A 41,184-nucleotide genomic window follows, 5' to 3' on the forward strand; every position below is an offset into this window, starting at 1 on the left:
CGCTGCCGTTCGCGGGGGCGTTCCTGGGCGGGGGCAGCCCGCACCGGGTGCAGCGTCGACCAGGTGACACGGTCGAGCCGTCCGGGCACGTCCTCGTCGTCGTGCGGCGCGACCCGCACACGACGTGCTGATGGACCGTCATCTCTGACGTGACGTCACCCGGGCGGCACGTCAACGCGTGCCGGCCGACGACACCGAACGCCCCGCCCCCCTCACGGCGTCACGAGGTCACGAGATCGCCCGTGTCCACCGCCTTCGTCGCGTTCGCCGCGCTGTTCGCCTCGGGGGCGACCTCGTCGACCGTCAGGACGTACCCCGTCTCCGCGTCGGACGTGGAGCGGGCGAAGACGACGCCGTAGACCTGGCCCTCGGTGGTGAGGAGGGGCCCGCCGGAGTTGCCGGGGCGGACGGTGGAGCGGATCGAGTAGATCTCACGGGTGACCGCGTCCGTGTTGTAGATGTTGCGGCCGGTCGCGTCGATGCGGCTGGCGACCGTGGCCGCCTGGAGGTCGAGCCCGCCGTCCTCCGGGTAACCGGCGACGACCGCCGCGTCACCCCGCGAGGCGGTGTCGTCGAAGCGGAGAACCGGCGCCTCCAGACCCGGCACGTAGAGCACCGCGACATCCTTGTCGGGGTCGAAGAGCACGACCCGTCCCTCGAACGCCCGCCCCACGCCGCCCACGCGCACGCTCGGCTCGTCGATGCCCGCCACCACATGGGCGTTGGTCATCACATGCTCGCGCGCGTACACGAAACCGCTGCCCTCGCGGCCCTGCGTCCCCGCGACGCCCTCGATCTTGACCGTGCTGCGCTTGGCGGCGTTCGTCGCCGCCGCCGTCACATTGTCCCCGGAGGGCTTGGCCACCTCGGCCGTCGCCTCGTTCTCGAACGGGTTGAAGACCTGGGGGAAACCCGCCTCGGTGAGCGCGGACGTGGCGTTGGAGAACCAGGCCGGAGTGGTGTCCGGCATGGTGTTCTGCACGGCGCCCAGCAGCGCGGAGTTGCGGATCGCGTTGGTCACCAGCGGGGACGAGGACGCCCCGAGGACGCTCGCGGCCACCCACGCCACGATCAGCACGGCCACGGAGTTGGCCGCGGCCCCGCCTATGCCGTCGGCCATCCGCAGGGGGCTGCGGTCTATCTCGCGGCGCAGCCGCAGCGCCAGCCGGCCCGCCAGCTCATGCCCGATCACACCCGGCACCAGCACGGTCAGCACCGCCGTGACCGTCGCCGCGGGGGTGCCCGGCTCCACCAGCTCCATCATCCACGGCAGCACCCAGACGCCCATCGCTGCGCCGCCCACGAAACCGGCGAGGGACACACATCCCGCGACCAGGCCGCGACGGTAACCGGACGCCGCGTAGGCCAGGATCACCAGCATCAGCAGGATGTCGAGCACGTCCACTCCAGCGCCTTTCTCTTTTCGGACCCAGTAGTACGCGTGGGGTGGGCGCAGTGATCAGTCCCGCCCGCACGGCACGCCGACGGCGTGCGGGAATCGGCCACCGGTACGCCGTCCGCCCGGAATCGTGAAAACGTCCCGGACCAGGACGATGGTTCCAATCCGTTCACCCGGGTGGCGCAACCCGCAGCGCGGCGGGGGCGCACTCGGGTGAGGGTCGGTGCATGCGTGTGTTCCGGATGTCACGGGGGTCGCCACGACGTCGGCCGCTCCGTGCCGGGCGGCGCCGGACACGGACTCCGCGCTGTCTCACCGTCGCGCGAATACGGGGTCCGCGCGGCGCCACCGTCGCGCGGACCGCACCCGATCCCCGCTCCGCCCGCCATCGGGGCGCCCGGCACAGGAGCCCTCGTCCGCCACGCCCCGGCCTCCTCGCGCTGGCCTGTCTGCCCGGCATCGCGGCCGTCGTCGCACTGGTGCTGTGCGCGATCGGCGTGGACGGCACGGGCAACCGTTCCCCGAAGCCCGTCGCTGCCCGGCCCTCCCAGCCGCACCAAGCGCCCCGACCGCCCATCGTGCCGAGGAGCCGCTGGCTCACCGGGGACGGCCGCAGCCAGCCGCCCGCACGCTACGACGACCGGGTCGCTGCCGTCTTCATCCACCACACCGACTCGCCGAACGGCTACGACTGCGCCGACACCCCCCGCATCATCCGCTCGCTGTACGCGGGCCAGACCGGCACCCGGGACTGGGACGACATCGGCTACAACTTCCTCGTCGACCGCTGCGGCACCATCTACGAGGGCCGCGCGGGCGGCGTCGACCGCCCCGTCACCGGCGCCCACACCCAGGGCTTCAACCACCGCACCGCCGGGATCGCCGCCCTCGGCACCTTCACCGCCGGCGTTCCCGTCCCCGAGGCCATGACCGACGCCATCGCCGCCCTCGCCGCCTGGAAACTCGGTCTCTCCGACAGCGACCCCCGCGGCAGTGTGCGCCTCACCTCCAGCAACAGCCGCAGCCGCTACGCCGCCGGCACCACCGTCCTGCTGCCCACCCTCGCGGGCCACAGCGACGGCTACATGACCAGCTGCCCGGGCGCGGCCCTCGCCGAACGCCTGCCCGCCATCAGGGAACTCGCGGCCCGTCTCCAGGGCCGGTCGTGACCCCGGCCCGGCCGATCCGTGGGTCCGCCGCCCTGCGGAGCCCCTGGACGGCGGCCTGCACTGCCGTCGTCGTCGTGCCCGGCCCGTCCGCCGTCACCGCGTCCGCGCCGGCGCGCGCCAACTCGGCACCCCCGCACGGCCCGTCCGCCCCCGACCAACCGACAGCCGACCACAACCGTCACGAGTCCGGACGTACGCCGCCGAGCCGGCCCACACCTGTCTGCCGCGCACCGACAGCCGCGGCTTCAGGACCTGAAACGCTCCCAGAGTTTCGGGTAGCGCTCGGCGAGCGCGCTCTCGTCCTCGAAGTCGACCGGGGTGCCCTCCGGTTCGCCGGGCGCGGGCGGAATCCCGAGGTCCGGCGCGACCAGGCCGGTGAGCTGCTCGTACGCCTCGTCGGCGGCGTACCCCAGCTCCTCGCCGTCCCCGTCGATCTCCTCGTCGAAGTCGTCCAGCAGATCGGCGAGCGCGTCCGGGTCGTGCACCGCGCCCTCGAAGACCTCCCGGCCCTGGCCGATCAGCCAGCACCGGAAGAAGTCGAACGCGTCGTCACTGGCGCCGTCCAGCAGCACCCAGGCGGCGCCCCACAGGTCCCAGGTGTAGGCGCGGTTGTAGCGGGACTCGAAGTGGCGGGCGAAGTCGAGCACCGCCTCCGGGTCCAGTCGGCCGAGCCGTTCCACGAGCAGGTCGGCCTGGTCCTCCGGGTCGCCCTCGGCGTCCGCCCGGGTCGTGTCCACCAGCTCCCAGAACTCCGTCTCGTCCATCACGGGTCAAGCATCGGGCCTCAGAGGGCGGGACGCACGTGGAGGAGCACGGATCGGCCGGGCCCGCCGGCACGCCACGACGGCCCGTACGCCCCCCGCGGCCCCTCCTACGGCGTCCCCCGGTACAGCCCGGCGAGCCGCCGCGCGTCCTGCGCGAAACGGCTCCGCAGGCTCTCCGGTGCCAGCACCTCGACCTCGGCTCCGAGCGCGGTGAGCTGGGTGCGGGCCACCTCCTCCGACTCGACCCGGAGCGTCACGGTCGCCCAGCCGTGGGCGTCGCGGGCGTCGTCCGCCGTCGCCAGGGCGTCCCGCGCCGACACGGGGTCGACCACGTGCGGCAGCCTCCGCACGCCCTCCGGTGAGAGCCGTACGACGACCTCGGCGTGCAGGATCGAGCGGGCGAAACGTTCTGTCTGATCGTCCCAGTAGGCCGGCAGGTCGAAATCCCCGTCGCGGGTGAAGTGGGCGTCGTGGGCCTCGACGGTGCTGAAGCGGTCGATGCGGTACGTACGGAAGGGGGCGGAGCGGGTGCCGGCCTCCCCACCGGGGCGGGCGCCGGGGACGGCCGGGGCGTCGGTATCGGCGACGCGGGCGCACAGGTACCAGACGCCGGCCTTGAGGACCAGACCGTACGGCTCCAGCCGCCGTTCGACCTCGGTGTCGCCCCTGCGGTAGCGGCCGGTGATCCGGCGGTCGTCCCACACGGCCTCCGCGACGGCCGGGAGCAGCTCCGGCGTCTTCGGCTCCTGGAACCAGCTCGGTGCGTCGAGGTGGAACCGTTGGGCCGCCGTGCGCGGGGCGTCGCTCAGGGAGGGGAGGAGGGCCGCCGACACCTTCAGCCGGGCGGCGGAGGCGGCGTCCTCCAGACCCATCTCACGGAGGGCCCCCGGTACGCCGCTGAGGAACAGTGCCTCGGCCTCGCTGCGGGCGAGGCCCGTCAGCCGGGTGCGGTAACCGCCGATCAGGCGGTAGCCACCGGCCCGGCCGCGGTCCGCGTAGACCGGGACGCCGGCCTCCGAGAGGGCCTGGGCGTCGCGGGTGACCGTGCGCTCGGAGACCTCCAGTTCGCGGGCCAGCTCGGCGGCGGTCATGGAGGGGCGGGACTGGAGGAGCAGCACCATCTTGATGAGCCGGGCAGCGCGCATGGGTTCATCATGCCGGGCGCGAGGGGGAGGGGCGGGCCGGGCGAGGGGGAGGGGCGGGCGGCGCCTTGCAGCTCGGGGGCGTTGGCGGGTGCGGGCGGGTGGGGGAACTGCGCGACCAGCCACACCGCCCGCACCCGCCGACCAACCCGCACCCCCGAGTCAGAAGGCGCCCGGCAGTGTCACAGCCCGTACTTCTCGCGGGCCTCCTTCACCGCCGACGCCTTCGTCTCACCCCGCTTCGCCAGCTGCGCGAGCGCCGCCACGACGATGGACTGCGCGTCGACACCGAAGTGACGACGGGCCGCCTCGCGGGTGTCGGAGAGACCGAAGCCGTCGGCGCCGAGGGAGGAGTAGTCCTGCTCGACCCACTGGGCGATCTGGTCGGGAACCTGGCGCATGTAGTCGGAGACGGCCAGGACCGGACCCTCGGCGCCCTGCAGCGCCTGGCGGACGTACGGGACGCGCTCCTCGCCGCGCAGCAGCGCCGCGTCGGCCTCCAGGGCGTCCCTGCGCAGCTCGCTCCAGGACGTCGCCGACCAGACGTCGGCCGCCACGCCCCACTCCTCGGCGAGCAGCTTCTGCGCCTGAAGGGCCCAGTGGATGGCCGTACCGGAACCCAGCAGCTGGATGCGCGGGGCGTTCGCCGGGACGGTCATGCCCGCGGACTCCGCCGTGTTGAAGCGGTACAGGCCCTTGACGATGCCCTCGTCGATACCGAGACCGGCCGGCTTCGCGGGCTGCGGGAGCGGCTCGTTGTAGACGGTCAGGTAGTAGAAGACGTTCGGGTCCTCACCGGGCGCGGCCTCGCCGTACATCCGGCGCAGACCGTCCTTCACGATCGTCGCGACCTCGTACGCGAAGGCCGGGTCGTAGGTGAGGGCGGCCGGGTTGGTCGCCGCGATGACCGGCGAGTGGCCGTCCGCGTGCTGCAGGCCCTCGCCCGTCAGCGTCGTACGGCCGGCGGTCGCGCCGACGAGGAAGCCGCGGCCGAGCTGGTCGCCGAGCTGCCACATCTGGTCGGCCGTGCGCTGCCAGCCGAACATCGAGTAGAAGATGTAGAACGGGATCATCGCTTCGCCGTGCGTGGAGTACGCGGTCGACGCGGCGATGAAGTCGGCCATCGAACCGGCCTCGGTGATCCCCTCGTTGAGGATCTGGCCGTTCTCGGCCTCCTTGTAGTACATCAGCTGGTCGCGGTCGACCGGCTCGTACGTCTGGCCCTTCGGCGAGTAGATGCCGAGGGAGGGGAAGAGCGACTCCATACCGAAGGTGCGGGCCTCGTCCGGGACGATCGGCACCCAGCGCTTTCCGGTCTCCTTGTCGCGGACCAGGTCCTTGATCAGACGGACGAAGGCCATGGTGGTGGCCACGTTCTGGGAGCCGGAGCCCTTGTCGAAGGAGGCGAAGGCCTTCTCGGCGGGGGCGGGCAGCGGCGCCACCGGGTGGACGCGGCGGGCCGGGGCGGGGCCGCCGAGGGCTGCGCGGCGCTCCTGGAGGTACCGGACCTCGGCGGAGTCGGCGCCCGGGTGGCCGTAGGGCACGACGCCGTCGACGAAGTCGCTGTCCTTGATCGGCAGGTCGAGCAGGTCCCGCATCGCCTTGAACTCGTCCACCGAGAGCTTCTTCATCTGGTGGTTGGCGTTCTTCGACGCGAAGCCCTCGCCGAGGGTGAAGCCCTTCACGGTCTGGGCCAGGATCACGGTCGGCGCGCCCTTGAACTCGACGGCCGCCTTGTACGCGGCGTAGACCTTGCGCGCCTCGTGACCGCCGCGGGAGAGGTGGAAGCACTCCAGGATCTTGTCGTCGCTCAGCAGCTTCGCCATCTCGACGAGCGCCGGGTCCTTGCCGAAGAAGTCCTGGCGGATGTAGGCGGCGTCGCGGGTCTGGTACGTCTGGACCTGGGCGTCCGGTACCTCGCGCAGCCGGCGTACGAGCGCGCCGGTCGTGTCGAGCCGGAACAGCTCGTCCCATGCCGAGCCCCACAGCGTCTTGATGACGTTCCAGCCGGCGCCGCGGAACTGGGCCTCCAGCTCCTGCACGATCTTGAAGTTGGCGCGGACCGGGCCGTCGAGACGCTGCAGGTTGCAGTTGATGACGAAGGTCAGGTTGTCGAGGCCCTCGCGGGAGGCGAGCGCGAGTGCCGCCGTCGACTCGGGCTCGTCCATCTCGCCGTCACCGAGGAACGCCCAGACGTGGGAGGCCGAGACGTCCTTGATGCCGCGGTTGGTGAGATAGCGGTTGAAGCGCGCCTGGTAGATGGCGGAGAGGGGGCCGAGGCCCATGCTCACCGTCGGGAACTCCCACAGCCAGGGCAGACGCCGCGGGTGCGGGTACGACGGGAGGCCGTTGCCGCCGGACTCGCGGCGGAAGTTGTCGAGGTGGGCCTCGTTCAGCCGGCCGTCGAGGAAGGCGCGGGCGTAGATGCCGGGGGAGGCGTGGCCCTGGATGAAGAGCTGGTCGCCGGAACCGTCGGCTTCCTTGCCCTTGAAGAAGTGGTTGAAGCCCGTCTCGTAGAGCCAGGCGGCGGAGGCGAAGGTGGCGATGTGGCCGCCGACGCCGTACTTGGAGCCGCGGGTCACCATCGCGGCCGCGTTCCAGCGGTTCCACGCGGTGATACGGCGCTCCATCGCCTCGTCACCGGGGATGCCCGGCTCGGCGGCGGTGGGGATGGTGTTGACGTAGTCCGTCTCGAGCAGCTTGGGCAGCGCGATGCCGTTGCCCTCCGCACGCTCCAGGGTGCGGCGCATCAGGTACGCCGCGCGGTGCGGCCCGGCCGCCTTGGTGACGGCGTCCAGCGAGGCCTGCCATTCGGCGGTCTCCTCCGGGTCGCGGTCGGGGAGCTGGTCGAGCGCGCTCGGCTGGATGGCGTTGGGGTCGGTCATTGCGCCGCCTTCCTCAGTCGAAGGGGGTTCCCTCATCGGTAAGGGTTCGGGGGTGCCCTTGGTCTTTGGCAGGACAGGGCTGGGGCTTCGGTGGAAGCCCGTCGGCGACTGTAACCCGCTGATCGATGATCGATCAAAGGGTTCCGGGGCAAAAACTCTTGATCAGGAGAAAGTCGGCACGGGGTGCCTTCGGCGGAGACACCGGGTGCCGTTGGTGGCCGGGGTTTTCGCAGGTGGGGCGGCGTTTGAGCGGGGGTGCGCCCAATAGATCGGGGGGTGGGGTGTGTTGGGCGTGTGCGGGTGGGTGGGGGTTTTTCGCGCAGTTCCCCGCGCCCCTGAAAAGCGTCCGGGGCTGCGCCCCGTGCTTTTCAACGGCGCCACCCGGTGAAGGCCGGGCCGCAGGCCCAAGCCTTCAGGGGCGCGGGGAACTGCGCGACAAGCCCCCACCCACCCGCAGTCGAGGACGGCCCCGCAAAGCCCACCTGCCCGCAGTCGAGGACGGACCCGCAAAGCCCACCCGCCCGCAGTCGAGGACGGACCCGCAAAGCCCACCCGCCCGCAGTCGAGGACGGACCCGCAAAACCCCGCTCACCCGCGGCCGAAAACGCACCCTCCGGCGGCCCCGGGGCCGCTACGCCGGCTCGTCGTCCGTGTGCGGGGCGCAACCCAGCACGTGCGCCTTGACCAGGTCGGCGATCCTCGGGTCGCGGCGGCGGAACGCGGCGACCAACTCCTCGTGCTCCTCGGCGTACGACTGCTGGACCGTGCCCAGCCAGCGGATGCTGAGCGCGGTGAAGACCTCGATGCCCAGGCCCTCCCAGGTGTGCAACAGGACGGAGTTGCCGGCGGCCCGGACCAGCTCGCGGTGGAAGCCGACGGTGTGCCGTACCTGGGAGGTGCCGTCGGAGTTGCGGTCCGCCTCGTACAGCGCGGCGACGTGCGGCTCCAGCGCCGAGCAGTCCTCCGCCAGCTTCTCGGCCGCCAGCTCCGCCGCGATGGCCTCCAGACCGGCCCTGACCGGGTAACTCTCCTCCAGGTCGGCCGCCGTCAGATTCCGCACCCGGACGCCCTTGTTCGGCGCGGACTCGATCAGCCGCAGGGACTCCAGCTCGCGCAGCGCCTCCCGCACCGGCGTCTGGCTGACCTCCAGCTCGGTCGCGATCCGCCGCTCCACGATCCGCTCACCCGGCTTCCAGCGCCCGCTCACGATCCCCTCCACGATGTGCTCGCGGATCTGTTCGCGCAGCGAGTGGACGACGGGCGCGGTGGTCATGCGGGCTCCTTCGGCGGGGGACTGAGCCCCAAGGGCGTTGACCCATAGACAATAAAGCCGCGATGCCGCCCCTGAGGGGCGCACGGGGGCGCTTTCTCGCAGGTGAGACGAGACTTACACGCTCCCATGGTGGCCCCTTCTGTAAAGACCCGTACCGGCCGAGCTGCGAGAGCGGTCACGGTCGTGCCCTCCGGAGAACCCACGGCCCCCGCCAGGCGGAGAAAAACAGCGGTGCCCGCCCGGAAGCTCCGGACGGGCACCGTCGTACTGCGGTGGGGACCCCTACAGGCCGAGCTCGACCTCGAACTCGCCGGCCTCCAGGATCGCCTTGACCGCCGTCAGGTAGCGGGCGGCGTCGGCGCCGTCGACCAGACGGTGGTCGTAGGAGAGGGTCAGGTAGGTCATGTCGCGGACGCCGATGACCGTGCCCTCCTCCGTCTCGATCACGGCGGGGCGCTTGACCGTGGCGCCGATGCCGAGGATCGCGACCTGGTTCGGCGGCACGATGATCGTGTCGAAGAGCGCGCCGCGCGAACCGGTGTTGGAGATGGTGAACGTCGCGCCGGACAACTCGTCCGGAGTGATCTTGTTGGCCCGGACCTTGCCCGCCAGGTCGGCGGTGGCCTTGGCGATGCCGGCGATGTTGAGGTCGCCCGCGTTCTTGATGACCGGGGTCATCAGGCCCTTCTCGGAGTCCACGGCGATGCCGACGTTCTCCGTGTCGAAGTACGTGATGGTGCCCTCGGCCTCGTTGATCCGGGCGTTGATGGCCGGGTGGCCCTTCAGCGCCTGGGCCGCCGCCTTCACGAAGAACGGCATCGGGGAGAGCTTCACGCCCTCGCGGGCCGCGAAGGAGTCCTTCGCCTTGGCGCGCAGCTTCATCAGACGGGTCACGTCGACCTCGACGACCGAGGACAGCTGCGCCTGCTCGTGCAGGGCCTTGACCATGTTGTCGCCGATGACCTTGCGGATGCGCGGCATCTTGATGGTCTGGCCGCGGAGGGGGGAGACCTCCAGGGCCGGGGCCTTGCGGGACGCGGCGGCAGCGGGAGCCGCGGCGGCCGGGGCCGGGGCGGCGGCAGCGGCCTTCGCGGCCTCGGCGGCGGCGATGACGTCCTGCTTGCGGATACGACCGCCGACGCCGGTGCCCTTGACGGACGCCAGGTCGACGCCGTTCTCCGCGGCGAGCTTGCGGACCAGCGGGGTCACGTACGCACCCTCGTCGGTCGCCTTGGCGGCGGCCGGGGCGGCAGCGGCCGGAGCCGGGGTCACCGGGGCGGGCGCGGGAGCCGGAGCGGCCGGGGCAGCGGCGGCGGGTGCCGGGGCCGGGGCGGCGGGGGCAGCCGGCGCGGGGGCCGGAGCCGGAGCCGCGGGGGCGGCCGGGGCGGGTGCGGGGGCGGCCGGGGCAGCGGCGGCGGGCGCCGGAGCCGGGGCGGCAGGAGCCGGAGCGGCGGCCGGGGCGGCACCGGGGGCGCCGATGACGGCCAGCTTGGCGCCGACCTCGGCGGTCTCGTCCTCGCCGACCACGATCTCCAGCAGCACACCCGAGGTGGGCGCCGGGATCTCGGTGTCGACCTTGTCCGTGGAGACCTCGAGCAGCGGCTCGTCGGCCTCGACGGAGTCGCCGACCTCCTTGAGCCAGCGGGTGACGGTGCCCTCGGTGACGGACTCGCCGAGCGCGGGCAGGACCACGTCGGTGCCCTCGGCGGAGCCGCCGCCGGCGGCGGCCTCGGCGGTCGGGGCCGGGGCGGGGGCGGCCTGCTCGGTGGAGGGCGCGGCGGCGGCGGGCTCGGGCGCGGGGGCCGGAGCCTCCTCGGCGGCCGGGGCGGGAGCGGCGGCGGGCGCGCCGGTGCCGTCGTCGATCACGGCCAGCTCGGCGCCGACCTCGACCGTCTCGTCCTCGGCGACCTTGATGGACGCGAGGACACCGGCGGCGGGGGAGGGGATCTCGGTGTCGACCTTGTCGGTCGAGACCTCGAGCAGCGGCTCGTCGGCCTCGACACGCTCACCCTCGGCCTTCAGCCAGCGGGTGACAGTGCCCTCGGTGACGCTCTCGCCGAGCGCCGGAAGGGTTACGGAAACCGCCATGGTTTCTGTTGCTCCTTAACGAATTGCGGAAGTCTGGATCGTCGCTTCGTCGACCGAGGGGTCAGTCGTGCGAGTGCAGCGGCTTGCCCGCGAGGGCCAGGTGGGCCTCGCCGAGCGCCTCGTTCTGCGTCGGGTGGGCGTGGATGAGCTGGGCGACCTCGGCGGGGAGGGCCTCCCAGTTGTAGATCAGCTGGGCCTCGCCGACCTGCTCGCCCATGCGGTCGCCCACCATGTGGACGCCGACCACGGCACCGTCCTTGACCTGGACGAGCTTGATCTCGCCCGCGGTCTGCAGGATCTTGCTCTTGCCGTTGCCCGCGAGGTTGTACTTCAGAGCGACGACCTTGTCCGCGCCGTAGATCTCCTTGGCCTTGGCCTCGGTGATGCCCACGGAGGCGACCTCCGGGTGGCAGTACGTCACACGGGGGACACCGTCGTAGTCGATCGGGACGGTCTTCAGACCGGCCAGACGCTCCGCCACCAGAATGCCCTCGGCGAAGCCGACGTGCGCGAGCTGGAGCGTCGGGACCAGGTCACCGACGGCGGAGATGGTCGGGACGTTCGTCCGCATGTACTCGTCGACGAGGACGTAGCCGCGGTCCATGGCGACCCCGGCCTCCTCGTAGCCCAGGCCCTGCGAGACCGGGCCGCGGCCGACGGCGACCAGCAGGACCTCGGCCTCGAACTCCTTGCCGTCGGCGAGGATGACCTTGACACCGTCCTGGGTGTACTCGGCCTTCGAGAAGAAGGTGCCCAGGTTGAACTTGATACCGCGCTTGCGGAACGCGCGCTCAAGAAGCTTGGAGGAGTTCTCGTCCTCGACGGGGACGAGGTGCTTCAGGCCCTCGATGACGGTCACGTCGGAGCCGAAGGACTTCCACGCCGAGGCGAACTCGACGCCGATGACACCGCCGCCCAGGATGATCGCGGACTTCGGCACGCGGTCCAGGACGAGGGCGTGGTCCGAGGAGATGATGCGGTCGCCGTCGATCTCCAGGCCCGGCAGCGACTTCGGCACGGAGCCGGTCGCGAGGAGCACGTGACGGCCCTGGATGCGCTGGCCGTTGACGTCGACGGAGGTGGGGGAGGACAGCCGGCCCTCGCCCTCGATGTACGTCACCTTGCGGGAGGCGATCAGCCCCTGAAGGCCCTTGTACAGGCCGGAGATGACGCCGTCCTTGTACTTGTGGACGGCCGGTACGTCGATGCCCTCGAAGGTGGCCTTCACACCGAACTGCTCGCTCTCGCGGGCCTGATCGGCGATCTCGCCCGCGTGCAGCAGGGCCTTGGTGGGGATGCATCCCCGGTGCAGGCAGGTGCCGCCGACCTTGTCCTTCTCGATCAGGGCGACGTCCAGGCCCAGCTGCGCCCCGCGCAGGGCCGCGGCGTAACCACCGCTACCACCGCCGAGGATCACTAGGTCGAAAACGGTGCTGGCGTCGTTCGCCACGTCACGTCCTCCATGCATGTGCGCCGTACGCCGGTCTCCAGTGACCGGGCGGCGGCTGGTGTCCGGCCGCTCTTCTTCGGCCCTGTGGTGGGGGCCCTGTCCTGCCGAGCCCCATCTTCGCACTTGTCGGGAGGGAACGAGACGCCGGGCCGGGGTGTGAGACACCACACGCTCACTTGTGAGCGGACAGCGGGGCGGCGCCCCCGAAGGGGCGCGGGGAGCTGTGCGACCAGCCCCCGCGCCCCCGCGGTCGCCGTACTGGCGACCGGACCGAGCTAGTGGGCGGACGTCACCCCAGGTCACCCGCGGCGGCCCGCTCGGCCAGCCGCACCAGTGTCCGCACCGCGGACCCCGTGCCACCCTTCGGCGTGTACCCGAACGGACCGCCCTCGTTGAAGGCCGGCCCCGCGATGTCGAGGTGCGCCCAGGTGATGCCCTCGCCCACGAACTCCTTCAGGAACAGACCGGCGACGAGCCCACCGCCGTACCGCTCGCCCATGTTCGCGATGTCGGCGGTCGGCGAGTCCATCCCCTTGCGCAGGTGGTCCGGCAGCGGCATCGGCCACGCCGCCTCGCCGACCTCCTCCGCCGCCTCGTGCACCGCGGCACGGAACGCGTCGTCGTTCGCCATGATCCCGAACGTCCGGTTGCCCAGCGCCAGCATCATCGCCCCGGTGAGCGTCGCCACGTCGACGATCGCGTCCGGCTCGTCCTCGGAGGCCTTGGCGAGCGCGTCGGCCAGCACCAGCCGGCCCTCGGCGTCGGTGTTCAGCACCTCCACCGTCTTGCCGCTGTACATGCGCAGCACATCACCCGGCCGGGTGGCGGTGCCGGACGGCATGTTCTCGGCGAGGGCCAGCCAGCCGGTGACGTTGACCTCGAGGCCGAGGCGGGCGGCGGCGACGACCGCGGCGAACACGGCGGCGGCACCGCTCATGTCGCACTTCATCGTCTCGTTGTGCCCGGCCGGCTTGAGGGAGATGCCGCCCGAGTCGTAGGTGATGCCCTTGCCGACGAACGCCAGGTGCTTGGTGGCCTGCGCGTGGGTGTAGGTCAGCTGCACCAGCCGGGGCGCGGCCGCGGAGCCCGCGCCGACGCCGAGGATGCCGCCGTAGCCGCCCTTGGCGAGTGCCTTCTCGTCGAGCACGGTCACCTTGATGCCGTGTTCCTTGCCCGCGCCCTGCGCGATCGCGGCGAACGCCGCCGGGTCGAGGTCGTTGGGCGGGGTGTTGATCAGGTCGCGGGCGCGGTTGAGCTCCTCCGAGACCGCGATCGCGCGCTCTGCGGCGGCCTTGTGGGCGCGGTCGCGGGGCTTGGCGCCGAGCACGGCCACCTCGGCGAGCGGCGCCTTTCCGCTCTTCGCCTTGGCGGCGCCCTTCGCCTGACGGCCGTTCTCCTTGTAGGTGTCGAACGAGTACGCGCCGAGCAGCGCGCCCTCGGCGACGGCGCCGACGGCGTCGGTGTCGGCGAGCGGCAGCGCGAACGCCGCCTTCTTCGAGCCGGCCAGGGCCCGGGCCGCGGCGCCGGCCGCCCGGCGCAGCGTCTCCGCGCCGAACGAGCCGTCCTTCTCGGGCTCCGCTCCCAGGCCCACCGCCACCACGAGCGGCGCCTTGAAGCCGGACGGCGCGGGCAGCTTCGTCACCTCGCCCTCGGCGCCCGAGGCACCGAGGGTCTCCAGGACGCCGGCCAGCCTGCCGTCGTACGCCTTGTCCACGGTCTCGGCACCCGGGGCAACGACCGGGCCCTTGGCGCCCTTCGCGACACCGACCACGATCGCGTCGGCGCGGAGGCCGGACGCGGCGGCGGTGCTGAGAGTGAGAGCAGTCACGGTGGTGAAATCTCGCTTCCGATTGAGTTTTGGGTGGCCGAACGGATGGGGTCGACGTGCCGGGCACGAGCCTAGGCCCTTGTTCGGCCCGTCGGATCTGGGACGCGGGGGCCGGCTCTGCACCAGCCGCCCGGACGGCGTTCGCCGTCACCAGCCTCCCTGACTTTCCGCCTGGCCCATGCAGGGAGATCCCCATGACTTCGCCATAGGGGGAACCCTTGTCGCGCCGTGCCGATTTCCCTCACTCCTGCGGGTGTTCACCTCTTCGTGGCGTCGTGATCACCACCCGGGCTCGCATCTGTGGCCTGGGTCACACTTCTCCAGCCCCCGGCGAGTGATCAACTCATCGAGCATCCTTGCGGTACGTCACCCCACCCTCTGGAGCCCATCCGATGAGACGCGCCCCCGCCCGCAGCGCCCTGCTGGCCCTGCTCCTGCTCGTCGGGGGCTGTACCACCGCCCATGACGACAAGCCGGGCGCCGACCCGGGCCAGGGGAGGGGCGACCGTTGGCGGCCGAAGCCGGGCACGGACTGGCAGTGGCAGCTCAGCGGGCGCCTCGACACCTCCGTCGACGTCCCCGTGTACGACATCGACGGCTTCGACCACTCCGCGGACACCGTCGCCGGTCTGCACGACGACGGCCGCAAGGTCATCTGCTACCTGTCCACCGGCGCCTGGGAGGACTGGCGTCCGGACGCCGAGACGTTCCCCGATTCGGTCATCGGCAAGGGCAACGGCTGGGAGGGGGAGCGCTGGCTCGACATCCGCCGGGTCGACGTCCTCGAACCGCTCATGGCCGCCCGTATCGACATGTGCGCGGAGAAGGGCTTCGACGCGGTCGAGCCGGACAACATGGACGGCTACCGCAATCGGACCGGCTTCCCCCTGAAGGCCGCCGACCAGCTCCGCTACAACCGTCTCGTCGCCCGCCTCGCCCACGAACGGGGCCTGGCGGTGGGCCTGAAGAACGACCTCGACCAGATTCCCGCACTCGTCGGCGACTTCGACTTCGCGGTCAACGAGCAGTGCGCCCAGTACGAGGAGTGCGACGCGCTGACCCCCTTCATCGATGCCGGCAAAGCGGTCTTCCACGTCGAGTACGAGAGGGAGACGGACGACTTCTGTCCCGAGTCCCGGCGGCTGAGGCTCAGCTCCCTGCTGAAGAAGTGGGAGCTCGGGGCGTGGCGGAAGGCATGCTGACCGACGGGCCGGCCCCCGGGCTCACCCCACGGTGAACACGACCAGCGCCGCCGTCGCCGCCGTCTCCGCGAGCCCCCCGAACACATCCCCGGTCACCCCGCCGAACCGCCGGACGCAGTGCCGCAGCAGCGACTCGGCGGCGACACAGGCGAGGACGACGGCGAGCACCGCACGGCCGGGGCCGTACACCCCGAGTGACGCGCCCGCGCCCGCCGCCGCGCACCCCACCGCAGCGGCCGTGAGCAGCGCGCCCCGCACCGGCACCACCCCCGCCACCGCCGCCCCCAGCCCCTCCGGCCGGGCGGCCGGCACGCCGGTGCGGGCGGCCAGGGTCAGGGCCAGCCGGGCGGTGGTCGCCGAGACGACGGTCGCGACCGTGCCGAGGGTCCAGGACGCCCCGTACGCCTCGGCGAGCGCGGCGACCTGGGCCAGCAGCACGAGGACGAGCGCGATGACACCGAACGGCCCGATGTCCGACTGCTTCATGATCCGCAGCGCGTCCTCGGCGGGCTTGCCGCTGCCCAGCCCGTCGGCGGTGTCGGCGAGTCCGTCCAGATGCAGGCCCCGGGTGAGCACCGCCGGTACGGCGACACAGGCCACGGCGGCGAGCAGCGGCCCCGCGCCCAGGAGCAGCAGGAATGCGCCGAGCGTGGCCGCGGCGAGGCCGACCACCAGCCCGGCGGCGGGCGCGCACAGCATCCCCCCGCGCGCGGCGTCGCGGTCCCACCTGGGCACCCGCACCGGCAGCACGGTCAGGGTGCCGAAGGCGAAACGGAGGCCGTCGGAGAGAGTGGGCGCGGGCGCCGGGGTCGTGGACACCGGCGCAGGCTACCCGGCGGCCGGGTCGACGCGATCGGCGGCCGGGGGACCCGGGGGCGGCCCGGACGGCAGCACTGCGCAAGGCAGCTCGGATATATCGGCCATAAAGTGCCCTTATGGGTCACTGGTGGGAACGGAACATCATCGAGCCGGGCAAACTGCCGCTGCTCCTCGCGCTCTCCGCGTTCGTCCTGACGTTCCTGATCACCCGGCTCATCACCCGCCTCATCCGGGCCGGGAAGGGGCCCTTCCGCAACATCAGCGGCAGCGGCGGCGTCCACATCCACCATGTCGTCCCCGGTGTCCTGCTCACCGTCGCCGGCGGCTTCGGCTCGGTGGCCTCCGACGGGCACGGCTTCGGCGCACTGTTCTCCGCCGTGCTGTTCGGCATGGGCGCCGGGCTGGTGCTGGACGAGTTCGCGCTGATCCTGCACCTCGACGACGTGTACTGGTCGGAGGCGGGCCGCAAGAGCGTCGAGATGGTGGTGCTGACAGCGGCCCTGGTGGGCCTGGTGCTCAGCGGCTTCCTGCCGTTCGGCGTCAACGACCTCAGCGAGGAGGAGCTCCAGGACCGGGGCGCCGCCATTCTCACCATCGGGACGAACTTCCTCATCGCCCTGATCGCCCTCAGCAAGGGCAAGGCCCGGACGGCGATCTTCGGGGTGATCATCCCGGTCATCGCCGTCGTCGGGGCGATCCGCCTGGCCCGTCCCACGTCTGCCTGGGCCCGCCGCTTCTACCGTCGCCGCCCGCGTGCCCGCGCCAGGGCCCTGCTGCGTTCCTACCGCCACGACCGCCGCTGGTCGGGCCCGAGCCGCCGTCTCCAGGACTGGATCGGCGGCACCCCGGACGAGCCCCCCGCGCCGACGCCCGCGCCCGACCGGGCGGAACGCCGCTGACGCAGGGCCAGCAGCCCGCACAGCGCCAGCACGCCCGCGATCGCCGCCAGGTGCTCCTTCCCCGCGAGATTCTCCTTGACCAGCACCTCGACCACCATCGCCACGACGACCGCGGCCGCCGTGACGTACGCCCGGTACGCCCACCCGAGGAACACGGCGAGCCCCACCACGGCCGCCGACGGCCCGGTGTCGACGACCTGGGCGTCAGAGGCGGGCAGCCCCACGAAGGGGACCTCGGGGCCGAGCGCGATGCCCACGCGCGCGTACAGCGTGCCGGCCAGCGTCGCCAGATACGCCAGGGCCAGCGTCCGCGTCCTGCCGAGACCGATCTCCGCGATCCCGAACACGATCAGGATCTGCGCGAGAGCCCCCCACACTGGCAGGTCCAGCGCCGGCACGAACAGCGAGAGCGGGGTGCGCAGCAGCGCCAGCCACAGCGGATCCTCGGCCCGCACGGCGCCCATGTCCTCGATGAACCGGTAGCCCCAGGGCTGGTGGTGCACGACGTGGACGACGGTCGCCAGACAGACGGCGGCGACGGTCAGCGGGACCGCCCGCAGCCGCCGGCGCCCCAGGGCCGTACGCAGGGTGTCGTACAACGGCCCCCACTCGGCGCGGACCGCCCGGGCGACCCCGCTCATCCGCGGGCCTTCATCTCTGCGCGTCCTCGTCCCCATGTCCTGTACGTCTGTTCCGTACGCCGGTTCCCCGCGCGGGTGCCGGGGTGTCCGTCGCCGGACGCCCGGGGACCTACGTCGTCACCGGCGTGACTCCAGGTGTCTGCGGTGCAGCCACTTCGGCAGTCCCGGCGCCTCCAGGAAGCCCTCCGCGCGCGCCGCGGCGACGGCGATGCGCGGCAGGTCCGCGCTCTTCTCGAAGAGCAGGAACCGCGGCTCCCAGATGGGCCGGTACTTGGCGTTGGCCCGGTACAGCGACTCGATCTGCCACCAGCGGGAGAAGAAGCTGAGCAGCGACCGCCACAGCCGCAGGACCGGTCCCGCGCCGAGGCGCGCGCCACGTTCGAAGACCGAACGGAACATCGCGAAGTTGAGTGAGACCTGAGTGATCCCGATCTCCTCGGCCCGCTGGAGGAGCTCGATGACCATGAACTCCATCAGCCCGTTGTCGGCCTCGCGGTCCCGTCGCATGAGGTCGAGCGAGAGTCCGTGCGGCCCCCACGGCACGAAGGACAGCAGCGCCCTCACCTCACCGCTCCCGTCCGCGCACTCGAGCATCACGCACTGTCCGTCCGCCGGGTCGCCGAGCCGCCCGAGCGCCATGCTGAACCCGCGCTCGGTCGCCCCGTCCCGCCAGTCGTCGGCCCGCTGGAGGAGGCCGGCCATCTCGTCGTCCGGGATGTCCGTGTGCCGCCGGATCCGCACGGTGTACCCGGCCCGCTCGACCCGGTTGTACGCCTGCCGGACGCTCCGCATCGCCCGCCCGTCGAGGGTGAACTCGGCGGTGTCGACGACCGCCTCGTCCCCGAGCTCCAGTGCGTCGAGCCCATGCCGGGCGTACACGGTCCCGGCCTCTTCCCCCGCCCCCATCACCGCCGGGATCCACCCGTGCACCCGGGCCTCCACGAGCCACGGCCCGATGGCGCCGGGCCATGCCTCGGGGTCGCCGATCGGGTCGCCGGAGGCCAGCGAGACACCGCCCAGCACCCGGTAGGCGATGCCCGCCTTGCCCGTCGGCGACCACAGGACGCTCTTCTCCCGCCGCAGGGCGAAGTACCCGAGGGAGTCCCGGTCGCCGTGCCGCTCCAGCAGCGCCCGCAGCTTTGTCTCGTCCTCCTCGGTGATCGGGTCGACGGCCCTGCGGGAGCGGAAGGCGGCGTAGAACACGGCGAGGACCAGCAGGGTGCTGAGCACGTTGATGGTGACGTCCACCCAGGTGGGGGCGGTGACCCCCTCGAAGGCGGAGTCGTCGGAGGCCACCGAGACCAGCCGCAGGGCCCCGTAGGCCCAGCGGTCCCAGAACGTCGAGAGGTGCTCGTCCGGCGCCTCGTTGGTGACGGTGACGAGGATCGCAGCGAGCAGCGAACAGCTCAGCAGGCCGCCGAGCGCGACGGCCGCCGCGAGCCGGGGGTTCGACCGGTCGCCCTTGGCGTAGAACTCCCGCCGCCCCACGGCCAGGGACACGACGAACGCCGCGGTCAGGGTGAGCGACGCCCAGTTCTGCGGGTGCCGTCTGATCTCCTGGAAGGCCATCGCGAAGACGAACAGCAACAGGAGCAGCGTGCCCAGTACGACGTTCAGGATCCACGCCGCCCGTTTCCGGCGTCGCATGGTGATCGCCAGGAACGTCGTGAACACCCCGGTCGCGAACCCCGCCGTCAGCAGATAGGGCGTGAAGTAGTCGTCCGTGTTGTGCCGCCGGACGTCCTGCCCCAGTGACACCCACACGGCCCCGAGGAAGTTGACGAACGCGACGACCCGCAAGTACCAGACCGCGAACCCGGCGGCCCGCCGGGAGGCGGGACTGCCCACGGGCTGGACGAGGGTCGAAAGTGGGGCATTGGCCATGTTCGTGATCTTATGGGCACCCTTGAGGTCGCCCCTTCTTCCACCGCAGCCGACGCCCCTCACCGGTGCCGGCCCGCACGCCTCCGCCGCGACGCCCCAGGCGGTGCCTCGCCCCGGTACCCCCCTGGTGCGGCCCTTTGACGGTGTCCCTGGTGCTGGTGCCGGTGCCGGTGCCGGTTCAGCTCTTCGCGCCCCGGTCGCGCGCAGCCGGGGTACGGCGCGGTCCGGCGTGCCGAACCGGCCGCTCCGACGTGGCCGGGTCCCGGCTACGTCGCGTCGTACTCCTCGGCGAGGTTCTTCTCCTCGGCCGCGCTGTCGTCGGCCGGCTTCCCCTGCTCGGCCGGCTCCCGCTCCGGCAGTTCCGCGGCAAGCGCCGCCGCGGCCTGCACCAGCGGCAGCGCGAGCAGCGCCCCCACGCCCTCCCCGACCTTCACCCCGTGGTCGAGCAGCGGCTCGATGGCCATCCGGTCCAACGCCTTGGCCTGCGCAGGCTCCCCGCTGTTCTGCCCGGCGAGCCACCAGTCCGGCGCCCGGAAGGCCACCCGCTGGGCGACCAACGCGCACGCGGCGGACACCACCCCGTCGAGGATCACCGGCAGCTTCCGTACCGCGCTCTGCAGCAGGAACCCGGTCATGGCGGCGAGATCGGCCCCGCCCACCGTCGCCAGCAGCTGCAACTGCTCCCCGAGCACCGGCCGGGCCCGCCGCAGGGCGTCCCGCACGGCAGCGCACTTCCGCATCCACGCCAGATCGTCGATCGCCCGACCGCCCCGCCCGGTCACCACCGACGCGTCGGTCCCGCACAGCGCGGCGACGAGGACGGCGGCGGCCGTGGTCCCGCCGACGCTGAGGTCCCCGAGCACGACCAGATCCGTCCCGGAGTCGGCCTCCTCGTCCGCGACGGCGACCCCCGCGCGGAAGGCGGCCTCCGCCTCCTCCAGGGTCAGCGCGTCCTCGACGTCGATGCGCCCGGAGCCGCGCCGCACCCGGTGCCGTACCACCTCGTCGGGCAGCGACCCGGGGTCGCAGTCCAGCGCCAGGTCGATCACCCGGACCGGCACCTCCAGCCGCCGGGCCAGCACCGCCACCGGGCTGCTTCCGTCGAGCACACCCCGCACCAGCTGGTCCGCGGTGCCCGCGGCCCGCGCGGAGACGCCCAGTTCGGCGATCCCGTGGTCGCCCGCGAACAGCAGCACACGGGCCCGGCCGATCGGCCGCACCGGCACGGCCGACTGTGCGGCCGCCAGCCACTCACCGAGGTCGTCCAACCGGCCCAGCGCCCCGGGCGGCACGATCTGCCTCTCCCGCCGCGCCTCGGCGTCGCGGCGCACCCCGCCGTCGGGGCGCTCGATCAGATCGGTGAAGTCGTCGAGATTAAGCGAGCTCATTCGCCGAACAGTACCGGCAGGGATCGAACACGACCGCGCCATACCGGGGCCCGCGGCGTACGAACCCGCACCGGAGCGCCCACCGGCCCGTCGCCCCGCCACGGGCACGTCATTGCGCCCCGGAGCCCGATCACCTACGTACCTTTTTGAGGCGAATGTTCGCATATCCGGATCCTCTTCACCGTCCCAGGAGCCGCCATGCATCCCACGCCTCGGCCGGACCCCGGCCAACTCGCCCCGGACACCCACCCCTTGCACGAACCGCGCCGGGACGACTGCCCCTGGTGCGGCTCACGGAGGCTGCGGACGCGGGTGCGGGCGCCGGAGGGGCCGCGGGGCACACCGGGCACGTTCGTGGTGGACGAGTGCCGGGACTGCTCCCATGCCTTCCAGAACCCCCGGCCCACCGCGGACGGGCTGCTCCTGCGCCACCACCGGCACCCCACCCAGGGGCACATCCGCTCCAACCTCGCCGGCCGGCTGCGCCGTCGGCACCACCGCACCGCGGCCCGCGCGATGCTGCCCTACCCCGAGCCGGAGAGCTGGCTCGACGTCGGCACCGGGCACGGCTACTTCCCGGAGGTCGCACGCGAGGTGCATCCGTACACCGCGTTCGACGGCGTCGACCCGACCCCGCGCGTCGAACGGGCGCGGGCGGCCGGACGGATCGAGGAGGCGTACCAGGGCCTCCTCACCGACCCGGACATCACCGCCCGACTGCGCGCCCGCTACGACGTGGTCAGCATGTTCCACCACCTGGAGCACACCACCGACCCCCGCGCGGAACTCCGCGCCGCCCGCACGGTCCTGCGCCCCGGCGGCCACCTCCTCGTCGAGGTCCCGGCCCCGGCCCGCCCGTTCGGCACGTCGGCCCTCGGCCACCGGTGGCCGGGCGAGGCGGACGACCGCCCCCGCCCGCTCCACCTCATGCCGCTGCGCAACCTCCTCGCCGAACTGCGGTCGCTGGGCTACGAGGTGGTGGCCACACGCTCCCGCATGCCCTTCCCGCCCCGCGCGCATCGGATCATCGCGCGCCGCACGGAGCTTCCACCCGCCCCCGTCGCCCCTCCGCCCGACCCCTCAGCCCCGTAGGGGCAGCGCCTGACCCGCCACGACCAGCAGCACATGCTCGCACTCCGCCGCGAACGCCGTGTTCAGCCGCCCGAGTTCGTCCCGGTACCGGCGTCCGGAGGCGGTGGCCGGCACGATCCCGGAGCCGACCTCGTTGGAGACGGCGACGACGGTCCGGCGGGTCTGCCGCACGGCCTCCGCCAGCTCGGTCACGCGCGCCCGGAGCGCGCGCTCCCCGCCGCCCGCCCACTCCGCGTCGTCCCACGCCCCCACCTCGTCCATGGCGTCCGTCAGCCACAGCGACAGACAGTCGATCAGCAGCGGCGGTCCGTCCTCCTCCTTGAGCAGGGGGACGAGGTCACAGGTCTCGACGGTGCGCCAGGAACCGGGCCGCCGCTCGCGGTGCGCGGCGACCCGCGCCGCCCACTCGCCGTCCCCGTTCCGCGTCCCGCCCGTCGCCACGTACAGCACGTCGGGGAACGCCTCCAGCCGCCGCTCCGCCTCCACCGACTTCCCGGACCGGGCCCCGCCCAGAACGAGCGTGCGGCGCGGTACGTCCGGCACGTCCTCGTAGGCGCCCACCGTCAGCGTCGTCCCGTCCGGCACGGTGCGCGCACCCGCTGCCGCGAGCCGACGCGGCAACTCGGCACCCGGCGGCACGTCATGGTCGACGTGCACGGCGATGACATCGGTCGTCGGCCCCACGGCACCCGCCGCCCGCAGTCGTGCCAGCGCGTCCGGCCGGCCCAGGACGTCGACGAGCACCATGTCGTACGGCGGGGCCGCCCCCTCCTCCAGCCCGGCAGGCGCACCTCCCGGCGGCAGATACAGCAGCCGCTGCCCGCCGGGCCCGGTCACCGCGTATCCCGTGCCCGGCGAGTCCAGGGCCTGCGCCCGCACCCGGTGCCCGGTCAGCAGCGCCAGTTCCTGTCCGTCCGGCACCCGCACCGGCTGCGGCAGCCCCGCCGGCACCTCCACGGAGGGCCCGCTGTGCGGATGCGACAGCAGCACCTGCCGTACGCCGGTCAGGGAGTGCCCGGCGCGCGCCGCCGCGAGGGCGGTGCCGGGAGTGAGGTCGAGCAGCAGCGTGCCGTCCACGAGCAGCGCGGTCGCCCCGCGCGCGGCATCACCGAGCGCGGTCGCGCACGCCGCGCACGGACAGTCGGGGCGGGGAAGCCCCGCGGGAGCGCCGGTGCCGAGCAGAGTCAGTTCCACACCTCCGATTTTCCCGCGTTCCGAGGAACACCCGCAGGTCTTGTGCGTCCGACTAGGCTCAGAGGGAACCGGATCTTGCTCGGTGCCGGTGAGCGGCGCCGGGCCGGTACTTACGGAGGCTCACATGGCGGCATGGACGTGGCGGTTCGAGAAGGCCGACGGGACGGAGGTCCAGCCCGCGGTCCAGCCCGAGGAGTTCACGACCCAGGGGGACGCCGAGTCATGGATCGGCGAACAGTGGAAGGCGCTGCTCGACGGCGGCGCCGACCAGGTCCGCCTCTTCGAGGACACGACTGAGATCTACGGCCCGATGAGCCTCCACGCGCAGGAGGCCTGACAGGCACGGACCCCCCCGCGCCCCTGCCAAGGGGCGCGGGGAACTGCGCGATCAATCACATCGAGCCCGCACCCGCCCGGAAGCAGGTCCTCCCGAGCCGCTGCCCCCAAGGGGGTCGAAGGGGCACAGCCCCTTGAGGACGGGACGGGACAGGAAGGGGCGGTGGAGGCGAGACCCTAGCCCCGCACCCCGCACAGGTGCAGCAGCGCCGCCACCTGGCGGTACGGGTCCGTTCGCCCGGCCCGCTCCTCCGCCGCGAGCAGCGCCTCCAGAGCCTCCCGGCTCTCGGGCACCACCGCGTCGTCGGCCGCCAGGTCCGTGAACACCCGCACCCCGTACCACGCGTGCAGCGGCGCCCCGATCCCCCCGAGCGTGTCCGTCAGCGCGTCCCGCCGGTCCGCCCGCACATCGAGTCCCAGCCGGTTCCGGTACGCGGTCGTGTCGAACGCCGCGAGCGCCCCGGCCCAGTCCCCGGCCAGCCCCGCCCGCATCGCGAGCGCGTCACCGTTGCGCACCAGCAGCGACAGCAGCCCCCCGGGCGCCAGCATCCGGGCCAGCCCCGCCAGCAGGGCGTCCGGCTCCTCGACGTACATCAGCACACCGTGGCAGAGCACCACGTCGAACCCGCCGGGCAGGAAGTGCACACCGGTGTCCCGGCCGTCACCCTCGACGATGCGCATCCGGCTGCGGATGCCCTCGGGCTCCGCGGCCAGCGCCTCCCGCGCCACGGCGATGAGCCGCGGCTCACGCTCGATTCCGGTCACCTCGTGCCCGGCCCGCGCCAGCCGCAGCGCCTGCGTGCCCTGCCCCATCCCGACGTCGAGCACCCGCAACCGCTGCCCCACGGGGAAGCGCGCGGCTATCTGCTCGTCGACCTGGCGGGCCACCAGCTCCTGTCGTACGACCTCACGCAGCGTCCCCAGCCGGTTGAGCCAGGCCTCGGCGGCGTCCCCGGAGAAAGCCGTCGTGCTCAGGGCCGCTCTCCGCGCTTGACCTGCGGCTTCGGCAACCTCAGGCGACGCATCTGAAGGGTGCGCATCAGGGCGTACGCGACGACGCCCCTCTTGTTCTCGTCGGGGTAGCGGGCGTTCAGCTGCTTCTTCAGCCGGATGCCGAGGCCGATCGAGTCGACCACGATCAGGATGATCACGAACAGCCACAGCAGCAGCGCGATGTTCTGCAGCGCCGGTACCCGCACCATGCTCAGCACGAGGATGATCACGGCCAGCGGCAGGAAGAACTCGGCGATGTGGAAACGCGAGTCCACGTAGTCACGGGCGAACCGGCGGACCGGACCCTTGTCCCGCGCGGGCAGATAGCGCTCGTCACCGGTGGCCAGCGCCTGGCGCTGCTTCTCCAGCGCGGCGCGCCGCTCGTCACGGGAACGCTTGGCTGCCTCCTTGCGCGTCGTCGGCGTGCTGGCGACGCTGCGACGCTGGGACTGGGCCTCGCTCCGCTTGGGAGTGGGCCGGCCCTTGGGGGCCTGCGGGTCACGGGTCTGCTTGGAGTCGGTCACCGACGCCTTCTCGGCGACCGCTTCCTTCTCGCTCTTGGCGCGGCTACGAAACACAAAACCCAAGGGTACGGGGTGCCGGGGCATGGACCCCAGCCCCGTGGGGAACGATCCGGCAACACCCGGCGTCTGTGCTGGGGACAGAACGGGACCAAAAGTGGACCGGGGAGCCGGAGAAGACGGAAACGGGGGAGTGCGGTGAAGATTCGTCCGTAGGGGAGCTGAGGTATTCCGGGGGGCAGGCCGTACCTGACCCCGGGGGCCACCTACTCCCTACGCCGGATCGGTGCCGTCCACAGTCGTCCTTGGGGAGGAGCGCATCCGTCCCCGAACAGTGCGGTAATGGATGCAGGGCCCGTACTGTGGGTTCTGTCGAGAGACCGGTGAGCTGGAGTCCGTCAGAAGGGGGCGCGCGAAGCCCATGAGCGGTGTCATGAAGCGTATGGGGATGATCTTCCGCGCGAAGGCGAACAAGGCCCTTGACCGGGCCGAGGACCCGCGCGAGACCCTCGATTACTCGTACCAGAAGCAGTTGGAGCTGCTCCAGAAGGTGCGGCGCGGTGTGGCCGACGTGGCCACGTCCCGCAAGCGCCTGGAACTCCAGCTCAACCAGCTCCAGTCACAGTCCTCGAAGCTGGAGGACCAGGGCCGCAAGGCGCTCGCGCTCGGCCGTGAGGACCTGGCCCGCGAGGCTCTCTCCCGGCGCGCCGCGCTCCAGCAGCAGGTGACGGACCTGGAGACCCAGCACTCCACCCTCCAGGGCGAGGAGGAGAAGCTCACCCTCGCCGCCCAGCGGCTCCAGGCCAAGGTCGACGCCTTCCGTACGAAGAAGGAGACGATCAAGGCCACCTACACCGCCGCCCAGGCCCAGACCCGGATCGGGGAAGCCTTCTCCGGCATTTCCGAGGAGATGGGCGACGTCGGTCTCGCCATCCAGCGCGCCGAGGACAAGACGGCGCAGCTCCAGGCCCGCGCCGGCGCCATCGACGAACTGCTCGCCTCCGGTGCCCTCGACGACCCGTCCGGCATGCACAAGGACGACATCCAGGCCGAGCTGGACCGCCTCTCCGGCGGCACGGACGTCGAGCTGGAGCTCCAGCGGATGAAGGCGGAGCTGGCGGGCGGTACGTCCGGGCAGCAGGCCATCGAGGGCGGACAGGGCTCCGCCCAGCAGCAGTCCCAGCACCAGGACACCCCCCGCTTCGACAAGCAGTAGTCACCGTGTGAGTCCCGTGCCTGAGGAGGGCGACATGATCGTGCGGATCATGGGGGAGGGGCAGGTGGAGCTGGCCGACAGCCACTTCGCCGAGCTGAACAAGCTGGACGACGAGCTACTGGCGGAGATGGAGAGCGGCGACGGCCCCGGCTTCCGCCGCACCCTCCACGCCCTCCTGGCCAAGGTCCGGGAACTGGGCACCCCCCTCCCGGACGCCACCCTCGAGCCCTCGGAACTGATCCTGCCTTCCCCCGACGCCACCCTGGAGGACGTCAGGGAGATGCTGAGCGACGACGGCCTGATCCCGGGGTAGGGGGTGTTAGTGAAAGTCCCGCACAGCACCCGCGGCGCCCGGCACGCACCCTCGCCGCACCGGCCAAAGACCCACGTAGCGCCGCTACGAGGGCCTTCGCCCGGCACGCCGAGGCCACGCACCGGACATCGCGGGCACCGCACTGGACTTTCACAGCACCAGCCACGAGGAAGGGGCGCAGTCCCCTTCCCAGGGGCGCGGGGAACTGCGCGACAAGCCGCCACGGACCCGCACCCGCCGAACCCACCCGCACCCCCGAGTCACAGGGCGGCGCCGACGCCGGGTCGAAGGGGCGGCAGCCCCTGGGGAGGGGACGGGCAGGGGCGGCGGGGGCGAACCCCATGGCTACCGCCCCCCGCGAGGGCCCCGTACCGTAAACCCTCGTGAGCACCCTCCAGCGCACCAGGACCTGGCTGACAACGCACCCCCTCGCGCTGGACGCGGCCATCGCTCTCGGTGTCTTCACCTGCATGCTCGCGGGCTCCTTCGTGGACCCCCACACGGATCACCCCGACAAGTGGGGCACCCGTACCCCCGACGCCGTCGGCATCACCCTCATGGTGCTCGCCGCCGCGACCCTCGTCGCCCGCCGCCGCGCCCCCCTCCCGGTCCTGGCCGCGACCTCCGCCCTCGCCCTCACTGAGCTCGTCACCGGTGACCCCCGGGCGCCCGTCGCGATGTCCGCCGTCATCGCCCTCTACACCGTCGCCTCCACCACCGACCGCCCCACCACCTGGCGCGTCGCCCTCCTCACGATGACCGTCCTGACGGCCACGGCCATGCTCGTCGGCCCCGCCCCCTGGTACGACCAGGAGAACATCGGCATCTTCGCCTGGACCGGCATGGCCGCCACCGCCGGAGACGCGGTCCGCAGCCGCCGGGCCTTCGTGGCGGCGATCAGGGAACGCGCCGAACGGGCCGAGCGCACCCGCGAGGAGGAGGCCCGCCGCCGGGTCGCCGAGGAACGCCTGCGGATCGCCCGCGACCTGCACGACGTCGTCGCCCACCACATCGCCCTGGTCAACGTCCAGGCCGGAGTCGCCGCGCATGTCATGGACAAGCGGCCCGACCAGGCCAAGGAGGCCCTCGCCCACGTCCGCGAGGCCAGCCGCTCCGCGCTGAACGAACTCCGCGCCACGGTCGGTCTGCTGCGCCAGTCCGGCGACCCCGAGGCCCCCACGGAACCCGCCCCCGGCCTGACCCGGCTCGACGAACTCGTCGGCACCTTCCACAGCGCCGGCCTCGCCGTCGACGTGGTCCGCGCCGACGAGGACAGCACCCTCCCCGCCGCCGTCGACCTCGCCGCGTACCGCGTCATCCAGGAAGCCCTCACCAATGTGCAGAAGCACGCGGGGACGCAGGCGAAGGCCGAGGTCAGCGTCGTCCGGGTGGGGCCGAGCGTGGAGATCACGGTCCTCGACAACGGCGCCCGGACCCCAGGCGCCCCGGACGCCGGCGGCGCGGGCGGCGGCCACGGCCTCCTCGGCATGCGCGAACGCGTCACCGCCCTCGGCGGCACCCTCACCACCGGCCCCCGCTACGGAGGCGGCTTCCGCGTCCATGCGATCCTGCCGCTCACCAGCCGCACGGCCCGCGCGGAAGCGCCCGCGCGACCCTGACCACCGCACCGGGGGACTTCGTATGACCATCCGTGTCCTGCTCGCCGACGACCAGGCCCTGCTGCGCAGCGCCTTCCGGGTGCTCGTGGACTCGGAACCGGACATGGAGGTCGTGGGGGAGGCGTCGGACGGCGCGGAGGCGGTGCGGCTGGCGAAGGAGGAGCGGGCCGACATCGTCCTGATGGACATCCGGATGCCCGGCACCGACGGGCTCGCCGCCACCCGGATGATCAGCGCCGACCCCGAGCTGGCCCAGGTCAGGGTGGTCATCCTCACCACCTTCGAGGTCGACGACTACGTGGTGCAGTCCCTGCGCGCCGGCGCCTCCGGCTTCCTCGGCAAGGGCGCCGAACCGGACGAACTGCTGAACGCGATCCGGGTCGCCGCCGCCGGTGATGCCCTGCTGTCGCCGTCCGCGACCAAGGGCCTGATCGCCCGCTTCCTCGCCCAGACCGACGACCCCGCCGGGGACGACGACACCGACACCGCCCGATCCGAACGGCTCGGCACCCTGACCAGCCGCGAGCGCGAGGTCCTCGTGCACGTCGCCGGGGGACTCTCCAACGACGAGATCGCCGAGCGCCTGGAGGTGAGCCCGCTGACCGTGAAGACCCACGTCAACCGGGCCATGGCGAAGCTCGGCGCCCGGGACCGGGCCCAGCTGGTGGTTTTCGCGTACGAGTCGGGCCTGGTACGCCCAAGGGTGGAGTGAACTCCACCCCGCACTACTGCGGCCGGAGTATGCGCGGGATAAGGAAATGGACCTGCGGAGCGACGGATCGGCTCCCTCCATGGCCCAGGGTATGAGGTGGCGCCCACATCGGCGCCCGTCCTCCGCTCACGCCACAAGAAGAGAGATCCGGTCACCCATGTCCTGGCTGTCCCGGTTCAGCCTCGCACAACGGGCCCTCGTCGGTCTGGTGTCGATCATCGCGCTCGCCTTCGGAGCGATCGCGATACCCCAGCTCAAACAGCAACTCCTGCCCACCATCGAACTGCCGGTGGTGTCCGTGCTCGCGCCGTACCAGGGCGCCTCCCCGGACGTGGTCGAGAAGCAGGTCGTCGAACCCATCGAGGACAGCCTCGAAGCCGTCGACGGCATCACGGGCGTCACGTCCACCGCCGGCGAGGGCAACGCCCTGATCATGGCGTCCTTCGACTACGGCCCCGGCACCGACCAGCTCGTCACGGACGTCCAGCAGGCCGTCAACCGGGTCCGCGCTCAGCTCCCGGACGACGTGGACCCGCAGGTGATCGCCGGCTCGACGGACGACATCCCGACCGTCGTCCTCGCCGTCACCTCCGACCAGGACCAGCAGGCCCTCGCCGACCAGCTCGACCGCACGGTCGTCCCCACCCTGGAGGACATCGACGGCGTCGGCCAGGTCACCGTCGCCGGCGCACGAGACATCCAGGTCACCGTCACCCCCGACGACGCGAAGCTCGCCAAGGCGGGCCTGACCACCATGGCCCTCTCCCAGGCCCTCCAGGCCGGTGGTGTCACCATGCCCGCGGGCTCCTTCGACGAGGACGGCAGCAACCGCACCGTCCAGGTCGGCGGCGGCTACACCTCGCTCAAGCAGATCCAGGACCTGAGGGTGCGCGGTGAGGGCGGCAAGAAGCCCGTACGGCTCGCCGACGTCGCCACCGTCAAGGAGGAAGAGGCCAAGGCCGACTCCCTCACCCGGACCAACGGCGAGCCCAGCCTCGCGGTCATGGTCACCATGGACCGCGACGGCAGCGCGGTCGCCATCTCCGGCGCCGTCGAGGACAAGCTGGCCGACATGCGCCGGGACCTCGGCTCCGGCGCCACCGTCACCGTGGTCAGCGACCAGGGCCCGGCGGTCTCCAAGTCCATCGACGGCCTGACCACCGAGGGCGCGCTGGGTCTGCTCTTCGCGGTCCTCGTCATCCTGGTCTTCCTCGCGTCGATCCGCTCCACCCTCGTCACGGCCGTGTCCATCCCGCTGTCGGTGGTCCTCGCCCTGATCGTCCTGTGGACCCGTGACCTCTCCCTGAACATGCTCACGCTCGGCGCGCTGACCATCGCCATCGGCCGCGTCGTCGACGACTCGATCGTGGTCCTGGAGAACATCAAGCGCCACCTCGGCTACGGCGAGGAGCGCCAGGAGGCCATCCTCAAGGCGGTTCGCGAGGTCGCCGGCGCGGTCACCTCGTCCACCCTGACGACGGTCGCCGTGTTCCTCCCGGTCGGCCTCACCGACGGCATGGTCGGCGAGCTGTTCGGCAGCTTCTCACTGACGGTGACGGCGGCCCTGCTGGCCTCCCTCCTCGTCTCGCTGACGGTCGTCCCCGTCCTGTCGTACTGGTTCCTGCGCGCCCCGAAGGGCACGCCCGAGGACGCCGACGAGGCCCGCCGCCAGGCCGAGGAGAAGGAGGCGAAGAGCCGTCTGCAGCGCTTCTACGTCCCCGTCCTGCGCTTCGCGACCCGGCGCCGGCTCACCAGCGTGGTCATCGCGGTCGTCGTCCTGCTCGGCACGTTCGGCATGGCCCCGCTGCTGAAGACCAACTTCTTCGACCCGGGCGACCAGCAGGTCCTCAGCCTCAAGCAGGAGCTGAAGCCCGGCACCAGCCTCGCCGCGACCGACAAGCAGACGAAGAAGGTCGAGAAACTGCTCGCGGGCACCGAGGGAGTCAGGGACTACCAGGTCACCGTCGGCTCCTCCGGCTTCCTGGCGGCCTTCGGCGGCGGCACCGACTCCAACCAGGCCTCCTACAACGTGATGCTGGAGGACTCCGCGACCGCAGAGGACGTCCAGGAGCGCATCGAGGACGGCCTGAAGGACCTGTCCGGTGTCGGTACGACGACCATCGCGGCCGGTGACGGCTTCGCCAACCAGGATCTGAGCGTGGTGGTGAAGGCCGCCGACGCCGACGTCCTGCGCAAGGCGTCCGAGCAGGTACGGGAAGCGGTCGCGTCGCTCGACAACGTCACCGACGTCACCAGTGACCTCTCCCAGAGCGTGCCCCGCATCTCCGTGAAGGCCACCGACAAGGCTGCCGCGGCCGGCTTCGACGACCAGACCCTCGGTGTCGCGGTCGCCCAGGCCGTCCGCGGTACGACCAGCGGCCGGGCCGTCCTCGACGACACCGAGCGGGACATCGTCATCAAGTCGGCCAAGCCCGCCGACACGCTGGACGAGCTGAGGAACCTGCCGCTCGGTCCGGTGAAGCTGGGCGCCGTCGCGGACGTCGAGCTGGTGGACGGCCCGGTCTCCATGACCCGGATCGACGGCCAGCGGGCCGCCACGATCACCGCGAAGCCGAAGGGCGACAACACGGGCGCGGTCAGCGCGGACCTCACCTCCAAGCTGAACGGACTGACGCTCCCCGCGGGCGCCACCGCCGAGATCGGCGGTGTCTCCGAGGACCAGGACGAGGCCTTCGCCTCGCTGGGCCTTGCGATGCTCGCGGCGATCGCCATCGTCTTCATGCTGCTGGTGGCGACCTTCCGGTCCCTGGTCCAGCCGCTGATCCTGCTGGTCTCCATCCCGTTCGCCGCCACCGGCGCCATCGGACTGCTGGTTGCCACCGGTACCCCGATGGGCGTCCCGGCGATGATCGGCATGCTGATGCTGATCGGCATCGTGGTCACCAACGCGATCGTGCTGATCGACCTGATCAACCAGTACCGGCGACAGGGCTACAGCACCGTCGAGGCGGTCGTCGAGGGCGGCCGCCACCGCCTGCGCCCGATCCTCATGACGGCCCTGGCGACGATCTTCGCCCTGCTGCCCATGGCCCTGGGCATCACCGGCGAGGGCGGCTTCATCGCCCAGCCGCTGGCGGTGGTGGTGATCGGCGGTCTGATCACCTCGACGCTGCTCACCCTGCTGCTGGTCCCGACCCTCTACACGATGGTCGAGATCCGCAAGGAACGCCGGGCGAAGAAGAAGGCCCTGAAGCGCGCGGGCGCCACGTCCGCCGCGACGGAGCCCCGCTCCGAGCAGACGGAGACCGCCGGGGTGTGACACCCCGCGACCGGCGCGGCCGGGCACCGGACCGACACGGTCCGGTGCCCGGCCCTCGTGTTTCCCCCGGTTACGTATCCTGGCGCTCGACTGCTTCACGGCTTCACGGGCTTCATGGCCTGCACAGGCCGCATACGGGGGAGGGATGCGGGCGTGCCGCTGCACAGCGACGACCCGAGATCGGTCGGCGGCTACCGGCTGGTCGACCGGCTCGGCACCGGGGGCATGGGCGTCGTCTACCGGGCGAGAACCCGTTCGGGCCGCGAGGTCGCGGTGAAGGTGGTGCACGCCCAGTACGCCGAGGACGCCGTCTTCCGCACCCGGTTCCGCCAGGAGATCGAGGCCGTGCGCAGGGTCAGCGGGGCCTTCACGGCATCGGTCGTGGACGCCGCCCCGGAGGCAGTGCGCCCGTGGATGGCGACCCAGTACGTGCCCGGCTGCTCGCTCGCCCAGCGGATCCGGGACGGGGGCCCGCTGCGGGACGGGGAACTGCGCCGGCTGACCCTGGGCATGGTCGAGGCGCTCCGGGAGATCCACCGGGCCGGTGTCGTGCACCGGGACCTGAAGCCGGCCAACGTCCTGATCGCCCCGGACGGGCCGCGTGTCATCGACTTCGGCATCTCCCGCGCCGCCGAGAACCACACCCTGACCGAAACGGGACAGATGATCGGCACCCCGCCCTTCATGTCCCCGGAACAGCTCACCGACGCCCGCACGGTCGGCCCCGCCTCGGACGTCTTCTCCCTGGGCAGCCTGCTGGTGTACACCCTCACCGGCCGGGGGCCCTTCGACGCCGACAGCCCCTACCTGACGGCGTACCGGGTGATCCACGACGAGCCCGTCCTGGACGAGGTGCCCCAGCCGCTGCGCGCGATCCTGGAGCGCTGCCTCGCCAAGGCCGCCGCCGACCGTCCCGGCCTCGACGAACTGGCGGAGGCGTTCGCGGCCATCCTGCCCGAAGGGGACCCGGACGAGCCGACGACCGTGACCCCCGACGCGGAGGCCCATACGGTGACCCGGCCGGTCCCCCGGCTGCGCCGCCGCCCGGTGCTGGCCGCGACCGGTACCGTCGGCGCGCTGGTCCTCGCGATGACGGCCTATCTGCTGGGGCCCGGCTGGGCGGAGAGCGGTGCGGAGGAGACCCCCGAACCGTCCCCGACATCCCGCTGGGTGTCACCGCCCAGCGGCTGGAAGCCCTGGCAGACGACGGTGTACGAGACCGCGGCGTCCGGTGCCCGGAAGCCGCTGGCCGGAGACGGCGGGATGACGGGCGGGGATCCCCAATGCCGGGTGCAGAAGGACGCCGTCTACTGCGGGGGCGACGGGGTCCTGCCGGTACGCGTGGACGGCCGCACCGGAAGAACGGTGTGGCGCGCGGGCATCGCACCGGCCGGTACGGAGCGAGGGTCGTACTCCTCGTCCGTCCTCGGTGTCACGGACGGCACCGTGCTCGTCCGGCAGACGGTTGTCACCGAGGCCCCCGTCGACGACCCGTCCCGTCTGGTCGCCCTCGACGCCGAGACCGGTGACCGGCTGTGGACCAGTGAGGTCGTCAACCCCGACCTTCCCGTCGTGCAGGTCGGCGACCTCGTGCTCCTTGCCGAAGCGAACGGCCGGACGGCGACGGCACGGGTGCCGCGCACCGGAGCCGAACTCTGGTCACTGGAGTTTCCCGCCGGTCACGACTGTCAGTTGACCACGACGTCCGGAACGGCGTGGTACGTGTACTGCCTGCCCAACACACTGGAGACGAGCGCGGCCGAGACCGGCCTGCTCCTGGCGGTGGACACGCGCGACGGATCGGACCGGCGGTGGAGGGTCCCGGTCGACGGCTCCCCCCTCGGGGTGCTCGACGGGCAGGTGGCCGTGATGCTCCGGGAGGAGGCCAAGCCCGGCTCCCGGCACCGCTACACCGGAGTCCTGCTGCTCGACCCGGACACCGGGAGCCGCACCACCACGAAGCTGTCGGAGCCGTACGAGGGCCGGGTGACAGCTGCCGACGCCACGCTGGCGTTCAGCGAGCCCAGCGGCCGGGTCACCGCCGTGTCGCCGCGGACGGGCAAGCGGCTGTGGCAGACCCGTACCAGTCTGGAGAGGCCGAGCGCCCCCCTGTACGACGGGCGTACCGACACCCTGTTCGTGGTGAGCTCCAGCGGTCGGGTCGCGGCCCTCGACGGTTCCAAGGGCACCGCGCTGTGGGAGACCCTGCCCCGCACCGGGCCGGCCACGGCCGGCCAGGACCGCCCGCAGGCCCTGGTGTACGAGGGCGCGCTGGTGGTGGCGATCCCGGACGGCACCCTCTGCTCACTGGACCCGGCCCACCCCGAGCGGAAACCCGTCTAGGGGCTGTGGTGAAAGTCCGGGCGCCGCGGGTGCTGTGCGGGACTTTCACCACAGCCCCCTAGGGGTGAGCGCACGTCGCGTGCGACCTACGGCAGCGCCAGCATCCGCTCCAGCGCCAGCTTCGCGAACGCCTCGGTCTCCTTGTCGACCTCGATCCGGTTGACGAGGTTGCCCTCCGCCAGCGACTCCAGCGTCCACACCAGGTGGGGCAGGTCGATGCGGTTCATGGTCGAGCAGAAGCAGACCGTCTTGTCGAGGAAGACGATCTCCTTGTCCTCGGACGCGAAACGGTTCGCCAGTCGGCGTACGAGGTTCAGCTCGGTACCGATGGCCCACTTGGAGCCGGCGGGGGCCGCCTCCAGCGTCTTGATGATGTACTCGGTGGACCCGACGTAGTCCGCCGCCGCCACGACCTCGTGCTTGCACTCGGGGTGCACGAGGACGTTGACCCCGGGTATGCGGGCCCGTACGTCGTTCACCGAGTCCAGGCTGAAGCGGCCGTGCACCGAGCAGTGGCCCCGCCACAGGATCATCTTCGCGGCCCGCAGCTGCTCGACCGTGACACCGCCGCCCGGCTTGTGCGGGTTGTAGACGACGCAGTCCTCCAGCGACATGCCCATGTCCCGCACCGCGGTGTTGCGGCCCAGGTGCTGGTCGGGCAGGAACAGCACCTTCTCACCCTGCTCGAAGGCCCAGTCCAGCGCCCGCTTGGCGTTGGAGGAGGTGCAGATCAGACCGCCGTGCTTGCCCGTGAATGCCTTGATGTCGGCCGAGGAGTTCATGTACGACACCGGCACGACCTGCTCGGCCACCCCGGCCTCGGTCAGCACGTCCCAGCACTCCGCGACCTGCTCGGCGGTGGCCATGTCGGCCATCGAGCACCCGGCGGCGAGGTCGGGCAGGACCACCTTCTGGTCGTCGGAGGTCAGGATGTCCGCCGACTCGGCCATGAAGTGCACGCCGCAGAAGACGATGTACTCGGCCTCCGGCCGCGCCGCCGCGTCCCGGGCCAGCTTGAAGGAGTCGCCCGTGACGTCCGCGAACTGGATGACCTCGTCGCGCTGGTAGTGGTGGCCGAGCACGAAGACCTTGTCGCCGAGCTTCGCCTTGGCCGCCCGGGCACGCTCCACCAGGTCGGGGTCGGAGGGGGAGGGGAGGTCGCCGGGACAGTCGACACCGCGCTCGCTCCTCGGGTCGGCCTCACGGCCGAGCAGCAGCAGGGCGAGGGGCGTCGGCTGTACGTCGAGCTCCGTGGTCTGGGCGGTGGTCACGACACGCACCCTTTCTGTTCTGCGGCTCGCCGACCCGAGGGGGGTCGGCGGGACATGCGGGCTAGCCTTTTCGTCGAAATGACGCTATCTATCATAACCGCTTCACGTCACGTTGACGATGCCCATAGCGTCGATGTGACATGAATCCCGGCGGCAGGACCGGCCGCGCGTGCGGCGGCCGGTGCCCACCGCACGGGCCATGTGCGAGCATGAAGTAAGACGCGGTGGAAATCCGCTCGCCCCGGAATGAATCCGGGACCCCGGCGGTTGCACTCGTCGGCAAGCAGTCTCCGTACAACCCGGGAGAGATGTAGATGTCCGTATCGGACGAGACCACCACCGTCACCGACGGCATCATCCTGACCGACGCCGCCGCGGCCAAGGTCAAGGCCCTGCTCGACCAGGAAGGCCGTGACGACCTGTCGCTGCGCGTCGCCGTCCAGCCCGGCGGCTGCTCCGGCCTGCGCTACCAGCTCTTCTTCGACGAGCGTTCGCTCGACGGTGACGTGGTCAAGGACTTCGACGGTGTGAAGGTCACCACCGACCGTATGAGCGCCCCCTACCTGGGCGGCGCCACCATCGACTTCGTCGACACCATCGAGAAGCAGGGCTTCACCATCGACAACCCGAACGCGACCGGCTCCTGCGCCTGCGGCGACTCCTTCAGCTGAGCCCGCCCGCACGCCCTACGGCGCGCGCTGAGCACGACGAAGGCGGCTTCCCCCTCCGAGGGGGACGCCGCCTTCGTCTGTTCCCGGCTCACGCGGCCGGCCCTACTGCGGCTGCATCTCCTGGATCCCGCCCTCGGGGATCTCCTCGCCGTCCGGTCCGACCACCTCGCGGTCGCCCAGCGGCCCGTCCAGTTGCACGGTGCGTTCCATCGCCTTGGCGATCATGACGCAGACCCTGCCGGGGTGGGAGGTGCCGGTCACGGTGACCGTCACCTCGCCCGACTTCTCGGTCGCGGTGGCCGTGTACTCGCTGCACACCCCGCCCCAGAAGCTGACGGTCAGCTCCCTGCCGTCGACGGTGTAGCCCTGGACCGGGACACTCCGCGACGCGGGGTCGGCCGGCCCGTCACCGGGGACGTTCGGGTCCTCGGGCCCCTCGGTCGGCTCCTCCGGCTGGGAGGAGGCCAGGTACTTCGGGTCGACGGCCGGATGCGTCACCGTGAAACTCTCTGCAGCCTTCTGTGGCCGCACCTCGAACAGCCAGGACGGCACCAGCGCCGGCCGGCCGTCGACCTGGTGGGAGGCCAGCCCGAACACCGCGTCCTCGACCGGCAGGGGCCCTCGCGGCGCCGACGGCGCGACGTCCTCGTGGGCGGGGCCGACGCCCTGCCCAGAGTCGTTCAGCAGCTTCAGTGCCCGCTCCGCGTCGACCACGGGATACGTGTCGCCCTTCACGGGCGCCTTCACATTGCCGCTGCCGCCGACCACGGTGCCGTCGACGCCCACCTGGAGGTTGGTCGCCCAGCCGTACGTGGGCAGCCCGCCGACCTCGGGATCGGCGTTCACCACGCGGATGGTGCCGAGGAGCTGGGAGACGTCGAGCTTGGCGTCGTCCTGGCCGACGGCCTTGAGGATCGGCGTCGCCGCCTTCCTCGCCGCCGCCTCGCTCACCGGGTCGGTGTCGCCGGCCGGGGGCACGGCGCAGACGACGACCTTCCGGCAGTTGTCGGTGCCCGGTGTGAACCGGCTGAACGTCCACGTGCCTGGCGCCTGCCTGCCGACGTGCAGGGTGGGGCCCGATCCGTCGCCCGTGGTGCCGACCCGCCAGTTCTCGCCCTCGGCCCTCGGCTCGCCTTCGACGCCCAGCGCCTTCGCGAGCCGCGCCACCTCGGCGGCCGTGACCTGCCCCCTGGCCCGGTACACGGGGGCGGAGTCCGGGCCGTCCGGCAGCTTGCCGACAGCCTGGTAGGTCACCCCGTGGGGGTCGGGTTCACCGGGAGCGATGCCGTTCGAACCGCCGCCGCCGTACCCGTCGAGCGCCAGCGGCGGAGGAGTGGCGTCGGAGCCGGCCGATCGCCCGGAGCCATCGCCGGACCCACCGGACGTGGTCGCCGCGAGAAACGCCCCGCCACCGCCGACGAGCAGCACGGCCGCGGCCACGGAGGCCACGACCACGCGCGCCCGCCGCCGCGCCGCGCGCCGGGTGTCCTCGGTGTCGGCCGCCTCGGCCTGCCCGACGTCGGTCCGCCCGACCCCGGCGACCTCGGACACGTCGGCCGTACGGGCCTCCCGTGCCCCGTCGTCGCCCCCGTCCGGACCGCCCCGGTCGTCACCGCCGTCGTCCACGACCTCCGCGGGGCCGGGCCGATCGCCGCCGCCGTCCACGGGACCGGCCGTACGGGCGCGCGCCTCGTCGTGCCCGGCTTCCGTGGTGGGAGCCTTCTCGGCCTCGGCCGGGTCGGTCTTCTCGACCTCCTCGGCCCGGTCCCCGGCAGCCCTGATCTCCTCGATGACGTCGGGCCGGGTGCCCTCGTCCGGGTTCTCGGGGTGGTCGGGTCGCTCGGCGTTCACCGCATCGCTCCTTCGACTGGTCGTACACCGCCTCCCCTATACGGGGGACAGCGATGGGACGCGGTGGAGGAGCCGATGGTTCCCTGTCCGCTGCGCGGATGCGCGGCGGACCCGTCAGTCGCCGTAGTCGGACATCGCGTCCACCAGCCGCGCCGAGGTCGCGGGAACCGTCACCCCGTGGATGAGTGAAGGGGACACCGGAGCCGTAATGACCTTTGTGGGGGCCGCCCAGTGCGGAGCCATCCGGGCGCAGTCACCGCGAAGCGCCGCGAGGCCGCCCTCCGGGTCGAACGGGACGGTGCCGTGGATCTTGGGGTTCGTCATACCGGCACCGTATGCACCGTGAACCCCACGAAGAAAGCCCTACTATCGGGTAGTTTTGCCTGCTTCTGAGGGCGTGGACGACCCGGTAGCGTGAACTGTCAATCCCCTCTCCCTTCGCAGGAGCGTGTCCTCGCCGTGCGTATCGCAGTCTCCGGCTCCATCGCCACCGACCATCTGATGACCTTCCCGGGCCGCTTCGCCGACCAATTCGTCGCGGACCAGCTGCACACGGTCTCCCTCTCCTTCCTCGTCGACCAGCTCGACGTCCGCCGGGGCGGTGTCGGCGCGAACATCGCGTTCGGCATGGGACAACTCGGCACGAGGCCGATCCTGGTCGGCGCGGCCGGCTCCGACTTCGACGAGTACCGCGCGTGGCTCGACCGGCACGGCGTGGACACGGCCTCCGTGCGCATCTCCGAGACGCTGCACACCGCCCGCTTCGTCTGCACCACCGACGCCGACCACAACCAGATCGGCTCCTTCTACACCGGCGCCATGAGCGAGGCCCGCCTCATCGAGCTCAAGACCGTCGCCGACCGCGTCGACGGCCTCGACCTGGTCCTCATCGGCGCCGACGACCCGGAGGCGATGCTCCGCCACACCGAGGAGTGCCGTTCGCGCGGCATCCCCTTCGCCGCCGACTTCTCCCAGCAGATCGCCCGCATGGAGGGCGAGGAGATCCGGATACTGCTGGACGGCGCGACGTACCTCTTCTCCAACGAGTACGAGAAGGGCCTCATCGAGTCCAAGACCGGCTGGTCGGACGCGGAGATCCTCGGCCGGGTCGGCCACCGGGTGACCACCCTCGGCGCGCAGGGCGTCCGCATCGAGCGTGTGGGCCACGACCCCATCGAGGTCGGCTGCCCGGAGGAGGAGCGCAAGGCCGACCCCACCGGCGTCGGCGACGCGTTCCGCGCCGGCTTCCTCTCCGGGCTCGCCTGGGGTGTCTCCCTGGAGCGCGCGGCCCAGGTCGGCTGCATGCTCGCCACGCTGGTCATCGAGACCGTGGGCACGCAGGAGTACCAGCTGCGCCGGGCGCACTTCATGGAGCGGTTCACCAAGGCGTACGGGGACGAGGCGGGCGCCGAGGTGCAGACCCACCTCGCCTGAGGGCTCAGCTCACCCTGCGCACCACATAGGCCGAGCCGCGCTCCGCCGCTTCCTCTCCGACGTACTCCTGGCCGCGCATCTCGCACCATGCCGGGATGTCCAGGCGGGCCGCCTCGTCGTCGGAGAGGACGCGGACGCTGCCGCCGACGGGGACGTCGCCGATCACCTTCGCCAGCTCGATGACGGGGATGGGGCAGCGCTTGCCGAGGGCGTCCACGACGAGGGCGTCCTCGTGCACCACGGCGGCCGGGGCCGGCGCACCCAGCTTCTCCCGTACCGCCGCGACCGCCCCCGGCAGCACCGCCAGGAACCGCTCGACGTCCTCCTCGGATGTGCCCTGCGGCAGCGACACCCGGACGTTCCCCTCGCTCAGCACCCCCATGGCGCGCAGCACATGGCTGGGTGTCAGTGTGCTGCTGGTGCAGGAGGACCCGGAGGACACGGAGAACCCCTCGCGGTCCAGCTCGTGCAGCAGTGTCTCCCCGTCGACATAGAGACAGGAGAAGGTGACGACCCCCGGCAGCCGCCGCACCGGATGCCCGACCACCTCCACGTCCGGCACCAGCGACGGCACCCGCGCCCGGATCCGCTCCGTCAACTCCCGCAGCCTTTCGGCCTCCGCGGCGGCCTCCGCCCGTACCGCCCGCAGCGAGGCGGCCGCCGCCACGATCGCGGGGACGTTCTCGAACCCGGCGGCCCGCCCCGACTCCCGTTCGTCGGCGGGCCCTTGGACCGCGAACCGCACCCCCTTCCGTACGACGAGCAGTCCGACGCCGGACGGACCGCCCCATTTGTGGGCACTCCCGGTCAAGACCGACCAGTCCCCGTCGACCCGGCCCCACCCCAACGACTGCGCGGCGTCCACCAGCAGCGGCACCCCGGCCTCCCGGCACACCGCCGCCACCTCGGCCACCGGCTGCTCCGTCCCCACCTCGTGGTTGGCGGACTGGAGACAGGCCAGCGCGGTGTCCTGGCGCAGGGCCTCGGCGTACGAGGAGGCGGAGACCGCACCCGACCGATCCACCGCCACCTGGGTGACCGTCCCGCCGGCTGCCTCATGCGCCTCCGCGGCATGCAGCACCGAAGAGTGTTCGACGGCCGACACGATCAGGTGGCGTCCCACGCGCCGCCGCCCCGCCAGCACCCCCGCGACCCCGGAGTGCACCGAGCGCGTACCCGACGCGGTGAACACCAGCTCGTCCACCCGGCACCCCACCGCCTCGGCGGCCGCCTCGCGGGCGGCGTCCAGCAGCATCCGCGCCCGCCGCCCCTCCCGGTAGAGACGAGCGGGATCGGCCCACCCCTCGTCCAGGGAGGCCAACAGCGCCTGCCGGGCCACGGGATGGAGGGGAGCGGAGGAAGCAGAGTCGAAGTACGCCACACGTCAACGCTAAGGGGTCCTTTCACCATGAGCGTCCGATCAGGTCGCGGGGGGGGGGGGGGTGGGGGGGGGGGGGTGGGGTCACGCGACCCGGGTGGGGAAAATGAAAAGAAACCCCAAACACTG

Annotated in this window: 33 protein-coding genes (1 of these 33 cut by a window edge); 14 read left to right on the forward strand and 19 right to left on the reverse strand. The window is 72.2% G+C overall.

What is annotated here, in order from left to right:
* A protein-coding gene (locus ACZ43N_RS07870) for a hypothetical protein (RefSeq protein WP_468095809.1) crosses the window boundary here: on the forward strand, positions 1-131 show its 3' portion. The gene continues 4 nt to the left of window position 1, outside the view; 131 of the gene's 135 nt are visible here — the last part of the coding sequence; the start codon falls outside the window, past its left edge; its stop codon occupies positions 129-131.
* 89 nt (positions 132-220) lie between these two features.
* Here the strand turns inward: ACZ43N_RS07870 and ACZ43N_RS07875 are convergent, their stop codons facing one another.
* Positions 221-1,405, reverse strand: a complete 1,185-nt coding sequence (locus ACZ43N_RS07875) for a MarP family serine protease (RefSeq protein ID WP_468095811.1) — start codon at positions 1,403-1,405, stop codon at positions 221-223.
* Between the two features lie 470 nt (positions 1,406-1,875).
* Here ACZ43N_RS07875 and ACZ43N_RS07880 point away from each other — a divergent pair, with 470 nt between their 5' ends.
* Positions 1,876-2,568 carry a peptidoglycan recognition protein family protein gene (locus ACZ43N_RS07880; protein ID WP_468096454.1) on the forward strand — a complete coding sequence of 231 codons (693 nt, stop codon included), beginning with the start codon at positions 1,876-1,878 and terminating at the stop codon, positions 2,566-2,568.
* A gap of 245 nt (positions 2,569-2,813) precedes the next feature.
* Here ACZ43N_RS07880 and ACZ43N_RS07885 read toward each other — a convergent pair whose 3' ends face one another.
* The 7 genes from ACZ43N_RS07885 to ACZ43N_RS07915 all read right to left on the reverse strand — a co-directional run bounded on the left by ACZ43N_RS07885 (position 2,814) and on the right by ACZ43N_RS07915 (position 13,998).
* Positions 2,814-3,332 (reverse strand): DUF4240 domain-containing protein, encoded by a 519-nt coding sequence (locus tag ACZ43N_RS07885; RefSeq protein WP_468096456.1) that lies wholly within the window; start codon positions 3,330-3,332, stop codon positions 2,814-2,816.
* Positions 3,333-3,439: 107 nt separating this feature from the next.
* A complete protein-coding gene (locus ACZ43N_RS07890; RefSeq protein WP_468095813.1) occupies positions 3,440-4,477 on the reverse strand; it encodes a helix-turn-helix transcriptional regulator in 1,038 nt (345 codons plus the stop codon).
* A gap of 179 nt (positions 4,478-4,656) precedes the next feature.
* Positions 4,657-7,359: a pyruvate dehydrogenase (acetyl-transferring), homodimeric type gene (aceE, locus tag ACZ43N_RS07895; RefSeq protein ID WP_468095815.1), complete on the reverse strand. Its 2,703-nt coding sequence runs from the start codon at positions 7,357-7,359 to the stop codon at positions 4,657-4,659.
* A 631-nt stretch (positions 7,360-7,990) separates the two neighbouring features.
* Positions 7,991-8,632, reverse strand: a complete 642-nt coding sequence (locus tag ACZ43N_RS07900) for a GntR family transcriptional regulator (protein ID WP_468095817.1) — start codon at positions 8,630-8,632, stop codon at positions 7,991-7,993.
* Positions 8,633-8,914: 282 nt separating this feature from the next.
* A complete protein-coding gene (gene sucB, locus ACZ43N_RS07905) occupies positions 8,915-10,720 on the reverse strand; it encodes a 2-oxoglutarate dehydrogenase, E2 component, dihydrolipoamide succinyltransferase (protein ID WP_468095818.1) in 1,806 nt (601 codons plus the stop codon).
* A 61-nt stretch (positions 10,721-10,781) separates the two neighbouring features.
* On the reverse strand, positions 10,782-12,170 hold the full coding sequence (lpdA, locus tag ACZ43N_RS07910; protein WP_468095820.1) for a dihydrolipoyl dehydrogenase: 1,389 nt from the start codon (positions 12,168-12,170) through the stop codon (positions 10,782-10,784).
* 289 nt (positions 12,171-12,459) lie between these two features.
* Complete coding sequence (locus tag ACZ43N_RS07915; protein ID WP_468095822.1) at positions 12,460-13,998, reverse strand: leucyl aminopeptidase; 1,539 nt, start codon at positions 13,996-13,998, stop codon at positions 12,460-12,462.
* Between the two features lie 392 nt (positions 13,999-14,390).
* Between ACZ43N_RS07915 and ACZ43N_RS07920 the strand changes: the two genes are divergently transcribed.
* Positions 14,391-15,200 carry an endo alpha-1,4 polygalactosaminidase gene (locus tag ACZ43N_RS07920; protein WP_468095823.1) on the forward strand — a complete coding sequence of 270 codons (810 nt, stop codon included), beginning with the start codon at positions 14,391-14,393 and terminating at the stop codon, positions 15,198-15,200.
* A 21-nt stretch (positions 15,201-15,221) separates the two neighbouring features.
* On the opposite strand, the gene ACZ43N_RS07925 is transcribed toward ACZ43N_RS07920, so the two are convergent.
* Entirely contained in the window at positions 15,222-16,019 is a 798-nt protein-coding gene (locus ACZ43N_RS07925) for an adenosylcobinamide-GDP ribazoletransferase (protein WP_468095825.1), read from the reverse strand.
* A gap of 116 nt (positions 16,020-16,135) precedes the next feature.
* On the opposite strand from ACZ43N_RS07925, the gene ACZ43N_RS07930 reads away from it, so the two are divergent.
* Positions 16,136-16,918 carry a hypothetical protein gene (locus ACZ43N_RS07930; protein WP_468095826.1) on the forward strand — a complete coding sequence of 261 codons (783 nt, stop codon included), beginning with the start codon at positions 16,136-16,138 and terminating at the stop codon, positions 16,916-16,918.
* On the opposite strand, the gene ACZ43N_RS07935 is transcribed toward ACZ43N_RS07930, so the two are convergent.
* From ACZ43N_RS07935 to cobT, 3 genes are all read right to left on the reverse strand, one after another.
* Positions 16,801-17,559: a hypothetical protein gene (locus tag ACZ43N_RS07935; RefSeq protein WP_468095828.1), complete on the reverse strand. Its 759-nt coding sequence runs from the start codon at positions 17,557-17,559 to the stop codon at positions 16,801-16,803. The two genes, ACZ43N_RS07930 and ACZ43N_RS07935, sit on opposite strands and share 118 nt — an antisense overlap.
* Before the next feature lie 117 nt (positions 17,560-17,676).
* A complete protein-coding gene (locus ACZ43N_RS07940; protein ID WP_468095830.1) occupies positions 17,677-19,443 on the reverse strand; it encodes a phosphatidylglycerol lysyltransferase domain-containing protein in 1,767 nt (588 codons plus the stop codon).
* A gap of 266 nt (positions 19,444-19,709) precedes the next feature.
* Positions 19,710-20,831: a nicotinate-nucleotide--dimethylbenzimidazole phosphoribosyltransferase gene (gene cobT, locus ACZ43N_RS07945; protein ID WP_468095831.1), complete on the reverse strand. Its 1,122-nt coding sequence runs from the start codon at positions 20,829-20,831 to the stop codon at positions 19,710-19,712.
* A 198-nt stretch (positions 20,832-21,029) separates the two neighbouring features.
* Here cobT and ACZ43N_RS07950 point away from each other — a divergent pair, with 198 nt between their 5' ends.
* On the forward strand, positions 21,030-21,923 hold the full coding sequence (locus tag ACZ43N_RS07950; protein WP_468095833.1) for a class I SAM-dependent methyltransferase: 894 nt from the start codon (positions 21,030-21,032) through the stop codon (positions 21,921-21,923).
* On the opposite strand, the gene ACZ43N_RS07955 is transcribed toward ACZ43N_RS07950, so the two are convergent.
* Complete coding sequence (locus ACZ43N_RS07955; RefSeq protein ID WP_468095834.1) at positions 21,912-23,117, reverse strand: bifunctional adenosylcobinamide kinase/adenosylcobinamide-phosphate guanylyltransferase; 1,206 nt, start codon at positions 23,115-23,117, stop codon at positions 21,912-21,914. The two genes, ACZ43N_RS07950 and ACZ43N_RS07955, sit on opposite strands and share 12 nt — an antisense overlap.
* A 124-nt stretch (positions 23,118-23,241) precedes the next feature.
* Between ACZ43N_RS07955 and ACZ43N_RS07960 the strand changes: the two genes are divergently transcribed.
* A complete protein-coding gene (locus ACZ43N_RS07960; protein WP_468075402.1) occupies positions 23,242-23,454 on the forward strand; it encodes a hypothetical protein in 213 nt (70 codons plus the stop codon).
* Positions 23,455-23,630: 176 nt separating this feature from the next.
* Here the strand turns inward: ACZ43N_RS07960 and ACZ43N_RS07965 are convergent, their stop codons facing one another.
* Both ACZ43N_RS07965 and ACZ43N_RS07970 read right to left on the reverse strand, forming a co-directional pair.
* Complete coding sequence (locus ACZ43N_RS07965) at positions 23,631-24,428, reverse strand: class I SAM-dependent methyltransferase (protein ID WP_468096457.1); 798 nt, start codon at positions 24,426-24,428, stop codon at positions 23,631-23,633.
* Positions 24,425-25,054 (reverse strand): DUF3043 domain-containing protein, encoded by a 630-nt coding sequence (locus ACZ43N_RS07970; RefSeq protein WP_468095835.1) that lies wholly within the window; start codon positions 25,052-25,054, stop codon positions 24,425-24,427. Before ACZ43N_RS07970 ends, ACZ43N_RS07965 begins: the two co-directional genes overlap by 4 nt.
* 334 nt (positions 25,055-25,388) lie before the next feature.
* Here ACZ43N_RS07970 and ACZ43N_RS07975 point away from each other — a divergent pair, with 334 nt between their 5' ends.
* From ACZ43N_RS07975 to ACZ43N_RS08000, 6 genes are all read left to right on the forward strand, one after another.
* A complete protein-coding gene (locus ACZ43N_RS07975; RefSeq protein WP_468095837.1) occupies positions 25,389-26,183 on the forward strand; it encodes a PspA/IM30 family protein in 795 nt (264 codons plus the stop codon).
* A gap of 34 nt (positions 26,184-26,217) precedes the next feature.
* Complete coding sequence (gene pspAA / locus ACZ43N_RS07980; protein WP_468095838.1) at positions 26,218-26,496, forward strand: PspA-associated protein PspAA; 279 nt, start codon at positions 26,218-26,220, stop codon at positions 26,494-26,496.
* 383 nt (positions 26,497-26,879) lie between these two features.
* The gene (locus ACZ43N_RS07985; protein ID WP_468095839.1) at positions 26,880-28,115 is read left to right on the forward strand and encodes a sensor histidine kinase; all 1,236 of its coding nucleotides are present in this window, start codon (positions 26,880-26,882) and stop codon (positions 28,113-28,115) included.
* A gap of 22 nt (positions 28,116-28,137) precedes the next feature.
* A complete protein-coding gene (locus ACZ43N_RS07990) occupies positions 28,138-28,827 on the forward strand; it encodes a response regulator (protein ID WP_468095840.1) in 690 nt (229 codons plus the stop codon).
* 157 nt (positions 28,828-28,984) lie between these two features.
* The gene (locus ACZ43N_RS07995; RefSeq protein WP_468095841.1) at positions 28,985-32,107 is read left to right on the forward strand and encodes an efflux RND transporter permease subunit; all 3,123 of its coding nucleotides are present in this window, start codon (positions 28,985-28,987) and stop codon (positions 32,105-32,107) included.
* 153 nt (positions 32,108-32,260) lie between these two features.
* Positions 32,261-34,450: a protein kinase domain-containing protein gene (locus tag ACZ43N_RS08000; RefSeq protein ID WP_468095843.1), complete on the forward strand. Its 2,190-nt coding sequence runs from the start codon at positions 32,261-32,263 to the stop codon at positions 34,448-34,450.
* An 86-nt stretch (positions 34,451-34,536) separates the two neighbouring features.
* Here ACZ43N_RS08000 and nadA read toward each other — a convergent pair whose 3' ends face one another.
* Positions 34,537-35,721: a quinolinate synthase NadA gene (gene nadA / locus ACZ43N_RS08005; RefSeq protein WP_468095844.1), complete on the reverse strand. Its 1,185-nt coding sequence runs from the start codon at positions 35,719-35,721 to the stop codon at positions 34,537-34,539.
* Between the two features lie 314 nt (positions 35,722-36,035).
* On the opposite strand from nadA, the gene ACZ43N_RS08010 reads away from it, so the two are divergent.
* Positions 36,036-36,392, forward strand: coding sequence for a HesB/IscA family protein (locus tag ACZ43N_RS08010; protein WP_055512670.1), 357 nt, complete (start codon positions 36,036-36,038; stop codon positions 36,390-36,392).
* A 102-nt stretch (positions 36,393-36,494) separates the two neighbouring features.
* Here the strand turns inward: ACZ43N_RS08010 and ACZ43N_RS08015 are convergent, their stop codons facing one another.
* A complete protein-coding gene (locus ACZ43N_RS08015) occupies positions 36,495-38,243 on the reverse strand; it encodes a hypothetical protein (RefSeq protein WP_468095845.1) in 1,749 nt (582 codons plus the stop codon).
* 114 nt (positions 38,244-38,357) lie between these two features.
* Positions 38,358-38,567 carry a hypothetical protein gene (locus ACZ43N_RS08020; RefSeq protein ID WP_468095846.1) on the reverse strand — a complete coding sequence of 70 codons (210 nt, stop codon included), beginning with the start codon at positions 38,565-38,567 and terminating at the stop codon, positions 38,358-38,360.
* 135 nt (positions 38,568-38,702) lie between these two features.
* Here ACZ43N_RS08020 and ACZ43N_RS08025 point away from each other — a divergent pair, with 135 nt between their 5' ends.
* Positions 38,703-39,677 (forward strand): carbohydrate kinase family protein, encoded by a 975-nt coding sequence (locus ACZ43N_RS08025; RefSeq protein WP_468095847.1) that lies wholly within the window; start codon positions 38,703-38,705, stop codon positions 39,675-39,677.
* A gap of 4 nt (positions 39,678-39,681) precedes the next feature.
* On the opposite strand, the gene ACZ43N_RS08030 is transcribed toward ACZ43N_RS08025, so the two are convergent.
* Positions 39,682-41,058 carry an aminotransferase class V-fold PLP-dependent enzyme gene (locus ACZ43N_RS08030; protein WP_468095848.1) on the reverse strand — a complete coding sequence of 459 codons (1,377 nt, stop codon included), beginning with the start codon at positions 41,056-41,058 and terminating at the stop codon, positions 39,682-39,684.
* Positions 41,059-41,184 lie beyond the last annotated feature (126 nt).

Source organism: Streptomyces sp. NPDC030814 (assembly GCF_055572155.1).

What these genes read in the sequence shown, in the direction of transcription:
- ACZ43N_RS07885 (WP_468096456.1), bottom strand. Translation starts at nt 3,332, where the DNA reads ATGGACGAGACGGAGTTCTGGGAGCTGGTGGACACGACCCGGGCGGAC.
- ACZ43N_RS07890 (WP_468095813.1), bottom strand. Translation starts at nt 4,477, where the DNA reads ATGCGCGCTGCCCGGCTCATCAAGATGGTGCTGCTCCTCCAGTCCCGC.
- aceE (WP_468095815.1), bottom strand. Translation starts at nt 7,359, where the DNA reads ATGACCGACCCCAACGCCATCCAGCCGAGCGCGCTCGACCAGCTCCCC.
- ACZ43N_RS07900 (WP_468095817.1), bottom strand. Translation starts at nt 8,632, where the DNA reads ATGACCACCGCGCCCGTCGTCCACTCGCTGCGCGAACAGATCCGCGAG.
- sucB (WP_468095818.1), bottom strand. Translation starts at nt 10,720, where the DNA reads ATGGCGGTTTCCGTAACCCTTCCGGCGCTCGGCGAGAGCGTCACCGAG.
- ACZ43N_RS07920 (WP_468095823.1), top strand. Translation starts at nt 14,391, where the DNA reads ATGAGACGCGCCCCCGCCCGCAGCGCCCTGCTGGCCCTGCTCCTGCTC.
- ACZ43N_RS07930 (WP_468095826.1), top strand. Translation starts at nt 16,136, where the DNA reads ATGGGTCACTGGTGGGAACGGAACATCATCGAGCCGGGCAAACTGCCG.
- ACZ43N_RS07935 (WP_468095828.1), bottom strand. Translation starts at nt 17,559, where the DNA reads ATGAGCGGGGTCGCCCGGGCGGTCCGCGCCGAGTGGGGGCCGTTGTAC.
- ACZ43N_RS07940 (WP_468095830.1), bottom strand. Translation starts at nt 19,443, where the DNA reads ATGGCCAATGCCCCACTTTCGACCCTCGTCCAGCCCGTGGGCAGTCCC.
- cobT (WP_468095831.1), bottom strand. Translation starts at nt 20,831, where the DNA reads ATGAGCTCGCTTAATCTCGACGACTTCACCGATCTGATCGAGCGCCCC.
- ACZ43N_RS07950 (WP_468095833.1), top strand. Translation starts at nt 21,030, where the DNA reads ATGCATCCCACGCCTCGGCCGGACCCCGGCCAACTCGCCCCGGACACC.
- ACZ43N_RS07960 (WP_468075402.1), top strand. Translation starts at nt 23,242, where the DNA reads ATGGCGGCATGGACGTGGCGGTTCGAGAAGGCCGACGGGACGGAGGTC.
- ACZ43N_RS07970 (WP_468095835.1), bottom strand. Translation starts at nt 25,054, where the DNA reads ATGCCCCGGCACCCCGTACCCTTGGGTTTTGTGTTTCGTAGCCGCGCC.
- ACZ43N_RS07975 (WP_468095837.1), top strand. Translation starts at nt 25,389, where the DNA reads ATGAGCGGTGTCATGAAGCGTATGGGGATGATCTTCCGCGCGAAGGCG.
- pspAA (WP_468095838.1), top strand. Translation starts at nt 26,218, where the DNA reads ATGATCGTGCGGATCATGGGGGAGGGGCAGGTGGAGCTGGCCGACAGC.
- ACZ43N_RS07990 (WP_468095840.1), top strand. Translation starts at nt 28,138, where the DNA reads ATGACCATCCGTGTCCTGCTCGCCGACGACCAGGCCCTGCTGCGCAGC.
- ACZ43N_RS07995 (WP_468095841.1), top strand. Translation starts at nt 28,985, where the DNA reads ATGTCCTGGCTGTCCCGGTTCAGCCTCGCACAACGGGCCCTCGTCGGT.
- ACZ43N_RS08010 (WP_055512670.1), top strand. Translation starts at nt 36,036, where the DNA reads ATGTCCGTATCGGACGAGACCACCACCGTCACCGACGGCATCATCCTG.
- ACZ43N_RS08020 (WP_468095846.1), bottom strand. Translation starts at nt 38,567, where the DNA reads ATGACGAACCCCAAGATCCACGGCACCGTCCCGTTCGACCCGGAGGGC.